The organism is Luteimonas salinilitoris (assembly GCF_041300785.1).
Taxonomy (GTDB): domain Bacteria; phylum Pseudomonadota; class Gammaproteobacteria; order Xanthomonadales; family Xanthomonadaceae; genus Luteimonas; species Luteimonas salinilitoris.
In genome coordinates this window covers 1-56,555 of the sequence record NZ_JBFWIB010000013.1, presented here as the reverse complement: position 1 = coordinate 56,555, position 56,555 = coordinate 1, and the positions used below count along the sequence as shown (strand labels likewise).

The following is a 56,555-nucleotide window of genomic DNA, read 5'->3' as shown; positions in this document are numbered from 1 at the left end:
AGTCCCGGAGGCGGTGAAGCAGGCCTTCATCGCCATCGAGGACAACCGCTTCTACGAGCACCACGGCGTCGACTACCGGGGCGTGGCCCGGGCGATCTGGCTGCTGGCCACCACCGACGACCGCCGCGTGCCGGGCGGCTCCACCATCACCCAGCAGGTGGCGCGCCAGTTCTTCCTCAGTTCCGAGTACAGCTACACCCGCAAGCTGGCCGAGATGCTGCTGGCGATGAAGATGGAGCGGGAGCTGAGCAAGGACGAGATCTTCGAGCTGTACCTGAACCGGAGCTTCTTCGGCAACCGCGCCTACGGCATCGCCGCCGCGGCGGAGTTCTACTACGGCAAGCCGCTCGACCAGCTGAGCCTGGACGAGGTCGCCACCCTGGCCTCGATCCCCAAGTTCCCGTCCAGCGGCAATCCGGTCACCAATCCCGAACGTGCGCGCATCCGCCGCGATTACGTGCTGCAACGCATGCGCGAGCTCGACTTCATCGACACCGCCCGGGAGCGCGCCGGCCAGGCGGCGGACATGCACGCCAAGCCGCACGAACGCCCGGTCGAGGTCTATGCGCCGTTCGTGGCGGAGATGGTGCGGCAGGAGATGATCGCCCGCTATGGCGGCGACGTGCTGACCAAGGGCTATCACGTCGTGACCACCATCGACCCGACCTTCCAGGCCGCCGCCGACCAGGCGGTGCGCGACGGGCTCGTCGTCTACGACCGTCGCCATGGCTGGAACGAGGCCGAGCAGACGTTCGAGCTGGCCGCCGACGAGGACGCCGCCACCGCCGCGACCCGCCTGCGCGGGATCCCGGCGCAATCCGGCATGCTGGCGGCGATCGTGCTGCGCAGCGGCGACGGCACCGTCGATGCCGTGCTGGGCGACGGCAGCACGGTGACCCTGGACGCCGCCGCCAGCCGCTGGACCAACCGCGCGCCCTCGGCGCTGGCCGAACGCGGCGACCTGATCCGTGTCCGCCGCGTCGTCGAGGCCCCCACCGGGCCCGAGGGCGACGACGCCGATGCGGCCGAACCGGCCGTCAGCTATCGGCTCGAGCAACTGCCGCGTGCGCAATCGGCCCTGGTGTCGCTGGAACACGACACCGGCGCGCTGCGCGCCCTGGTCGGCGGTTTCAGCTTCGCCGGGCAGAAGTTCAACCGCGCCGTCCAGGCTCGGCGCCAGCCGGGCTCCAGCTTCAAGCCGTTCATCTATGCCGCGGCCTTCGAGCGCGGCTTCAACCCGGCCTCGATCGTGCTCGACGCGCCGGTGGTGTTCCGCATGCGCCGCGGCCAGGACTGGCGCCCGCAGAACGACGACGGCAGGTTCGCCGGCCCGATGCGGCTGCGCGAGGCGCTGGTGCGATCGCGCAACCTGGTCTCGGTGCGCCTGCTCGACGCGATCGGCGTGGACTACGCGCGCCGCTATATCAGCCACTTCGGCTTCGACGAGGCCGAGCTGCCGCCGAACCTGTCGATCTCCCTCGGCACGCCGTCGTTGACCCCACTGGACATCGCCCGCGGCTACGCCGTCTTCGCCAATGGCGGCTTCCGTGTCACGCCGTGGTTCATCGACGAGGTGCGCGACCGCGATGGCGAGGTGATCTTCAAAGAGACCCCGGGCGTCGCCTGCCGCGGTTGCGGCGCGGGCAGTACCCCGGGGCGGCAGGCATCGCGCTCGCATGTCGTCGACGGCTTCGACCTGGGCCCGACCGCGCCGCCCGCGCCCGAGCCGGAACCCGAGCAGGACCGGCCCGAGGACGACCCCGACGAGATCGTCGTCGACCTGGAGTTGGAGCAGGCCCCGCGCGCGATCGACGAACGCGTCGCCTGGCAGCTGGTGTCGATGATGCGCGACGTGGTCCGCCGCGGCACCGGCACCGCCGCGCGCGTGCTCGAGCGTGAGGACGTGGGCGGCAAGACCGGCTCGACCAACGACCATCGCGATGCCTGGTTCTCCGGCTTCGGGGGCAACCTGGCGACCACGGTCTGGGTCGGCCGCGACGATAACCGCTCGCTCGGCTACCGCGAGTACGGCGGCCGCGCCGCGCTGCCGATCTGGATCGACTACATGCGGGTCGCGCTCGACGGCCAGCCGCCGATGCCGCACGATCCGCCCGAGGGCTTGGTCGAGGTCTCGGTGAGCGCCAGCGGCAGGCTGCTGCCCAGCGGCTCCGGCGGCATCACCGAATACGTCAAGGTCGAGGACCTGGAGCGCATGGCCGGCGAGATGGACGACGGCTACGACGACTCGATTCCGAGCGAGGAAGCGTTCGACATCTTCTAGCGTGCCGTGCAAGCACCGGCGTGGCAGTGCGGCGGCGCGAGCCGCGTCCGCACCCGTCGTGGAGGCGAAATCCGGCGCGAGAGGAACGGGCGAGGGCATCTCGACGCGGATTGCCGCGGATGAACGAGGCGAACCGCTTCCCGACCGCTCGCCGCCCAGGGCCCGTTAACAGGCGCTGGTGTACAGTCGCCGCAGGCCTCGACCGGGAGTTGCCATGCACCGCGCCCGCCAGCATGCCGAGACCCGCACCCGCGAACGCCGCCGCCGGCTCGCCCACGAAGCGGCGAGGATGATGGCCGAGGGCGGCATCCGCGATTTCCATCAGGCCAAGCTCAAGGCCGCCGACCGGCTCGGGATCCACGACGACGCCTCGCTGCCCCGCAATCGCGAGATCGAGGACGCGCTGCGCGAGTACCAGCGGCTGTTCCTCGGCGAGGCGCAGGCCGACGCGCTGCGCGTCCGGCGCGAGGCCGCGCTGCGCGCACTCGATTTCTTCGCGCCGTTCGATGCACGACTGGTCGGCCCGGTGCTCGACGGCACCGCCGACGCCAACTCGCCGGTCGCGTTGCAGCTCTACAGCGACGATCCGGACGCCGTGCCGAGATTTCTCGAGGAACACGACATTCCGACCGATGCGCGCAGCCGCCGCCTCCGCCTCGACCGCACGCGCGAGGGCGAGTTCCCGGTCTGGGTCTTCAGCGCGGAAGATCTGTCCTTCGACCTGACCGTGCTGCCCAGGCTCGCACTGCGGCAAGCGCCGCTATCGAGCATCGACGAGAAACCGATGCAACGCGCCTCCGCCGCGCAGCTGCGGCGGCTGCTGGCGGACGAGGAAATCGCCGGCTACGAGCAGGACGCTGCATCCGCCAAGGTTTAGATACGGATCAACATTAGATACGACCGGGTCAGCGCCGGTCGAGTGCCAGGTAGTCGCGGGTATCGGCGCCGGTGTAGATCTGCCGCGGACGGCCGATCTTGGCTTCCGGGTCGGTCTGCTGTTCCAGCCAGTGCGCCACCCAGCCGGCGGTACGCGCGATCGCGAACATCACCGTGAACATCTCGGTCGGGATCTTCAGCGCCTTGTAGATGAGGCCGCTGTAGAAGTCGACGTTCGGGTACAGCTTGCGCTGCACGAAATAGTCGTCCTTGAGTGCGGCTTCCTCCAGCTTCAACGCCACCTCGAGCAGCGGATCGTTGACGCCGAGCTCGCCCAGCACCTTGTGGGTCATCTCGCGGATTATCTTGGCGCGTGGATCGAAATTCTTGTAGACACGATGGCCGAAGCCCATCAGGCGGAAGCCGGACTCCTTGTCCTTCGCCTTGGCGATCGCGCTCTCCACCTTGTCCGGCGTGCCGATCTCCTCGAGCATCTTCAGCACCGCCTCGTTGGCGCCGCCGTGCGCCGGCCCCCACAGCGCGGCGATCCCGGCGGAGACGCAGGCGTAGGGATTGGCGCCGGTGGAACCGACCAGGCGCACGGTCGAGGTCGAGGCGTTCTGCTCGTGGTCGGCATGCAGGATGAACAGCAGATCCAGCGCCTTGGCCACCACCGGGTTCATCTGCAGCGGCTCGCTCGGCACCTCGAACATCAGGTGCAGGAAACGCGAGACGTAGTCGAGATTGTTGCGCGGATAGCGGATCGGCCAACCGATCGAATAGCGGTAGGCCGCCGCCGCGATCGTCGGCACCTTGGCGATCAGGCGGACCGCGGCCATGCGTCGCTGTTCCGGATCGTTGAGATCCAGGGTGTCGTGATAGAACGCCGACAGCGAGGCGACCGAGCCGCACAGCATCGCCATCGGATGCGCATCGTGGCGAAAGCCGTTGAGGAAACTCTTCAATGCCTCATGCATCATCGTGTGATGCGTGACTTCGTGGTTGAAGGCCTCGAACTGCTTCGCGTCCGGCAGCTCGCCGTTGATCAGCAGGTAGGCGACCTCGAGGAAGCTGGACTTCTCGGCCAACTGGTCGATCGGATAGCCGCGGTACAGCAGCACGCCGGCATCGCCGTCGATATAGGTGATCGCGGATTTGCACGACGCCGTGGCGGTGAAGCCCGAATCGTAGGTAAAGCAACCGGTCTCTTTCGGCAGCCTGGCGATATCGATGCACGGATTGCCGAGCGTTCCGGTGAGCACCGGCAACGTGACCGACGTGTCGCCGGCGCCCAGCGTGACCTGGTCAAGATCCGACACAGCACACTCCTTTCAGGATCGACGCCACGGGGCTAGGCCATGGCGACGCGGGTGAATCGTGGGAGAACCCGCGGCGCGGCCGCGGGAAATCGAATTATCGCACAAGGCGGCCACCGCCCCGGTCGCAGCGGCCCACCACGGCGCCCACAACGACGACGGCCGCCCGGAGGCGGCCGTCGATAGCCGTGCGGCGGCGGCGAAAGCCGCGGCCTCGGTTCTGGTTCGGGCGTGCGTCGCGATCTACGCCGCTCCATGCGACTGCCGGCTACTTGTTGGCGTAGCGCCTGCGGAACTTGTCGACGCGGCCGCTGGTATCCATGATCTTGTTGTGGCCGGTGTAGAACGGGTGCGAGGCCGACGAGACTTCGATCTTGACCAGCGGATACTCGTTGCCGTCCTCCCACTTCACCGTCTCCTTGGCGGAGCTGGCGAGGGTGGAACGGGTGAGAAACCTGAAATCGGAAGTCACGTCCTGGAACACGACTTCGCGGTAGTCGGGGTGGATCTCGGCCTTCATGGCGGCACCGGAAATTGCGGGAAGCCGAGCATTATAGCCACCGCCCTCGCCCTCTGCAATGGGTTGGCGCGGCGCACTCATCCGGCAGCGAGCGCTGCCCGGATCAGGCGCTGGAACCGCTCCTGGTCGTAGCGCATCAGGATCCTGGCATTGTCGGGGGCGCCCTCCTGCCGCAACCAGTCGACCACGGTGGCGCCGCGGGTATGGCGACCGTCCAGTTCCACCGCGACCGGACGCTCCACGGTCTCCAGGGCGCCGTCCGGCTCGAGTGCCCACGCCATCGCCAGCGCGTCGGCGGAATGCCACAGGTCGCCGCGGCGGTCGGCCGACCACAGCCGGGTCTGCCGGGAGATCGCCTCGTAGAAGGCCGCCCGGGGCGAGTCCGCCCGCAGCCAGCGTTCGGCCTCGACGTGCTGGAATCCATGCGCAATCACCGCCTCCCAGTCTGCCAGGTCGAAGCGCGGAAAGCCGTCGAACACGATCCGCGCGGCCTCGGGGTCGAAGGCGATGTTGAACTCCGCTGCCGGGGTGATGTTGCCGTGCGCGGTAACTGCCCCGCCCATCACCACCAGGCGGGCGATGCGCTGCGGCAGGGTCGGATCGAGCTTCAGGGCCAGCGCCAGGTTGGTCAGCGGACCCAACGCCACCAGCAGCAGGCGGCCGGCGTGGACCTGCGACAGGCGCAGGATCGCCAGTGCGGCGTGTTCGGATTCGGCCTGGCGCCCGGCGGGCGCGTAGTCGATGTCGCCGAAGCCGTCGCGTCCGTGCACGTAGGCCGCGTCCCGTGCCGGGTGCAGCAACGGCGCCGCCGTGCCCGCGTACACGGGCACGGCGGCATCGCAAACCTCCGTCAGCTTGAGCGCGTTGGCGACGGTGTGCCGGAGACCGACATTGCCGGCGGCGACGGTCAGGCCGACCACCCGATGCGCCGGATCATTGAAGGCGGTCAGCAGCGCGAGGGCGTCATCGACACCCGGGTCGGTATCGATGAGCAGGGGAATACGATCGTCCATCCGGCATTATCCCCCTGACCCACCCTGCATTGTCCATGCCGGCAGGATTGGGAACGGCACCGGGCGCAAAAAGCTGCCGGGCCGAGGCTGGCTCCCGCCGATGTCCCGGCGCGCATGAGTTGCGCTTCGGTCATGCTGCCAAGCCATGGTCGCGGGCATACGCATAGAGCTGGCTGTGATTGTCGACGCCGAGCTTGCGCATCGCGTCGCTTTTCTGGCGGCTGATGGTCTTGACGCTGCGCGACAGCCGTGCGGCGATCGCGGTGACCGACAGTCCGTGCACGAACAGCCGCACCACTTCCGCCTCGTGCGGCGAAAGGCCTGCCGACCCATCCGCCAGCGTGCCGGCATGCAGTCGCTTGCGTAGTTCCTGGCTGACGTATCGGCGTCCGTTGACGACGCTCTGTATCGCCTGCAACAGCTCTTCGATCGACGCCAGCTTGCCCACCAGCCCATGGATGCCGACATCGAGCATCGCCTGCAACAGCGCGGGATTCTCGATCATCGTCAGCACCACGACACGCAGCGACGGCCACTGCCGCCGCAGCGCCTGCAACAGCGGAATGCCGTCGCAGCTCCGCTCGTCATCGCTCGGCATCGAGAAGTCGGTGATCACGACATCGCAGCCCGGGTTCTGCGCCAGCAGCGCCAGCAAAGCGCGCCCGTCCCCGGCCTCGGCGACGATCTCCACATCCATCGTGGATCTTTCGAGCTGCGCCCGCACGCCGGCGAGCACGACGGGATGGTCGTCGGCGAGGCATATTTTCAACGCTTTGTGCATGCTCCCCCCGGCTACGCACAGTCGTTTCCCCGCGACTGCGCCGGTAGACTAATACGCGAGATGCACACGCTACCGCAAGGCGCATCCGGTGACGGCGATCACGGCGACACCCATTCCGACGCATACGGCCATGGCTCCTGTCGCAATGTCCCATCGACTTGCTGCCGCACGCCCGATCGGAACCGGACGCGCGTCCCTGTATGACGCTCTCAATCCTGCATCGGACGCCACTCGTCACCCGCGCGACACCGCGCATCCGGACGCCGGCAAAAACTGTGACGCTTATCGCGACGTCGCACGGAGAAACTGCATACATCGACTATGTCGCCGTGGATCCAAGTCCCTCTTCAACGCAAGCGAGGCGCAATGGTTCGTCTCATCGATCCGTCTTCGGTCGTCCATCGCCGTCGACGCAACGCCGCGGTCGGACAACGCGATCCGGCTACGACGCTACGCGCCGCCTTCGGCCGCCGCTATCCATCGCTGTCGCAACGAGCCGCCGTGGGATGGTGGGCACGGCACGCTCGCGCGCTCGTCAAGCAACGCGTCGCCGGTTCCACGGCACGTGAGGATGACCGCTGGCCCATGCGAACCGCCGGGTACCGGCTTCGTCTGCGCGTGTGGCGATACGGCCGCATCGCTGCGACTGGTGGTGGCGTACCTCAGCACCATTGGTCCATCACGGCGAGCACATACCCGGACCCGCAACTGATGCGCGATGTCTTCGGCACCAGGCAGGCGACCGCCGCGGCGGTCGCCTTGCTGGTGGACGTGACCCGCACCGATCTCGCCGAACTCCGGCGCTGCTCGCGCCTGGGCGACCGTGCGACCGCCGCGGACCGGCTGCATCGCATGCTCGGCGGTCTCGGTGCTCTGGGGCGTTCGCCGCTGATCGACGACGGCCGCGCGCTGCTGGCGGCACTGCGCACCGGCCACGCCAGGGCGGATCACGCGATGCTCCTGAAATTCGCCGCAAGGCTCGATGCACTGCTCGAGCGCCTGGATACCCGCTCCAACGAGGAAGCCGCAACGACGACCGATGGCGTTCAAGATCGGGAAGCATGCGAAGCAGCCCGGCAACGGACACCCTGCTCCTCTACCGCGGATCACGCCCCCGCATAACGCGCGGCGCCGCCGATCCAGCGCTCGATCAGGCGATCGGCGACCGCCGGCGCCTTGTGCAGCAGGCGATCGCCGATGCCGTGCACTACCGGCAGCAGGTCGGCGTCGCGCGCAAGGTCGGCGACGCGGAACGCGGCCAGGCCGGTCTGCCGGGTACCGAGCAGTTCGCCCGGGCCGCGCAGCTCGAGATCCTTCTCCGCGATCACGAAGCCGTCGTTGGTCTCGCGCAGGGTCGCCAGGCGCTGCCTGGCCGTCTGCGACAACGGCGGCTGGTACAGCAGCACGCAGCTGGACTCGGCGCTGCCGCGCCCGACCCGTCCCCGCAGCTGGTGCAGCTGCGACAGGCCAAGGCGCTCGGCATTCTCGACGATCATCAGCGACGCGTTGGGTACGTCGACCCCGACTTCGATCACCGTCGTCGCCACCAGCAGATCGATCTCGCCGTTCTTGAAACGGCGCATCGCGTGCTGCTTGTCGGCGGCCTTCATCCGCCCGTGCACCAGGCCGACACGCAGCTCCGGCAAGGCCGCGCAGAGCGCCTCGAACGTGCCCTGCGCCGCCTGCGCCACCATCTCGGAGCGCGCCCCGCTGCCGGCGGCCGATCCGGCCTCGCCCGGCTTGTCGTTGTCCTCTTCGATCAAGGTGCAGACCCAGTACGCCTGACGCCCTTCGGCGCAGGCGCCACGGATGCGCTCGATCAGTTCCGGCCGCCGCTGGGCGCTCAGCGCCACCGTACGCACGGGGGCACGTCCCGGCGGCAGCTCGTCGATCGCGGAGACATCGAGATCGGCGTAGGCGGTCATCGCCAGCGTGCGCGGGATCGGCGTGGCGGTCATCACCAATTGATGCGGCACGCGTCCGCCTTCGGTGCCCTTGTCGCGCAGCGCGAGGCGCTGGTGCACGCCGAACCGGTGCTGCTCGTCGACGATCACCAGCCCCAGGTTGCGGAACGCCACCCCCTCCTGCATCAACGCATGCGTGCCGACGACGACCTGCAGCGTGCCGTCCGCGATGGCGGCCCGCGCCTGCGTGCGCGCCTTGCCCGCCACCTTGCCCGCCAGCCAGCCGACCCGCACGCCGAGCGGCTCCAGCCAGGCACGGAAGCTCGCCAGGTGCTGCTCGGCCAGCAGCTCGGTCGGCGCCATCAATGCCACCTGTGCGCCGGACTCGACCGCCAGCAGCGCCGCCAGCGCGGCGACGACGGTCTTGCCGCTGCCGACATCGCCCTGCACCAGCCGCAGCATCGGCACTGGTCGGCGCAGGTCGCGGACGAGCTGGTCGAAGACCCGCTGCTGCGCGCCGGTCAGCGCGAACGGCAGCGCCGCGCGCAGGCGATCGGCCAGGGCGCCGGCCTTGGCGAACGCCGGCGCGGCATGGCGCTGCAGCGTGATGCGCTGGCGCCGCAGGCTCAGGTGATGGGCGAGCAGTTCCTCCAGCACCAGCCGCCGCTGCGCCGGATGCGTCCCGGCCAGCAGCGCGGCGACGTCGGCGTCGGGCGGCGGATGGTGCGCGGTCAACAGGGCGGCGCGCAGCGAAGGCAGGTGCCGCTCGCGCAGCACCGCTTTCGGCAACAGTTCCAGCGTGTCGTCGTCCGGGAGCCGTTCGAGCGCCTGCCGGATCAGGCGGCGCATCGTCGCGGCGCCGACGCCTTCGATCTGCGGATAGACCGGATCGAGGCGCTCGCCGAGTCCGGGCTGCTCCTCGTCGCCGAGCAGGCGGTAGGTCGGATGCACCATCTCCAGTCCGTGCTGGCCCGGACGCGGCGTGCCGTAGCAACGGACCCGGGCACCGACACGGAACTGCGCGACCTGCGTCGCGCGGAAATGGAAGAACCGCAGCACCAGCGTCGCCCGCGAATCGTCGCCGAGCGCGACCCGCAGCGACGGCCGGTAGCGGAAGCCGCGCTCGACCGCCTCCACCACGCCTTCCACCTGGACCGGCATTCCGGGCTGCAGGCCGCGGATCGGCGCGAGCCGGGTGCGGTCCTCGTACCGTCGCGGCAGCTGCAACCACAGGTCCTGCAGCGTCAGCAGCCCGCGCGCGGCCAGTTTTTCCGCGGTCCGCGCACCGACGCCGGCCAGCGTCGAGAGCGGCGTGCGCGCAGGATCGGCGGGATCGGTGGATTTAGGGGAGGCCGGCATCGTTCAAGCATGCCGTGAACGCGGGCGAAGGCAACCCCCTCGGCTAGGAAAACGACTTCGGCACGACGGCCGCATCCATGTGCTGCGGCGTCAGCGCAACACCATCACCGCGTCGACCTCGAACACCGCGCCACGCGGCAACGCCGACACCTCGATGGTGGAACGCGCCGGGTACGGGTCCGCGAACACTTCCGCCATGATCGCGTTGACCATCGAAAATTCGTCCAGGTCGGTGAGGTAAAGCCCGACCCGCACCACGTCGTCGAGCGAACCACCGGCGGCGACGCAGACCGCCTCGAGATTCGCGAATGCGCGCCGCGCCTGTGCCTCGATGCCGCCGGCGACCAGTTCACCGCTTTCGGGATCGAGCGCGATCTGCCCGGACAGGAACACGATATCGCCGACCCGCGCGGCCTGCGAGTACGGCCCGATGGCGGCGGGCGCGCGGTCGGTGCTGACGGGAGTGCGGGGCATGGCAGGGCTCCTGAGAACGCGGATGGTTGCGAGAGAGATGGATTGTAGCGGCGGCCCGGGCGCTGGGTGTCCCGAATCCCGAATCCCGAATCCCGTATCCCCAATCCCGTATCCCCAATCCCCAATCCCCAATCCCGACCCTTAAAGCCGCTGCACCCCATGCACCACGCCCAGACGTCGGCATCGGCGGATCACGTCGGCCAGGTGCTTGCGGTTGCGGACCTCGATCGAGAACCGGATCGCGGCGATGTTGCTGTCGCGCTCGAGATAGTCAACGCCATCGATGTTCGACTCCGCCTGCGCGATCGCGGCCGCCACCTGGGCGAGCACGCCCGGGCGGTTCTCCACCTCGATCCGCAGCGCCACGTTGTAGTCGCCCGCCACCTCGCGGTCCCAGCCGATCGACACCCAGCGCTCGGGCGACTTGCGGTAGTCGGCGACGTTCGGGCATTCCATGCGATGCACCACGATGCCCTTGCCGGCCGTGTGATAGCCCATGATCTCGTCGCCGGGGATCGGCATGCAGCAGTTGGCGAACGTGATCACGCCGCGCTCATTGCCGGTGATCAGGATCCGGTCGCCGGTCCGCGACGGATCGCCGGCGTCGCGGCCGCCCTCCGCGCCCGACCCGGCGCCGTGCCGCGCCAACGATTGCGCCACCTGCGCCGGCATCCGGTTGCCGAGCGCGATGTCGGCGAGCAGCTCCTCCAGGCGCCGGTAGCGGAACTCGCCGAGAAAGGCGTCGAGCCGTTCGGGCGGCAGCCGCTCCAGCGAGCTGCCGATGTCCTCCAGCGACCGGTCGAGCATGCGATGGCCGAGCTGCACCGCATCCTCGTGCTCGAGGTGCTTGAGCTGCTGGCGGATCGCGGTGCGCGCCTTGCTGGTGACCACGAATTCCAGCCATTGCGGCTTCGGCGCCGCCGACTTCGCGGTGATCGCCTCGGCCTGCTGGCCGCTGGCCAGCTTGGTGCGCAGCGGCACCAGCTTGCGATCCACGCGCGCGGCCACCGCGTGGTTGCCGACGTCGGTATGCACCGCATAGGCGAAATCGAGCGCGGTGGCGTTGCGCGGCAGCGCCAGGATGTCGCCCTTGGGCGTGAACAGATAGACCTCGTCCGGAAACAGGTCGACCTTGACGTTCTCCAGGAACTCGAGCGAGGAGCCGGTCGAGCGCTGCGACTCCAGCAGGTTCGACAGCCACGAGTGCGCCCGCGTCTGCGCGCTGGTCGGGCTGCCGCCGTGCTTGTAGGCCCAGTGCGCGGCGATGCCGCGCTCGGCGATCAGGTCCATCTCCTCGGTGCGGATCTGCACCTCGATCGGCGAGCCGTACGGTCCGAACAGCACGGTGTGCAGCGACTGGTAGCCATTGGCCTTGGGGATGGCGATGAAATCGCGGAAGCGCCCGTCCAGCGGCTTGTAGACCGAGTGCGCCACGCCCAGCGCGTGATAGCACTCGGCCACCGAACGCACGATGACGCGGAAGCCGAACACGTCCATCACCTGGTCGAAGGTCTTGCCCTCGTGCTGCATCTTGTTGTAGATGCTCCAGGGCGATTTCACCCGCCCGACCAAACGGTACTGCAATCCCTCGTTGGTCAGCCGCTGCGCCAGTTGCGCCTCGATCTTGGCCAGCGCCTCGCGCCGCACCAGCGGCTGCGCGCGGATCCGCTTCTGCAGCACCGCGTGCCGCATCGGGCGCAGCGCGCGGAAGCCGAGGTCCTGCAACTCGGCCTTGATCAGGTTCATGCCCAGCCGCTGCGCGATCGGCGCGTAGACTTCCAGCGTCTCGCGGGCGATGCGCTCGCGCGCTTCCGGCGTCTGCGCGCCAAGCGTGCGCATGTTGTGCAGGCGATCGCCGAGCTTGATCAGGATCACGCGCAGGTCGCGCGCCATCGCCAGCATCATCTTGCGGAAGCTCTCGGCGGCCGCCTCCTGGCGGCTGCCGAAATGCAGCTTGTCCAGCTTGGTGACGCCCTCGACCAGTTCGGCCACCGCCTCGCCGAACTCGCCCGCCAGCGCCTCGCGCGTCAGCGGAGTGTCCTCGATCGTGTCGTGCAGGATCGCCGCGACCAGGGTTTCCAGGTCGACCTTCTGCTCGGCCAGCACCCGCGCAACGGCCACCGGGTGGGTGATGTACGGCTCGCCCGACTTGCGGGTCTGGCCGGCGTGGGCAGCCGCGCCGACGGCCCAGGCGCGGCGCAGCACCTTGCGTTGTTCGGCCGGCAGGTAGTCCGCCGCCTGCTCCAGCGCGAGCATGTACTCGGGCACCGCGTCGTCGGCGGGCACGGGACCGTGCGGCTTGGCGGTTTCGGCGGGGCTCATGGGGGGAGCCTAAAGCGAAAAGCCGGGAATGGGGAATAGGGAATGGGGAATCGTGAATGCGGCGGATGCGACGCCGCCTCGGTCCGTCGCGGTACGCCGTTACACAAAGCCGGGATCGGGGAGTCGCGAGTGCAATGAATGCGACCGCAAAAAAGCAACGGCCCCGCAAAGCGGGGCCATTACAGAGACATGCTGTAGCGAAGGACCAGGTGGAAAAACCCGAAGCAGGACTGCTTTTCCTACTCCCGACTCCCCATTCCCGAATCCCGGCTCTTAAAGATCGTCGCCCTTGGACAGGTCGTCGTCGACGACCACCTCGGCGGCGGCCCATTCCAGCGCCTCGCGCTCCTTGCGCTCGCGCTCGGCCTTGTCGACGGCTTCGATGTAGTCGTTGTCTATGCTGCGCGCGGCGATCTCGCGCAACGCCACCACGGTCGGCTTGTCGTCGTGCTCGCCGTTGTCCAGCTGCGGCTCCACGCCGTTGGCCAGCTGGCGCGCGCGCTTGGCGGCCATCATGACCAGTTCGAAACGGTTGTCGACCACGTCCAGGCAGTCTTCCACGGTGATGCGGGCCATACGGAACTCCCGGCGACCGGCAGGTCGCGCGAATCGTTGATGAAGAGGACAGGAAACTATAGCCGCACGCCAGCTTCTGCGCAAGGTCTGTCTTTATGAATCAACAAGTTGCCGCAATATCCGCGTGCCTTCCGACTCCGGATGCGGGGATCGCCGATGCGGCAGATGCCGATGGGGCATCTGCTCAGCGCGTCGATTCACCCAGCAGCGCCTCGATCAATGCCGCGTGCCGCTCGGCCTGCTGCCGATGCCGCAGGCGGCTGGCGGTGAAGATCGCGCACATCTCGTCGACCGCGGTCGCGAAATCCTCGTTGACGATCACGTAGTCGAACTCGCCGTGGTGCGACATTTCCTCGCGCGCCGCCGCCAGGCGCTGGCGCATGACCTCCTCGCTGTCCTGGCCGCGCTTGCGCATGCGCTCCTCCAGCGCCGCGCGCGACGGCGGCAGGATGAAGATGCTCACCGCATCGGGCACCCGTTCCCGCACCTGGCGCGCGCCCTGCCAATCGATCTCCAGCAGCACGTCGCGCCCGGCCGCCAGTTGCGGTTCGACCGATTGCTTCGCCGTGCCCTTCCAGTCGCCGTGCACCTGCGCGTACTCGAAGAAGTCCCCCGCCGCGATCATGCGCCGGAACTCGTCGGCGGCGATGAAATGGTAGTGCTCGGCATGGCGCTCGCCCGGGCGGGGCGCGCGCGAGGTGAACGAGATCGACAGGCAGATGCCGCGGTCGCGCGCAAGGCACGCGTTCACGATGCTGGATTTTCCGGCGCCCGACGGGGCGGCGACGATGTACAGGGTTCCGCGCATCAGGGCTGGGAATGGGGAAGGGGGAACTGGGAATGGGGGCGAGGCGCCGACAATCGCCACCCCGGCCGACCGTGCTGCCAGTCGAAACCTGTCTTGCTTTTGCTATTCACCATTCCCGATTCCCGATTCCCGATTCCCGGCTACTCGAGATTCTGCACCTGCTCGCGGACCTGGTCGATCAGCACCTTCAGGTCGACCGCGGCCTGCGACGTACGCCGGTCCACCGACTTCGAGCCGAGCGTATTGGCCTCGCGGTTGAACTCCTGCAGCAGGAAGTCCAGCCGCCGGCCGACCGGTTCGCGCTGCGCGAGCACACGACGGATCTCGTCGATATGGCTGTCGAGCCGGTCGAGCTCCTCGTCGACATCGAGCTTCTGCAGCCACAGCACCAGTTCCTGCTCCAGGCGCCCGGGATCGAGCGGCTGCGCCAGATCGGCGATGCGCGCCTCGAGCCGCGCGCGCTGGCCCTCGCGGATCGCCGGCATCATGCCGCGCACCTCACCGGCGAGGCGGGCGATGCCGTCCACGCGTTCGAGGATCGCCGCGACCAGCTTGCCTCCCTCGCGCTCGCGTGCGGCGATGAATCCCGTCAGCACGTCGTCCAGCAAGGCGAGCACCGCCGCCTGCATCGCCGCCGGATCGACGGACTTGGACTGCAGCACACCCGGAAACTGCAACAGCTCGGTGAACTCGGTCCGCAGGTTGGGCAGGCGCGCGTCGAAGGTGTCCGCCAGCGCGGCAAGCTGGTCGAGCATCGCTTCGTTCACCTGCAGCGCGTCCACGCCCTCGGCCGGGCGCAGCCGCAGCACCAGGTCGAGCTTGCCGCGCGATACCTTGGCGGCGACACCCTCGCGCAGCTGCGGCTCGAAGGCGCGCAGTTCCTCGGGCAACCGCACGCCCAGTTCCAGGAAACGATGATTGACCGCGCGCAATTCGCAGCCGAGCGTGCCCCACGGCGTCGAGTGCTCGCCCGAGGCGTAGGCGGTCATGCTTCTGATCATGCGGATCCGGACGACTGGACAGGCGGGCAGTATGCCATCCCGGTCGTCACGGCAGCCGGGCAAGGCGGGATGGGACGGGGTCCGTCTCCCGCCTCCCCTCGCCCGGACTGCTAGACTTTCCCGCCCGCACAACGGTACCCACGCATGACCGCATTTTCCCGTCCAAGCGGCCGCGCGCCCGACCAGTTGCGCGAGATCGGCATCGAGCGCGGCCATACCGTGCACGCCGAGGGCTCGGTGCTGGTCAGTTTCGGCAGCACCCGGGTGCTGTGCACCGCCAGCGTCGAAAACCGGGTGCCTGCATTCCTGCGCGGCAAGGGCGAAGGCTGGGTGACCGCCGAGTACGGCATGCTGCCGCGCGCCACCCACACCCGCAGCGATCGCGAGGCCGCACGCGGCAAGCAGGGCGGACGCACGCTCGAGATCCAGCGCCTGATCGGCCGCTCGCTACGTGCGTGCGTCGACCGCAAGCTGCTCGGCGAGCGCACCATCACACTCGATTGCGACGTGCTGCAGGCCGACGGCGGCACCCGCACCGCGGCAATCACCGGCGCCTACGTGGCCCTGATGGACGCGGTGCGCTGGCTGTCGGCGCGCCGCGAGATCACCCGCGACCCGGTGTTCGGCGCGGTCGCGGCGGTGTCTGTCGGCATCTGGCGCGGCGTGCCCGTGCTCGACCTCGACTACGCCGAGGACAGCGACTGCGACACCGACATGAACGTGGTCATGAACGACGGCGGCGGCTTCATCGAGCTGCAGGGCACCGCCGAAGGACATGCCTTCCGCCGCGACGAACTCGATGCGCTCACCGCGCTCGCCGAGACCGGCATCGCCACGCTGATCGCGAAGCAGCGTGAGGCGCTGGCACAATAGCGTGCCGGACGTCCGGTTCCTCGGGCGCGGTGCGGCTGTTTCTGCGAGGCAATGATGAAGCAGTGTCCTGGCAATGCCGCCCTGGCCGCGATGACGAGGCGGCGCGTCCGCTTCATCGACTCTCCGCGCAGCGAACCCTGCGGCAACGCCGCGGCGTTCGAGGGTGCCGACGGCACTCGCCGGGATCTTCTGGAGCTGCGCCGATGAAGCTGGTGCTGGCCAGCGGCAATGCCGGCAAGCTGGCGGAGCTGCAGGCACTGCTGTCCGGAGGCGGCCATGACGTCCGCACGCAGGCGGAATACGGCGTGGCCGACGTCGCGGAGACCGGCCTCACCTTCGTCGAAAATGCCCTGCTCAAGGCGCGCAACGCCGCACGCGCGACCGGGCTGCCGGCACTCGGCGACGATTCCGGCCTGTGCGTCGATGCGCTCGGCGGCGCCCCCGGCCTGTACTCGGCGCGCTATGCCGGCGGACATGGCGATGCCGCGGCCAACATCGCCAAGCTGCTCGACACGCTGAAGGACGTACCGCAGCCGCGACGCAATGCGCATTTCTACGCGGTGATCGTGCTGCTGCGCCACGCCGAAGACCCGCAGCCGTTGATTGCCGAGGGACTGTGGCGTGGCCGAATCCTCGATGCGCCGCGCGGCACCGGCGGGTTCGGATACGATCCGGTGTTCCTCGACCGGGAACTCGGCCTGAGCGCGGCCGAACTCGACCCGGCGCTGAAGAACCGCATCAGTCACCGCGGCCTGGCACTCGCTGCCATGAAGCAGCGCTTGGCGACGCTCGACAAGCACTCGTAGTCTCGACACATACGGTGCCGCGACCAGAACCAACGCCGCACGGGCGCCGAGCGTGCCGCACCCGATCGCTTGGCGCCCGCCCGGTCTTCGTCGCTCACGTCCGCCCTCATAAACTCTTCTTTTTCCCAAGTTATGCACGATATATATATGACGTGCATCAATAAACTAGTGCTTTCAGAATTTTCTCAATCGAGAAATGCGCCCGAATGATTCAATATGCTCTCGCGTCTTACGCCTGCCCGATATTTTGTGATACGAATGAGCCGCCGTTAATGAAGGCAGTAAAAGCCTGGCAGGCACGGCCAACCAATTTGGAAGGAGAGCAGTTATGCAGATGGCAAAGTACTTGAAATCCATGGTGATTCTCGGCGCACTTTCCGGATACGGCTACTCCACTCCAGCAGCAGCCGAAACCGTCAACTGCACCAACATCACCTCTGTCCCGACGGTCATCACCACCCAAGGGGTCTACTGCCTGAAGCAGCACGTCAGTGCGGCCCTGGCATCCGGCGCGGCGATCACGGTCAATACCAACAACGTGACCATCGACTGCAACGAATTCAAGGTCGGCAACTTGGCGGCGGGACCCGGCACCAATGCGGTCGGCATCCTGGCCACCGCACGCCAGAACGTCAACGTCCGCAATTGCGGGATCCGTGGCTACAGAACGGGTATCCAGATGCTCGACGGCAGCTATCGTGTCGAGGACAACGTCCTCGACTTCAATACCCAGACCGCGATTCACGTCAGCGGCGCCGGGTCGGCCATCCGCGGAAACGAGATCGTGGACACCGGAAACACCGGCCTGCCCGGGGTAACCACGTTCCACGGCATCTTCGGCGAAGGCGATGTCGACGTGATCGATAACCTGATCGACGGCGTCGTGGCGAGCGGCGGCAGCAATGGCACCGCCTACGGCATCCGCACCGATGACATGAATGGCGGCACGGTCAAGGGCAACCGGGTTCGCAATCTGGCCAGGGATGGTACCGGCGCCCGCCGCGGCATCTGGAATGAAAGTGGCGTGCGCAATACCTTCGAGGCCAATACCGTGGTGATGGACGCCGGCGGCCTGCTCGGGGCCGATGCCGGCATCCGCTGCGGAGGCTCCTCGTTGATCCTCAATGGCGCGTTGCGCGACAACACGATCCTCGGCACCGGCGTCCTCGGCGAGGTTTTCGGCCTCATCAATTGCACGTCCATCCAAGGGAACTTCGTCAATCCCCTTTAAGCCACGAGTCGGGAATACGGCAGCTCTGTTGCCGCTTCCACTCACCCGGGCCGGGAGCCACAGCTCCCGGCCTTTTTTGATGCGAAGCAGTGGGCATAACCCGGCACGGCGGGATAGCCGGCAGTGTTGTCCCGAATGCTGCGACCGTACTTTCGAGTTACAGCAATCATGCCATCGACCAAGCTGGATTCCGCTGCAAGCCCTTGCGCACCGATCGCCATAGGAGCGATTGGCGGCAGCGGGACCCGCGTCATCTCCGAAGCCTTCAGGTCGCTGGGCGTGTTCATGGGCAGCGACCTGAACTCGGCCAGCGATACGCTTTGGTTCACGTTGCTGTTCAAGCGGCCGGAGATCCTCGACGCAGGCGATGAAGAGTTCGACCTGCTCACCCGCGCGCTGGTGGCCGGGCTGACCGGCGGTCGGGCACTACCCCCGAATGTCGAGGCGCAAGTCAGAAGCCTGGCGACCGACGACCGTCCCCAGGCAACGGCGGACTGGCTGCAGGATCGGGCGGATTCCCTGATGATGGCTGCAGCGTCACCTCCGCATGGCGGCGCCTGGGGCTGGAAGGAACCCAACACCCATCTGGTCGTGGAGCGCTTGTGGAAGCGCATACCGGACCTGCGCTACGTGCATGTCGTCAGGCACGGACTCGACATGGCGCTCAGCAGCAACCAGAATCAGCCAAGCCTGTGGGGTCCCAAGGTACTGGGCGGGGATGGCACGATGACGCCGGCACGCGCACTCGCCTACTGGTGCTGGGTGCAGCGCCGGACGCAAAGGCTGCTGGCCGACAATCCTGACCGCATGTACTGGCTCGACTACGACGCCCTTTGCCGGGAACCGGAACGCGTGCTCGGCGATCTCCTGCATTTTCTCGGCTTCGACCCGCTTCGCGCTCGCGACCTTGCCGCCCGCATCCATCCGCCAAAAGCGCCCCGGCACGCAACGGTGCCATTGACCCTGTTTTCAGCAGAAGATGTGGATTACGTCAGGTCGCTTGGCTATTCCGTATCGGGCGACCCCTGAATTCCGGCCGCCGCTTGTAGGGTGCAGGGCACGGCCACCTTGAGAAAGCGGCATGCGCGCCAGCGTTCAAGCCCGCAGGCGAGCGCGGCGCGAGCCGCGCGTGTATCCGGCTTCCACGCGCTGCGATCGCCGCTCACGCAACGCGCGCGGCCGTCACTGCACCTGGAAGGTCACGGTCTGCTCGTGCTCGCCGTTGATCGCCAACTCGATCGTGTTCTTGCCGCTCGACCAGCCGTCGGGCTTGCTCAGGCTGATGATGGTCCGTTGCGAGCCCGGCTGGTCGACGCGAACCCCGTAATCGGCCAGCACATCGCCCTCGTTGCTGATCCATTTGGCGTAGATCGTGTACGCGTCGGCTGTTCCTGCACTCTCGACTTCCGCGTAAACCGTATCGGTCGGGGCGAAATGACTCACCGCGGAACCGACCACCTTCTTTTCCATGTCGCCGTAGTCGCTCAGCCTGACCTGCACGATTTCGGCGTCCACCTCGGTGGCGTCCCTGGCATTCAGTTCGGCCGGAAGCGGCGCCGGTGGATCCCGCTCCGCATCGGTGGATGCGGCCGGGCGCGCAGCGGAAGGCGGAGCCGCCTGGGAGGACTTGTCCTCTTCAAGAGCGGCTTCCGGAGCCTCGGGCGAACGCCCGCAGGCGGCCAAACATACGATCAGCAGGGAAAGAGCGGCGGTTCGGATTGTCACGGTGGGCTCCTGGGCTACGACCTGGGGTGCTGGATTCGCGGTCCGGGTGGACCGTCCCGGAATCATCGCATGCGGAAGAGTAATGCACGTCGGAGCGTTCGGCATGGCCGGCATGCATCCAGGCCCCTGGCGATCGGGAGCGCCTACAATTCTCTCCATGGCGAGATCCCAGCTGCCGCTGTCGTCGCATGGACACCTGACGGAGACGGCCGGCGACGGGCTTCTGTGCGTCGCTGCTTGCCGGCGGCTCGCGCCGGTACGTTCCGCTCCGGCACGTGGAATGCCTCTATCAGCAGGGAAACGGCTGCACCATCGGCGGCAGCCGTGCGGTCCAGAACCGGGCCACGGCCGGCGCCGGCTGCCCCGTAGGCTTTCGCCATGTTTGTCGTGATCTGGGAATACGAGATCCGCGCCGACGCGACGGACGCGTTCGAGTCCATGTACGGCGCCGACGGAGCCTGGGTGGCCCTGTTCCGGCAGGCGCCCGGCTATCTCGGCACAGAGCTGCTGCGCGACCGGCGGCCAAGGCGTTATCTCAGCCTCGACCGCTGGGCGACCGAGGCCGACTACGACGCCTTTCTGGCGGCCACCGGTGCGCGCTACGCTGAACTCGACGCCCTGGGCGATGCTCTGACATTGGCCGAGCGCCGCATCGGCCGCTATCGGGCCCCATGCTGATCCCGCCGCCGCTGTCGCTGTACGTGCATCTGCCCTGGTGCGTACGCAAGTGCCCGTACTGCGATTTCAACTCGCACGAGGCGCGAGGCGCATTGCCGTTCGAGGGCTACGTCGACGCGCTGCTGGCAGACCTCGACCACGACCTGCCGCTGGCCTGGGGGCGCACGGTCCATTCCGTGTTCTTCGGCGGCGGCACGCCGAGCCTGTTTCCGGCCGCGGCCATCGACCGGTTCCTGCAGGGCGCCAGCGCGCGCCTGCGCTTCGCGCCGGGGCTGGAGATCACCCTCGAGACCAATCCCGGCACCGCCGAGCATGGCCGTTTCGAGGACTACCGCGCCGCCGGGGTCAACCGCATCAGCTTCGGCATCCAGAGCTTCGACGACGGCTGCCTGCGGCGGCTCGGCCGCATCCATGACAGCGCCGACGCCGAGGCAGCGGTCGGACTGGCGCAGGACGCCGGCTTCGACAACCTCAACCTCGACCTGATGTACGCGCTGCCGGGGCAGTCGCTGGCGATGGCCGAGCACGACGTGGCACGTGCCGTCGCGCTCTCACCGGCACACATCTCGCACTACCAGCTCACGCTGGAGCCGAACACGGTGTTCGCCGCCCGGCCGCCGCAAGGCCTGCCCGACGACGATCTCGCCTGGGACATGCAGGAACGCTGTCAGGCGCTGCTGGCGGCCGCCGGCTACCGCCAGTACGAGGTCTCCGCCTACGCGCGCCCGGGGCGCGAATGCGCGCACAACCTCAACTACTGGCGCTTCGGCGACTACCTGGGCATCGGCGCCGGCGCCCACGGCAAGCTTACCCTCGGTGGCGAGCAGAGCATCCTGCGACGCTGGAAGCTCAAGCACCCGGCCGCCTGGCTGACCGCCGCGGGCAGCGCCGCCGCGATCGGCGGCGACGAACGCATCGCCGAGCCGCGGCGCCCGTTCGAGTACATGCTCAACGCCCTGCGGCTGCTGGAAGGCTTCCGCCTGGACGATTTCGAAGCGCGCACCGGGCTGCCGCGCGCGGCCATCGCCGAGCCGCTGGCGGCGGCCCGCGCACGTGGTTGGCTGGAGGCGGACGGCGGGCGCATACTGCCTACGGCGCTGGGGGGGCGCTTCGGCAATGACGTCATCCAACTGTTCCTGGAAGCACGCGGGCCCGACCGCGGCATTCGCCCGGCCCACGACGCTTGAGCCGGATCGCGGCGATCGGCGCCGCGCCGCGGCAGGCCGCTACCGCGGATACACGGCAAGAAGCCGGATCGCTCCCGCACTCCCGGCGCGGGCCCGGTGGCCGTGAACGCCTCCCCGGACCATGGCGCTCCCCTGCGCCTGGCGTCCGCCAGCCTGCCCGATCGGGTGCGCATGACGCTCGAACGTGCACTGGCGCTGCTCTCCGGCGAGCTGGACCATGGCCTGGGCAGGACGGTGCTGGAGTTCGAACGTGAACTGTTCCGGCTCGCCGACGGCGCCCGCAACCCTGGCCTCGAGTCCGGCTACATGCAGGCGCTGCGCAGTTTCCACCTCCACCGCGCCGATCTGGCGCCGCGCTTCATGGCCGGCCTCGAGTCCGCGCTCGCCGGGCTGCGCCATCCGCCGGCCGCGCACGCCTTCCGGCCCGAGACCGACCAGGTCAGCTTCCGCCACCTGAGCCTGGTCGAGGAGGCGGTGATGGACGAGGACACGGTGTTGCGCGGGATCGCCAGCCGTCAGGAAAATCGCGCGCCGTTGGCCCTGCACTTGCTGGGCCAGCGCTTCGGCGTGCTGGCCGCGGCACCGGCGTTCGATGCCGAGCGCCTGCCGCTGGGCCCGTATTCGCTGTGCCGCGCAATGCGCGACGTCGCGATCGGCCTCGAGATCCACTACGACGCCCGCCTGTTGCTGTACCGGACATTCGACCGCCAGGTACTGTCCGGCTATCCGCAGATGCTCGACCGGCTCAACGCGTCGATGGCCGGCCTGGGCATCCTGCCCGCCCTCACCTTCGTGCCGGTCCGGGCGCGCCCGAGTACGGCCGCCACGAACGAGCCCGGGCCTGCGGGCATTACGGCAGCCGGTGTCGCATCCGCAGCGGCCCCGACGGCCGCCGCCGTGCCGCCGGTCGCACAACGGCCGCATACCGCCTGGATGGGCGAAGCCCGGCAGGTCGCCGGCGGCGAGAACGACGAGGTTGCCTTCGCCCTGCTGCGGCAGCTGCTCTCCAGGCGCCGCGAGTTGATTGGCAAGCTGCGCTCCGAAACGCCGCCGCCCCGGCGCCAGCAGATGAGCACGCCCGACCTGCTGGGCGCGCTGAAGGATCTGCAACGACAGCCGCCGGCGCCCGCCGCCACGCGCACCGGCGTGCACGAGATCAAGCAGGCGGTGCTGGCGCAGACGCGGCAGCTGCGCGGCAGGGGCGTGGGCCTGTCGCCGGAGGACAACGACACCTTCGAACTGCTGGGGATGCTCTACGGGCAGATCGAGAGCGAGATCCGCGACGACGCGCCGACCTCTCCGCTGGTGCACGCACTGCAACTGCCGCTGCTGCGCGCCGCGCTACTGGACCGCGGCTTTTTCCTGCACGGGCACCATCCCGCGCGGCAGCTGCTCGACACCGTCGCCGAAAGCGCCGCAAGCTGGCTGGATCGCAACGAACTCGACCCGCAACTGGTGCCGCTGATGCGGCAGGCGGTCGCCGAGGTGGCCGAAAAGTTCGAGGACGATCCGACGGTCTTCGCCGACGCCAACGCACGGCTGCAGGAACGCCTGCAGCTGCATGCGCGCAAGGCCGAGATGCTGGAGCGGCGCCACGTCGAGGCCGCCCGCGGCAAGGAGAAGCTCGAGATCGCAAAGCTGCGCGCCGCCGAGGCGCTCGAGAACGCGATCGGCGAGCAGCGCCTGCCCAGGTTCGTCCGCGCCCTGCTCAACCAGGCCTGGGTCGACGTGCTGACCCTGACCCTGCTGCGCCAGGGTGGGGACTCCGACGACTGGCAACGGCAGCTCGATGCGACCCGCGGCATCGTCGCCGCCTGCGGATCTGGCGGCGTACCGGAGGATCCGGAACTCATCGCGCACGTCGAGGCCTCGCTCGGCCTGGTCGGCTACCACGGCGAGGAAGCGGCGGTGATCGCGCAGCGGCTCGCCGGCGGCCGCAGCGACAGCGGCGACGATCCGGCCTCGCGCACCGAACTGGCACTGAAGCTCAAGGCGCGCGCGCACCTGGGCGAGGACAAGGCCAAGGCGGCGGCGCCCCGGCTGCCGCCACGCACGCCGACCGAACAGGCACACTATGAACAGCTGCGGGTGATGCCGTTCGGCGCCTGGATCGAGTTCGTCACCAACCAGCAGGGCGACGTGGTGCGGCGGCGACTGTCCTGGTACAGCACCGTCACCGACCATGCACTGTTCGTCAATCAGCGTGGGCAACGCGTCGACGAGCGCTCCCTGGACAGCCTGTCGCGCATGTTCGCCGGCCGCCAGGCGCGCCTGGTCACGGCCCAGCGGGCGCACCTGGTCGACCGTGCCTGGCAGGCCGCCGTCGGCGCATTGCGCAAGTTCGCCGGCCATGGCGACGATGCCGTCGCCGGGGAGGCGCCGGCATGACCCGGGAACTCCGCCGCGCTCGCCGACGTCAGGCGCCCGAAGCGATCATGGTCACCGATGCCATGACCGGCGAGGTGGTCGGCCGCGTCGGCAACCTGTCGGAGACCGGCATGCTGATGATGAGCAGCACCGAACTGGTCGAAGACGCGCTGTACCAGTTCCGCTTCACCCTGACCGGCGCGATGGGCGGCGAACAGACCCTGGAACTGGGTGCGCACCTGCTGTGGAGCGACCGCGCCAGCGCCCCCGGACAGGCCTGGACCGGCTTCCGCTTCATCGGCCTGAGCCAGGAGCAGGGACGCCAATTGCGCCGCTGGGTGGATGCGCCGGACAGCCGTTACGTCTGATCCGCCGGTTTGGGTGGCCGCTGCGATTGCGTCACAATGGCGCTTTCCGGCAGAGCTGACACGGGATCCGATGACTTCCGATCCGGCACCACTTTACGGCGAGCACCTGGCCGCGCTGCAGCAGCGCGCGGAGACCGCGCTGGCCCGCGGCGGTTTCGACCACCTGGTGATTCCCAGCGGCACGATCCATTACCAGGTCTTCGACGACCGCGACTACCCCTATGCGGTCAACCCGCAGTTCAAGGCCTGGGTGCCGCTCACCCGCAATCCCGGCAGCTGGCTGGTCTTCACCCCGGGCCAGCGGCCAAAGCTGATCTACCTGCAGCCGTTCGACTACTGGCACGTGGTGCCGGAGGCGCCTTCCGGCTACTGGCCGGAGCACTTCGAACTGGTGGTGATCCGCAAGCAGGAAGACGCGCGGCAACACCTGCCCGGCGATCCGGCCCGCTGCGCGATCCTCGGCGAGGCGCAGAGCGCGCTCGGCGAGCACGTGCCCAACAACCCGGCACCGGTGCTGGATTACCTGGACTATCACCGCGCGTTCAAGACCCCGTACGAGATCGCGATGATGCGCCAGGCGACCGTGCGCGGCGTGCGCGGCCATCGCGCCGCCGAGCGCGCGTTCCGCGCCGGCGCCAGCGAGTTCGGCATCCACCTGGCCTACTGCCAGGCCGCCGGCCAGGACACCGTCGAGCTGCCGTACAACAACATCGTCGCGCTCAACGCGCACGGCGCGGTGCTGCACTACACCGAACTCGGGCGGATTCCGCCGAAGCCGCTGCACAGTTTCCTGATCGACGCCGGCGCCAGCTTCGGCGGCTACGCCTGCGACATCACCCGTACCTACGCCAGCGACACCGACGGCGAGTTCCAGGCGCTGATCGAGGCGGTCGACGGCGTGCAGCAGCGGCTCTCTGCCGACTTCCGCGCCGGCCGGGACTATCGCCAGCTGCACCTGGACGCGCATCTCGCACTCGCCGGGGTGCTCCAGGAATTCGGGGTGCTGAAGGTTTCACCGGAAGCGGCGCTGGAGACCGGCGTCAGCGCGAAGTTCTTCCCGCACGGGCTCGGCCACGGCATCGGCCTGCAGGTGCACGACGTCGCCGGCTTCGCCGAATCCGACCGGGGCGGCACCATCGCCAGGCCCGAAGGCCACCCCTACCTGCGCCTGACGCGGACGCTGCAGCCGGGCATGGTGGTGACCAACGAGCCCGGCCTGTACTTCATCGACCTGCTGCTCGAGGAATTGCGCGGAAGCGCGCATGCCGACGCGGTGGACTGGGAACGCATCGAGGCCTTCCGGCCGTTCGGCGGGATCCGCATCGAGGACGACCTGGTCGTCACCGAGGGCGAACCGGTCAACCTGACCCGCGAGATCTTCGCCGAAGGCCGGTAACGATCGCCGGTTCGGCGCGTGGCGGCTAGCTGCGCGCCGCATCCGACATGAAGGCCTCGATCTCGTCGGCGCTGCGCGCCAGGCCATCGGTCAGCAGCGCATGGCCATCGCGGGTAATCACCAGATCATCCTCGATGCGAATGCCGATGCCGCGCCATTTCGCCGCCACGCCGTCATCGTCCGGCGGCACGTAGAGGCCGGGCTCGACGGTGAACGCCATGCCAGGCTCCAGCAGGCGCGACTCGCCGTCGACGCGATATTCGCCGACGTCGTGCACGTCCAGCCCGATCCAGTGGCCGGTCTTGTGGCGGTAGTAGCGCTTGTAGCTGCCGCCGGCCAGATGCTTTTTCAGCTTGCCCTTCAGCAGCCCCAGTCGCAGCAGGCCCTCGGTGAGCGTCGCCACCGCGGCGTCGTGCACGGCCTCGTAGGGCACGCCGGGCCGCGCCTGGCCGATGGCGGCGGCCTGGGCGGCGGCAACCAGGTCGTGCAACGCCCGCTGCGGCTCGGTGAAGCGGCCGCCGACCGGGAAGGTGCGGGTGATATCCGCGGCATAGCCCCTGTACTCGGCGCCGGCGTCGATCAGCACCAGGTCGCCGTCGGCTGACTGCGCGGCATTGGCGCGGTAGTGCAGCACGCAGGCATTGGCCCCGGCACCGACGATGCTCTCGTAGGCGGGGAACGCATCATGACGGCGGAACTCGTATTCCAGTGCCGCCTGCAGCTCGTACTCGTGCACACCCGACCGCGCCGCGCGCATCGCCGCCTGGTGCGCGCGCACGCTGATCGCGGCAGCGCGGCGCATCAGCCTGATTTCGTCGCGCGACTTGAACAGGCGCATTTCGTCGAGCAGGTGGCCGAGTTCCAGAAACTCGTGCGGCGGCTGCGCGCCCAGCCGCACCTGCGCGCGCACGCGATTGAGCCAGCCGATCAGCTTGAGGTCGAAGTCGGTGTCGCGGCCGAAGTGGTAGTAGACGCGGGTGCGTCCTTCGAGCAGGCCCGGCAGGATCTCGTCGAGATCGTCGATCGGATAGGCGTCGTCCATGCCCATCGCGTCGACCGCGCCCTCCGGGCCGACCCGCGGCCCGTCCCAGCGCTCCCGGTCGGGATCGCGCTCGCGGCAGAACAACAGCGACTCGCCATGCCGGCGCCCGGGGATCAGCACCAGCACCGCCTCCGGCTCGGCGAAACCGCTCAGGTACCACAGGTCCGAATCCTGCCGGTACGGGTAGTGGGTATCGCGGCTGCGAACCCGTTCCGGCGCCGAGGGCACCACCACGATCGCATCGTTGCCGGCCATGCGCATCAACTGCCGGCGACGGCGGGCATAGGCGCTCGTTGAAATACCGGTGGCGAGGGTCATTGGATCGTCGTCGAAACGTGAGGTCTGCGGGGCATGGTCGAACCGGTTCCGGCGGACCGATGCACGGTCCGCACGACCGGAACGTTAGTTCAGCCGCTGGCGATGGCGCGGACCGAGGGCGCAGTCGCCGTGCAGCAGCAGTGCGGCGACGCGTACGAACTCCTCGATTTCCGCCAGCGCCGCCTCGTCCTCCTGGTCGCCGCCGTCCTGCGGGCTGGCCGCCGCCAACTTCGCCAGGTCCGCCAGCGCCTCCTTCGTCTCTTCCGACAGCGGAGGCGCCTGGCCCGCCGCCAGGCCGAAACCGCCGAGGAAACCGCGGCACCAGTCGAACAGGGCGCCGCTGCGCTCGTACAGCGTCGCCTCGGCATCCGGCAGCAGCAGTTCGAACCCGAAGCTGCGGTCCTCGAGCTGCGCCACGCTCGCCCGGCGCAGCTGCTCCAGGGTTTCGTCCGGAGGCGCCGGCAGGCTGTCGTCGACCAGCACCCGCTGCAGCCACTCCGGCCCATCGGCACCGCCGCCGGCCAGCCACCCGCACAGCCCGCCGTGCAACTCCGCGGCGCTGACGCCCAATCCGGCCGTACGGCAGGCGTTCTGGACATCGCGCTGGGAAGGCAGCGAATCGGACAAGGCGGTCGGCTCGGATCGGGTGGGGGCACAGTGTAACAACGCATACGCAGCCGCCGTCCCGCCCACACTGCACCGGGATGTGCGATACGACGCACAGATACGGCTTCCGTCGCAGCATCGGTGCGACAAGATCCCGTGTTCCCGCTCGCGCAGCGGCCGGACCCGAACCGCTGCCCGGACTTGACCCGCGACCAGGCGCGACATGGCCGGCCCCCACCGCCGCCGCGTCTTGACCACCCCCCGCCGGCTGCCTATCGTGCCGTCATGGACAACCTCGATCCGATCGCCCAGCTCCGCGCCGTTGTCGCGCGCGTCGACGATCTGGTCGCACGCAACCGGCGGCTGTACGAGGAGAACCGCAGCCTGCGCCAGCAGCACGAGCAGCTGGCCAACGATCGTTCGCAGTTGTTGGCCAAGAACGAGCAGGCACGTTCGCGGGTGGAGGCGATGATCGCCCGCCTGAAGTCGCTGGAGCAGCACACGTGAGCGCCGCCAGCGAGCCGGTCAGCGTCCGCGTCCTCGACCGCGAGTACACCGTCGGCGTCGGCGCCGACGAGCGCGAGGCATTGATGCAGGCCGCCAAGCTGCTCGACACGCAGATGCGGGAGGTGCGCGGCGCCAACCGCATGGCCGCGGTCGACCGCGTCGCGGTTCTCGCGGCACTCAACCTCGCGCACGAACTGCAGCAACTGCGCAACGAGAGCGGGCAGCGCGAACGCGAACTCGCCGGCCTGCTCGACGAGTTGCAGCGCAAACTCGATGGCGCACTGTCGGCGACTGAACCGGGCAGCTGATTCGCGGCGAATCGTTACGCCGCCCGAGCCGCATCGCAATTCAGATCCACCGGCGACCACTCCCGTTTCAGGCCGCACTTGAACGCTACCGCAACCGTGGTCCGTTCGGTTCCCTTTTTTGCCGATGAACGGACTTTGCAACACCGGCATCGGAGCTATACTGTTCGTGCGTCCTCTGCCGTGTTTGACGGCGTGCGCAAACATTCGCCTTGTCCCTTAACGACGACCTCGGGGGCGCGACGATTTCCGGGGGTGCAGGTCCGCCTCGCAGCGGGAAGCCCGATGGAAGCCAAGCGTCCCCACTTGAACCCCGGGTTCAAGGTCGTTTCGCGCGCATCGCCATGGCGGAGGACGTATTTCTTTTTTGCGGCGGGAGCCGTGCAGCAGGTTGGGCCGACCGATCGTCTGACCGCCTCCCCTCGTCCGGTACGGATTCATCCGCACCCGGGGGTTTTCCGATGCGGCCGCGGGCCGCACAATCCGGACATGCCCGTTCCGCTGCCGACCCGATGACCGACGACCGCGCAGCGCTCCGCCGCGAACTGCGCGAGCGCCGTCGTGCGATGCCCGCCGCGGCGCGCATCGCCGCCGCCGAAGCCGTCGCAGGTCGGCTCCAAGCGTTTGCCTGGATGCCGGAGCGCGGCTACGTCGCCGGCTACTGGGCGATGGACGGCGAGATCGCGCTGCACGCCTGGCAGCTGCGACTGCCGAAAGGCGTGATCTATTGCCTGCCGGTCCTCGGCGATGACGAGCTCCTGCGCTTCGCACCCTGGCGCCCCGGCGACCCGCTGGTCACGAACCGGTACGGGATTCCCGAGCCCGACATCAGCCCGTCCTCATTGCTCGAGGCCGATGCCCTGGCGCTCGCGGTCCTGCCCCTGGTCGGCTTCGACTCCGCCGGCAACCGGCTCGGCATGGGCGCGGGCTGGTACGATCGCAGCTTCGCTTTCCGTCGCGAGCGCTCCGCGCCGCCCTGGCTGGTCGGCGCCGCCTTCGCCGCGCAACGCGTCGATGCGCTGTCGGCCGCAGCCTGGGACGTGCCTCTGGACGCGGTCTGCAGCGAAACCGAAACCCTCCTGACCGCTCCCGGCGCATGACGACCCGCAAACGCTACTGGCTGATGAAGTCCGAACCGAACGACTTCTCCATCGACGACCTCGAGCGCGTCGGCACCGAACCCTGGACCGGCGTACGCAACTATCAGGCGCGGAATTTCATGCGCGACAGCATGCAGGTCGGCGACGGCGTGCTGTTCTACCACTCAAATACCGAGGTGCCCGGCATCTACGGCATCGCCGAGGTCGCCGGCGCCCCTCACCCGGATCCCACCCAGTTCAAGAAGAAGTCCAAGTACTTCGACGCGAAAGCCTCGCACGAGGAGCCACGCTGGTTCCTGATCGACGTCGGCTTCGTTCGCAAGCTCGAGCGGCCGATCCCGCTGGAAGAGATCCGCAGCCACGCCGACCGGCTGGGCGAGGATTTCGCGCTGATCCGCAAGGGTTCGCGGCTGTCGGTCCTGCCGGTCACCGCCGCGCAGTGGAAGTATCTGCTCGCGCTCGAATAACGGGAACCGCGCATGTCCGCAAGCAAGCGCCTGGCCGGCGAAAAGGCCATCGATTACGTCGAGGACGGCATGATCGTGGGCGTCGGCACCGGCTCGACGGTCGCCTATTTCATCGACGCGCTGGCCAGGATGCGCGACCGCATCGGCGGCGCGGTCTCCAGTTCCGAGCAGAGCACCCAACACCTGCGCGGTCACGGCATCGACGTCCTGGACCTCAACGCCGTCGGCCCGCTGCCGCTGTATGTCGACGGCGCCGACGAGTGCGACCCGCACAGGCGCCTGATCAAGGGCGGCGGCGCCGCGCTCACCCGCGAGAAGATCATCGCCGAGGCCAGCGAACGCTTCGTCTGCATCGTCGATCCGGCCAAGCAGGTGCCGGTGCTGGGCCGCTTTCCGTTGCCGATCGAGGTGATCCCGATGGCGCGCAGCCTTGCGGCACGCGCGATCCTCGCGGCGACCGGCGGGCAGCCGGTCTGGCGCGAAGGCGTCGTCACCGACAACGGCAACTGGATCTTGGATGTGCACGGCCTGTCGATCACCGATCCGGTGGCGATGGAGCGGGAACTCAACCAGATCCCCGGCGTGGTCGGCGTCGGCCTGTTCGCCCGCCGCCCGGCCGACGTCGTCATCGTCGGCGGCGAGCCGCCACTGGTCCTTTAGGCCCTTCGACACATCAGTTGGTGGAGCGCCGGGGGTCGAACCGGATCGCGGTCGGATGACGGTTGTCAGGGCGCATGATCGTTCTGCGAGGCAAAAGAAAAACCCCGCAGCTTCTGCTGCGGGGTTTTTGGGTAAAGACCCTGGCGATGACCTACTCTCGCATGCTAGATGCACACTACCATCGGCGCGTGCGCGTTTCACTTCCGAGTTCGGAATGGGATCGGGTGGTTCCACGCAGCTATTGTCACCAGGGAGAGGGTGGAGGGTCGCGGTTCACTCCCGATTTCATCGGGAATGATCGCGCTCACGCTCTCATAGGGTAGGACGTAGCGAGGTTTGCTTCGAACGTCGACGCGTCGTCGAGTCCAAGGCCACTTGAGGTTATATGGTCAAGCCACACGGATCATTAGTACTGGTTAGCTCAACACATTGCTGTGCTTACACACCCAGCCTATCAACCACCTAGTCTTGATGGTTCCTTCAGGGGAGTCAAGCTCCCGGGAGATCTCATCTTGAGGCACGCTTCCCGCTTAGATGCTTTCAGCGGTTATCGTTTCCGAACGTAGCTACCCGGCAGTGCCACTGGCGTGACAACCGGAACACCAGGGGTTCGTCCACTCCGGTCCTCTCGTACTAGGAGCAGCCCCTCTCAAATCTCCAACGCCCATGGCAGATAGGGACCGAACTGTCTCACGACGTTCTGAACCCAGCTCGCGTACCACTTTAAATGGCGAACAGCCATACCCTTGGGACCGACTACAGCCCCAGGATGTGATGAGCCGACATCGAGGTGCCAAACACCGCCGTCGATATGAACTCTTGGGCGGTATCAGCCTGTTATCCCCGGAGTACCTTTTATCCGTTGAGCGATGGCCCTTCCATACAGAACCACCGGATCACTAAGACCTACTTTCGTACCTGCTTGATCCGTCGATCTTGCAGTCAAGCACGCTTATGCCTTTGCACACAGTGCGCGATGTCCGACCGCGCTGAGCGTACCTTCGTGCTCCTCCGTTACTCTTTGGGAGGAGACCGCCCCAGTCAAACTACCCACCATACACGGTCCCCGACCCGGATTACGGGCCCAGGTTAGAACGTCAAGCACGACAGGGTGGTATTTCAAGGTTGGCTCCACGCCAGCTAGCGCCAGCGCTTCAAAGCCTCCCACCTATCCTACACAGACGAACTCAACGTTCAGTGTAAAGCTATAGTAAAGGTTCACGGGGTCTTTCCGTCTTGCCACGGGAACGCTGCATCTTCACAGCGATTTCAATTTCACTGAGTCTCGGGTGGAGACAGCGCCGCCATCGTTACGCCATTCGTGCAGGTCGGAACTTACCCGACAAGGAATTTCGCTACCTTAGGACCGTTATAGTTACGGCCGCCGTTTACCGGGGCTTCGATCAAGAGCTTCGCCTTGCGGCTGACCCCATCAATTAACCTTCCGGCACCGGGCAGGCGTCAGACCCTATACGTCCACTTTCGTGTTTGCAGAGTCCTGTGTTTTTGATAAACAGTCGCAGCGGCCTGGTCACTGCGGCCCTCGACAGCTCAGCTGCGCATGCAGCCACCATCAAGGGCGCACCTTCTCCCGAAGTTACGGTGCTATGTTGCCTAGTTCCTTCACCCGAGTTCTCTCAAGCGCCTGAGAATTCTCATCCTGCCCACCTGTGTCGGTTTACGGTACGGTCTGCATAAGCTGAAGCTTAGGGGCTTTTCCTGGAAGCGTGGGATCAGTGACTTCGTCCAATAGGACTCGTCTCGGTGCTCGGTCTTAAAGGGACCCGGATTTGCCTAAGTCCCAAACCTACCTCCTTTCCCCGGGACAACCAACGCCCGGTACACCTACCCTTCTCCGTCCCCCCATCGCACTTATGCGAGGTGCTGGAATATTAACCAGCTTCCCATCGACTACGCATTTCTGCCTCGCCTTAGGGGCCGACTCACCCTGCGCCGATTAACGTTGCGCAAGGAAACCTTAGGCTTTCGGCGTGCGGGCTTTTCACCCGCATTATCGTTACTCATGTCAGCATTCGCACTTCCGATACCTCCAGCAGACTTCTCAATCCACCTTCAACGGCTTACGGAACGCTCCTCTACCGCGCACAAACAAGTTTGTGCACCCCAAGCTTCGGTTTATCGCTTAGCCCCGTTAAATCTTCCGCGCAGACCGACTCGACCAGTGAGCTATTACGCTTTCTTTAAAGGGTGGCTGCTTCTAAGCCAACCTCCTGGCTGTCTGTGCCTTTCCACATCGTTTCCCACTTAGCGATAAATTGGGGACCTTAGCTGTGGGTCTGGGTTGTTTCCCTTTTCACGACGGACGTTAGCACCCGCCGTGTGTCTCCCATGCAGTCTGTCCTGGTATTCGGAGTTTGCCATGGTTTGGTAAGTCACGATGACCCCCTAGCCATAACAGTGCTCTACCCCCAGGAAGATTCACATGAGGCGCTACCTAAATAGCTTTCGAGGAGAACCAGCTATCTCCGGGTTCGATTAGCTTTTCACTCCTAATCACACCTCATCCCCTACCTTTGCAACGGGAGTGGGTTCGGGCCTCCAGTTGATGTTACTCAACCTTCACCCTGGGCATGACTAGATCACCCGGTTTCGGGTCTACTGCCCGCGACTATGCGCCCTTATCAGACTCGGTTTCCCTTCGCCTCCCCTATACGGTTAAGCTTGCCACGAACAGTAAGTCGCTGACCCATTATACAAAAGGTACGCAGTCACTCCGAAGAGCTCCTACTGCTTGTACGCACACGGTTTCAGGGTCTATTTCACTCCCCTCGCCGGGGTTCTTTTCGCCTTTCCCTCACGGTACTGGTTCACTATCGGTCGGTCAGGAGTATTTAGCCTTGGAGGATGGTCCCCCCATGTTCAGACAGGGTTTCACGTGCCCCGCCCTACTCACTTTTCATCGAAATGGCCCTTTCGCATACAGGGCTGTCACCTTCTATGGCCAGTCTTTCCAGACTGTTTTGCTAGAACCAAATCGACTTTTGGGCTGCTCCCCGTTCGCTCGTCGCTACTTAGGGAATCTCGGTTGATTTCTTTTCCTACGGTTACTTAGATATTTCAGTTCACCGCGTTCGCCTCGTACAGCTATGTATTCACTGCACGATACCTCTTGCGAGGTGGGTTTCCCCATTCGGACATTGCCGGATCAAAGCTTGTTGCCAGCTCCCCGACACTTTTCGCAGGCTGCCACGTCCTTCATCGCCTCTGACCGCCAAGGCATCCACCGTGTGCGCTTATTCGCTTGACCATATAACCCCAAGTCGCCTCAGGGTCATAGATTCGTCGCGAACACAACGAACTACAACTTCAAATAAAGATGTCTCTCGACATCTCGCCTTAGCCTCTACGACACGTCTGGACATTCGTCTCAAACGCTTCGCTACATCCCAATTTTCAAAGATCACGCACCGGCCTCAACGCCGTCGCGATTCAATTCTTGTGTGTGTGCAGGTTCATCCAGTATCTCGATGGTGGGTCTGGGAGGACTCGAACCACCGACCTCACCCTTATCAGGGGTGCGCTCTAACCACCTGAGCTACAGACCCGAAGATGCTTTTCCCTCAAGTCCGGTCAGCGATGACCGGGATCTCGCGAGGGATCCGCATGACTGGTGGAGCGTGGTGGAGCCAGTCGGGATCGAACCGACGACCCCCTGCTTGCAAAGCAGGTGCTCTCCCAGCTGAGCTATGGCCCCAAGAGGGACGCCCCCTCGACGAACATGCCGAGGCATGCTTGCCGGGAACTACTGGATGCAGGTCACTTGTGCGGACGCCTGGACAGGCAATGCCGTCCGGTTCTCTAAAGGAGGTGATCCAGCCGCACCTTCCGATACGGCTACCTTGTTACGACTTCACCCCAGTCATCTGCCACACCGTGGCAAGCGCCCTCCTTGCGGTTAGGCTACCTGCTTCTGGTGCAACAAACTCCCATGGTGTGACGGGCGGTGTGTACAAGGCCCGGGAACGTATTCACCGCAGCAATGCTGATCTGCGATTACTAGCGATTCCGACTTCACGGAGTCGAGTTGCAGACTCCGATCCGGACTGAGAGAAGGTTTCTGGGATTGGCTTGCCCTCGCGGGTTTGCAGCCCTCTGTCCTTCCCATTGTAGTACGTGTGTAGCCCTGGCCGTAAGGGCCATGATGACTTGACGTCATCCCCACCTTCCTCCGGTTTGTCACCGGCGGTCTCCTTAGAGTTCCCACCATTACGTGCTGGCAACTAAGGACAAGGGTTGCGCTCGTTGCGGGACTTAACCCAACATCTCACGACACGAGCTGACGACAGCCATGCAGCACCTGTGTCACGGTTCCCGAAGGCACCAATCCATCTCTGGAAAGTTCCGTGCATGTCAAGGCCAGGTAAGGTTCTTCGCGTTGCATCGAATTAAACCACATACTCCACCGCTTGTGCGGGCCCCCGTCAATTCCTTTGAGTTTCAGTCTTGCGACCGTACTCCCCAGGCGGCGAACTTAACGCGTTAGCTTCGATACTGAGTGCCTAGTTGCACCCAACATCCAGTTCGCATCGTTTAGGGCGTGGACTACCAGGGTATCTAATCCTGTTTGCTCCCCACGCTTTCGTGCCTCAGTGTCAGTACTGGTCCAGGTGGCCGCCTTCGCCACGGATGTTCCTCCCGATCTCTACGCATTTCACTGCTACACCGGGAATTCCGCCACCCTCTACCGTACTCTAGCCCGCCAGTATCCAATGCAATTCCCAGGTTGAGCCCAGGGCTTTCACATCAGACTTAACGAACCACCTACGCACGCTTTACGCCCAGTAATTCCGAGTAACGCTTGCACCCTTCGTATTACCGCGGCTGCTGGCACGAAGTTAGCCGGTGCTTATTCTTTGGGTACCGTCAGAACAACCGGGTATTAGCCGATTGCTTTTCTTTCCCAACAAAAGGGCTTTACAACCCGAAGGCCTTCTTCACCCACGCGGCATGGCTGGATCAGGCTTGCGCCCATTGTCCAATATTCCCCACTGCTGCCTCCCGTAGGAGTCTGGACCGTGTCTCAGTTCCAGTGTGGCTGATCATCCTCTCAGACCAGCTACGGATCGTCGCCTTGGTGGGCCTTTACCCCGCCAACTAGCTAATCCGACATCGGCTCATCCAATCGCGCAAGGTCCGAAGATCCCCTGCTTTCACCCGAAGGTCGTATGCGGTATTAGCTTGGGTTTCCCCAAGTTATCCCCCACGACTGGGCAGATTCCGATGTATTACTCACCCGTTCGCCACTCGCCGCCAGAGGAGCAAGCTCCTCCGCGCTGCCGTTCGACTTGCATGTGTTAGGCCTGCCGCCAGCGTTCACTCTGAGCCAGGATCAAACTCTTCACTTAAGTTTTGCGACTTCGTCCCGAAGGACTCGATCAATTGCTTGAGTGCAGTCGTCGCTCCTGAGCCCCAATTACTCGCTTGCATTTGCATGCATTTGAATTGACTTGTTGCTCTGTTACGAACGTCTGCAAGTTGGATGGTCATCCACCTGCCAGACGCCCGCACAAGTCACCTGCGCACACTGTCAAAGAACTTTCGGAACCGGCCTCAGCGCCGCCTTCCGCAACCCTCGGCTTCCGCCGAGGTGAGCCGCACATTGTAGCGCGACTTTCGCTTTCGTCAACACCTGAATCGGGGTTGGTTCAGCGCTTCCCTCTTCGTTCCGGCCCGTAGGCGTTCCCTCCGAGGGAGCCGCACATTCTAGCGCGGTTTCGGAGAACGTCAACACCTCGCGAGGGTCTTTTTTCTCCGCCCCGCCTGGCCGATCGGCACTGCCGACGCTCCGTGGCGGGGCGCGCATTGTGCACGCGTCGCCGCTCCTTGGGAAGGGGGTTGAAGGGAATTTTTACACTTCCGCTTGACGGACCCGCGGAGCTGGCCGATGGTGCGGCACAGCCTCCTTCTCGCCTCCCGGTGCGCCCATGCGCTTGCTCCGCTGTCTCCCGCTCGTCTGCCTGTTGTTGCTGGCCACCGCCTGCGCGAGCGCCGGCGAAACCTGGGTGGAGCTGGCCGGGGAACGCTATACGGTGGAGATCGCCGACACCGACGAGGAACGCGCCCGCGGACTGATGTTCCGCGATGCGCTCGCCGCCGGCGCCGGGATGCTGTTCATCCATGACCGCGAGGCGCCACAGGCCTACTGGATGAAGAACACGCGGATCCCGCTCGACATCCTCTACTTCGACAACGGCCTGCGCCTGGTCTCGCAGCAGCGCGACGTGCCGCCCTGCGTGAGCGGCGTCGGCTGCCCGCCCTATCCCAGCCGGGCGCCGGCGCGCTACGTGCTGGAGCTGAACGCGGGCGAGGCGGCCCGTCTGGAGCTTCGCGAAGGCGTCGAGTTGCGCCTGGGCCCCGGCATTCCTGCTGCTCGCTGACCGCCGACACTGCCCGGGTTGCGGATCGCCCACCCTCAGCGCAGGCTGGAGATATGGAACGGAACCCTTCACCGCTGCCGGACTGGGACCGACTGGCCGCGCTCGATGACGCATCGATTCCGCTGCTCGGCACCGCGCTGCTGATCGCCCGCGACGAGTATCCGGAACTGGATCCAGGGCTCTACGACGTGCTGCTGCAGCAGCATGTCGCGCATCTGCAACCGAAGATCGAGGCGATCGCGCTGTGGCCGCTGAAGATGCTCGCGATCAACGAGTACCTGTTCGACGAACTGGGCTACACCGGCAATCACGACGAATACTACGATCCGCGCAACAGCTACCTGAACCAGGTCTTCGAGCGCCGCCTCGGAATCCCGATCTCGCTCGCGCTGGTGCAGATGGAAGTCGCCCGGCGCCTGGGCATGCCGCTGGACGGCGTGTCGTTCCCCGGGCATTTCCTGGTGCGGCTGCCGGTGGACGACGGGCTGCTGGTGATGGATCCGTTCAACCGCGGGCGGCCGTTGGACGTCGATGAACTGCGCGAGCGCGCACGGCCGCACGTGGGCGGCAATGCCCTCGACGACCAGGTGCTGCAGCAGATCCTGCACCCGGCCTCGCATCGCGCGATCCTCGGCCGCATGCTGCGCAACCTGCATGGCGTCTACGCCGAATGCGGCGACTGGCCGCGCGCGGTGCGCTGTGCCGACCGCGTGCTCAAGCTGCTGCCGGACGATCCCGAGGCCCTGCGCGACCGCGGCCTGGGTTACCTGCAGCTGGAGCATCGGCACGGCGCGCGGCGGGATCTCGGGCGCTACCTGCTGCTCGCGCCGGACGCGCCGGACGCGCGGACCGTGCGCGAATCGCTGATCGAGGCCAGCGGCGACCCCGCGCGGCTGAACTGAACCGGGGCGCCGCCGCCGAACGCGGCGCAGCGGAGCGACTCCGCCCTACAGCGGCATCATCTCGAAATCGTCCTTGGTGACGCCGCAGTCGGGACAGGTCCAGTCCTCGGGCACGTCCTCCCAGCGCGTCCCCGGCGCGATGCCCTCCTCGGGCAGTCCGGCGGCCTCGTCGTAGATGAAGCCGCAGACGACACACATCCAGGTGCGGTAGGTGGTCTGCGTGGCGGTCTCGTTCATCGGATAATGAAGCTGTGGCGCGGAATTGACCCCTCATTGTCCCACCGGGCGCCGCATTTCGGAACCGACCGCATGAACGAACGCCCCGTCCCGGCACCACGCGGGCTGTACCTGATCACCCCGGACGAGCCGGACACGGCGCGCCTGCTGCAGCGCGTGCGCCCGGTGCTGGGCAGCGCGACCTGGCTGCAGTACCGCAACAAGACCGCCGACGCGGCGCTGCGGCGCGTGCAGGCCGCGGCGCTGCGCGAGCTGTGCGCCGACGCGGGTGTTCCGCTGATCGTCAACGACGATGCCGGCCTGGCCGCCGCCGTCGGCGCTGCCGGCGTGCACCTGGGCGAGGACGACAGCGATCCGGCGGCCGCTCGCGCGCTGCTCGGCGCCGAGGCCATCGTCGGCGTGTCCTGCTATGACGACGCGGCACGGGCCGGGCGCGCCGCGGCCGCCGGGGCCAGCTATGTCGCCTTCGGCGCATTCTTTCCGACCCGCAGCAAGTCCGTGACGCGGCGCGCGACCCCGGCGCTACTGCGCGACGCCGCGGCGCTGGGCCTGCCGCGGGTGGCGATCGGCGGCATCACCCCGGACAATGCCGGCGCCCTGGTCGCGGCCGGCGCCGACCTGCTGGCGGTGATCGGCGCGGTATTCGACGCGTCCGACCCGGCGGCGGCGGCGCGGGCCCTGCAGCGCTGTTTCGCGCCGCGCTGAACGTTCCAGCCGGTCCCGCTTTCCGGCCGCGGCCGCCCCTCCCCTTTCTGCCACTCCGGACAACGCATGAATCACGATCGCTCGCACGCCCTTTTCTCCCGCGCCCGCACGCTGCTGCCCGGTGGCGTCAATTCGCCGGTGCGCGCGTTCAGGTCGATCGGCGGCGAGCCGTTCTTCGTCGAGCGCGCGGACGGCGCCTGCCTGTTCGACGTCGACGGCAACCGCTACATCGACTACGTCGGCTCGTGGGGGCCGATGATCGCCGGGCATAACCATCCGCAGGTGCGCGCGGCGGTCGAGCGCGCGATCGGCGACGGCTTGTCGTTCGGCGCGCCCTGCGCGGCCGAGGTGACGATGGCCGAAACCATCGTCCGGCTGGTGCCGTCCTGCGAGATGGTGCGCATGGTCAATTCCGGCACCGAGGCGACGCTGTCGGCGATCCGCCTGGCGCGCGGCGCCACCGGCCGCACGCGCATCGTCAAGTTCGAAGGCTGCTACCACGGCCACGGCGATTCGTTCCTGGTCAAGGCCGGCAGCGGCGCGCTGACCTTCGGCGTGCCGGATTCGCCCGGCGTGCCGAAGGCGCTGGCGGATCTCACCCTCACCCTGCCGTACAACGACTTCGAGGCCGCGACGGCCCTGTTCGACGAGGCCGGCGACGACATCGCCGGGCTGATCATCGAGCCGGTGGTCGGCAACGCCAACTGCCTGCCGCCGCGCGATGGTTACCTGCAACATCTGCGCGAACTGTGCAGCCAGCACGGCGCGCTGCTGATCTTCGACGAGGTGATGACCGGGTTCCGGGTGGCGCTGGGCGGCGCCCAGGCACGTTATGGAGTCGCACCGGACCTGACCACCTTCGGCAAGATCATCGGCGGCGGCATGCCGGTCGGCGCCTACGGCGGCCGCCGTGAACTGATGGAGCAGATCTCGCCGGCCGGCCCGATCTACCAGGCCGGCACGCTCAGCGGCAACCCGGTGGCGATGGCGGCGGGGCTGGCGATGCTGGAACTGGTGCAGGCCCCCGGTTTCCATGCGCGGCTGGAAGCGGCAACGTACGTGCTCTGCGACGGACTGGAATCTGCCGCGCACGCCGCCGGCGTGCCGTTCACGACCAATCGCGTCGGCGCGATGTTCGGGCTGTTCTTCACCGAGGCGTCCAGCGTCGACACCTATGCACAGGCGGTGGCCTGCGACGGCGCCGCGTTCAAGCGCTTCTTCCACGCCATGCTCGAACGCGGCGTGTTCCTGGCGCCGTCCGCGTTCGAGGCCGGCTTCATTTCCTCGGCGCACGACGAGACGGCGATCGCGGCAACCATCGCGGCCGCGCGCGAGGCCTTCGCCGTCGTCGCCGGATGAGCGCCACCCCGCTGCCGGCGCTGGTGCTGTTCGACTTCGACGACGTCCTGGCCCGCTATGCGCACGAGGAGCGGATCGCGCACCTGGCGCGCAGCTGCGGCGTCGGCGAACGCCTGGTCGCCGAGGTGCTGTTCGACTCCGGCCTCGAGAGCGACTACGACGGCGGCGGCATCGACACCGCGACTTATCTCGGCCGGCTCGGCGACGGCCTCGGCGCGCCGGTCGACGAGGCCATGTGGATCGCGGCGCGGGTCGCCGGCAGCCGGGTCGACCCGGCGGTGCTCGCCTGGGTGCGGGCGGTCGCGACCCAGGCGCGGATCGGCGTGCTGACCAACAACGGCGTGCTGCTGGCGGAGGTGGCGCGCGTGCTGCTGCCGCCGCTGTTCCCGGGACTAGGGCCTGTTAGCGCTTATGGCGCATGCCGCGCCGGGCCTGCGGGCGTGCGGGGCAAGGAAGAACGAGGGCGCGTATGTCGATACGCAACCGAGTGATGACGCCGCCCTGCGCGTCCGCAGGCCCGGCCCTTCGGGTTGCTTCCCAGTGGCCGCCAGCCGGCGCCGCGCCGCTTGACCTTGCAGGCAGCAAGGCGCTGCGCGGCGCAACACCATCTGACGGCCATTGGGAAGCAACGCGGCATGCGCCATAAGCGCTAACAGGCCCTGGGCCGCGTGCTGTGCTCGGGCGCATTGTGCGTGCGCAAGCCCGATGCCGGGATCTTCCGGCGGGCGCTGGCGCATTTTGGCGCCGCCGCGCGCGACACGCTGTTCCTCGACGACAAGCCGGCGAACGTGGCCGGCGCGCGCGCCGAAGGCCTGCTCGCCGAATGCGTGCCCGACCGCGAAGCGCTCGCGGACGCGCTGCGCAGTCACGGTTTCGCCCTGTAGCGTCCGCACGGCGGACGCACGCAATCGTCTTCCGGATCGGCTACGTTTCCAGGGTACCGGCCGCAACCCGCGGCCGCCCGACCGGACCTGTCCCATGCGCCTGGAAACCCTAGCCATCCACGCCGGCGGCGAAGCCGATGCCGCCACCGGCGCGCTGACGCCGCCGATCCATCTCGCCACCACCTTCCGCCACGGGCCCGCGGCCGAGCGCGTCGCCGGCTACGAGTACCAGCGCGAGGGCGACCCGACCAACGATCGCCTGCGCGCCGCGATCGCCGCACTGGAGGGCGCCGAAACGGCGCTGACCTTCGCCTCCGGCATGGCCGCCATCGCCGCCCTGCTGGAGTCGCTGCCCGCCGGCGCGCGGATCCTGGTGCCGGACGACTGCTACACCGGCCTGCGGATCCTGGCGGCGGAGTTCCTGCCAGGGCGCGGGATCGAGGTGGTCACCGTCGACATGACCGACCTGACGGCGGTACGCAACGCCTGCAACGGCGGCATCGCACTGATCTGGGCCGAGACGCCGTCGAATCCGCTGCTGGCGGTGAGCGACATCGCCGCGCTGGCTGCGATCGCCCGCGAGCACGATGCGCTGCTCGTCTGCGACAACACCTTCGCCTCGCCGGTGCTGCAGCAGCCGCTGGCGCTCGGTGCCGACGTCGTCATGCACTCGACCACCAAATACTTCGGCGGCCACAGCGACGTGCTCGGCGGCGCACTGGCATTCGCACGCGCCGGCACCGACACCCTGTTCGAGCGCGTAGCCCATCGCCTGCACATCACCGGCGCCACGCTGGCGCCGTTCAGCGCCTGGCTGACGCTGCGCGGCTGCCGCTCGCTGCCGGCGCGGATGACGATGCACTGCGCCAACGCCCGGCGGGTGGCGGAATTCCTGTCCGCGCAGCCGCAGGTGGAGCGGGTGCATTACCCGGGCCTGGACACCCATCCCGGTCACGCGGTCGCGGCGCGGCAGATGCGGGATTTCGGCGGCATGCTCAGCATCGAGCTGCGCGGCGGGCGCGATACCGCGCTGGGCCTGGCCGGCGCGGTGCGGCTGTTCACCAATGCCACCTCGCTCGGCGGCTGCGAGTCGCTGATCGAACACCGGGCATCGGTCGAGGGCGAGCGCCCGGTCTCGCCGCCTGGGCTGCTGCGGCTGTCGGTCGGACTGGAGCACATCGAGGACCTGATCGACGATCTGCGCCAGGGGCTCACCGGGACCTGACCCGGCCGACGCGAAACATGAGCGCCTTCGGGGGGCGGGAGCCATGCCGGGCGCTTGCTCCGTCTCTCCTCTTGGCGATCCGACCCCCGCAGAGTTCAAAGAGCGCCTTCGAGTGCTGCGCGGGAGCGGTCTCGGTCGAAGGGCTTCCGAGCCCGACAATGCGAATCACCGATGCGGCGTCCGGGCCGAGGCATGCGGACAGCAGGCCATGGGTGAGTACGGGCCGCTTGCGCGGAAGTGCCGCGCGGCCCATGCGAACGCCCGGCGCGCTGCGCCGGGTCGATGCGCGCAGACGCAGAGGGCGACCAACGCCAACTGCTATCAACCAATTATGATTCTCATTTAGAATCTCATTTCTGGCGTTCGCTGCCCGCGCCCCTCCTCCGGACCTCTAGAAAGATGCCGAATCCCCCGATGCTTTCCCGACACCTGCCGGGCTCGTTCCTGTGCATGGCGATCCTGTCCGCCCTGCATGCCGCCCCGGCGCACGCCGAGGTCGCCATAGCGCCCGACCCCGCCACGCTGGACCGCATCCAGGTGATCGGCAGCGCTGCCCGCGCGCGCGAGGTCAGCGGCGCCGCGCAGTACATCGGCAGCGAGGCGCTGGCGGACTTCGAGTACACCGACATCCAGCGCGTGCTGCGGCAGGCACCGGGTGTCTACGTGGTCGAGGAGGACGGCTACGGCCTGCGCCCCAACATCGGCATCCGCGGCTCCGGCATCGACCGCAACAGCCGCATCACGGTGATGGAGGACGGCGTGCTGATCGCGCCCGCCGCCTATGCCGCGCCCGCCGCCTACTACTTCCCGCCCGCGGCACGCATGAGTGCGGTGGAGATCCTCAAGGGCGCGGCCGCGGTGCGCAGCGGCCCGCGCACCACCGGCGGCGCGATCAACCTGATCTCCACGCCGATCCCGGACGCCAATCTGGGCGGTTACGCCAGCCTGCTGCTCGGCCAGGACGACACCGTCCTCGGCCATGCATGGCTGGGCGGGCAGCAGGACAACGGCTTCGGCTTCCTGATCGAAACCGTGCAGCAGCGCAGCGACGGCTTCAAGCAGCTCGACGGCGGCGGCGGCACCGGCTACGACCTGCAGGACGCCCTGGTCAAGCTCGCCTACACCCACGACACCGGCGAGGGCCCGATGCAGCGCGTCGAGCTGCGCCTCGGCCGCAACGACCAGGACGCCGACGAGACCTACCTGGGGCTGAGCGACGCCGATTTCCGCGCCACGCCGGACCGCCGCTATGCCGCCAGCCAGCTCGATCATCTCGACGTCGAGCACACCGACGTCCAACTGCGCCACACCATCGCCTTCGACGACCGCATCGACCTCAGCACGGTGCTCTACCGCCACGACACCACCCGCGCCTGGTACAAGCTGCAGGACGTCACCGGCGCCGGCCTCGGCACGGTGCTCGACGATCCGGCCGCCTTCGCCGAACAGTACGGCTGGCTGACCGGCGGCGACTCTCCGGACGATGCGCTGCGCATCCGCAACAACAACCGCAGCTATGACGCCCGCGGCGCGCAGACCGCGCTGGGCTTGCGCATCGACGGCGACCGCGTTTCGCACCAGCTGCAGCTCAGCGCGCGCTATCACGAGGACGAGGAGGACCGCTTCCAGCAGGACGACCGCTACCGGATGCAGGACGGCCGGCTGGTGCTGACCACGCCCGGCCTGCCCGGCAGCCAGGACAATCGCGTCGGCAGCGCCGAGGCCTGGTCCTACTACCTCGCCGACGAGATCACCATCGGCCGTCTGACCCTGGCCCCGGGGCTGCGTTACGAGGACATCCGCCTAGAGCGCGTGGACTACGCACGCACCCCGGACGGCCGCCAGCAGGCGCCTACGGGCGTGACCCGCACCGAGGTCGATCAATGGATCCCCGGCTTCGGCGCCAGCTGGGCCCTGGCCGACGGCTGGACGCTGTTCGGCAGCGTCAGCCGCGGCTTCAATCCGCCCGGCCCCGGATCCGACGCCGCCCCCGAGCGCAGCCGCAACCACGAACTGGGCGTACGCGTGGACCGCGGCGCCCTGTCGGGCGAGGCGGTGGCCTTCTACAACGACTATTCCAACCTGGTCGGCACCTGCACCGAGTCCACCGGCGGCGGCTGCAGCATCGGCCAGCAGTTCGACGGCGGCGAGGCGCGCGTCGGCGGGCTGGAGGCGCGCCTGTCGTGGACCGCCAACCGCGACGGCGCGGTGCGCTATCCACTGCGCGCCAGCTACACCTGGACCGATGCCGAGTTTCGCAACAGCTTCGGCAGCGATTTCGAGGAATGGGGCGACGTGACCCGGGGCGACGCACTGCCCTACCTGCCCGAACAGCTGCTGTGGCTGAGCGCGGGCGCCGAGGGCGAGCGCTGGTCCACCGACCTCAGCGCGAGCTACGTCGGCGAGATGCGCGAGGTCGCCGGCCAGGGCGCGATTCCCGCCGGCGAGCGCGTCGGCAGCGCGGTGATCGTCGATCTCGCCGCCAGCTGGCGCATCGCCGGCCGCCTGGAGCTGCTGGGCAAGGTGGAGAACCTGCTCGACGAGACCTATCTCGCCGCACGCCGGCCCAACGGCGCCCGCCCGGGCCGGCCGCGCACCGCGTTCGTCGGGATGCGCTACCGGTTCTAGTCGCGCCCGCCGGGACCGGGACGGGCCACGCATGGCCTGTCCCGAAGCTCAGCGCACGAAGGCGCGCAGCGCGGCACCGAGTCGCGCCAGGCCATCGGCGACTTCCGCATCGTCGATGTTCAGCGGCGGCACGAAACGCAGCACGTCCGGCCCGGCCTGCAGCAGCAGCAGGCCGTGCGCCGCGGCGTGGTCGAGGATCGCGCCGGCACGGCCGGCATACGCCGGCGCGAGCGCGGCGCCGAGCATCAGCCCGCGGCCGCGGACCTCCGAGAACAGCTGCAACTCCTCGTCGAGCGCGGCCAGCCCGGCGCGCAGTGCGGCCGACTGACTTGCGACGTTGGCTTCGATCTCCGCGGAGGCCAGCTTGCGCAGCGCCACCCGTGCCACCGCGGCCGCCAGCGGGTTGCCGCCGAAGGTGGTGCCGTGGTCGCCGAACTGCATCGCCTCGGCGACCTTCGGGCCGGCCAGCAGCGCACCGATCGGAAAGCCACCGCCCAGCGCCTTGGCCAGGGTGACGATGTCGGGCACCACGGCATCCTGCCAGTGCGCGAACAGGGGGCCGGTGCGGCCCATGCCGCACTGGATCTCGTCCAGCACCAGCAGCGCATCGTGACGGTCGCACAGCGCGCGCACCGTCTGCAGGAACCCGGGCGCGGCCGGCATCACCCCGCCCTCGCCCTGCACCGGCTCGACCAGCACCGCGGCGACGTCGCCGGACGCCATCGCCGTTTCCAGCTGCGCCACGTCGTTGAAATCGACGTAGCGAAACCCGCCCGGCAGCGGCTCGTAGCCGGCGTGATACTTCGGTTGCGCGGTGGCGGTGACCGCCGCCAGCGTACGGCCGTGGAAACTGCCACGGAAGCTCACGATCACCCGCCGCTCCGGCCCGCGCCCCTGTGCCGTCGCCCATTTTCGCACCAGCTTGATCGCCGCCTCGTTGGCCTCGGCGCCGGAATTGCACAGGAATACGCGCACGGCGAAACGCGAGGCGCGCAACAGTTCCTCCGCCAGACGCAGCGGCGGCTCGCTATAGAACACGTTGCTGGTGTGCCAGAGCCGGCAAGCTTGGTCGGTCAGCGCCGCGACCAGGTCGGGATCGTTGTGGCCGAGCCCGCACACGGCGATGCCGGCGGCGAAATCGACGTACTCGCGGCCTTCGCTGTCCCACAGGCGCGCACCCTGGCCGCGCTCGAGCACCAGCCGGCGCGGCCGATAGACGGGCAGGTAGTGATCTGCGAGCGACAGGATCTCGTCGGTGGCGTCGGTCATGGTGGTGGCGCGGCCGTGGCGGAAGCGCATTCTCGCCGATCGCGGCAAGTCGGGCACAATCGGCCGATGCGCCCGTTCACCGCTCCACAGCTCAACCCTGCCAGCGAGACCGGCTGGCGCCGGACGTGGTTCGACATCATCTACCGGCACGACACGCCGGTGTCGCGGAATTTCGACCTGCTGCTGGTGGTCGCGATCCTGGCCAGCGTGCTGGCGGTAATGCTCGACAGCGTCGCATCCATCCACCTGCGCTACGCACGCCTGCTGTATGGCCTGGAATGGATGTTCACGCTGTTGTTCACCGTCGAGTACGCACTGCGGCTACTGGTGGTGCGACGCCCGCTGCGCTACGCGCTGAGCATCTGGGGCGTGATCGACCTGCTGTCGATCCTGCCGACCTATCTCTCGCTGCTGATCCCCGGCAGCCAGAGCCTGCTGGTGGTGCGGGTCCTGCGCATCCTGCGCCTGTTCCGGATCCTCAAGCTGACCCGCTACGTCGAGGAGAGCGGCGTGCTGGTGCAGGCGCTGTGGCGCAGCCGGCGCAAGATCTTCGTGTTCATCTTCGCGGTGGTCACGATCGTGGTGATCGCCGGTGCGCTGATGTACGCGATCGAGGGCCCCGACAACGGCTTCGACAACATTCCGCTCAGCATGTACTGGGCGATCATCACCGTCGCCACGGTGGGCTTCGGCGACATCGTGCCGCTCACCACGACCGGACGCTTCATCACTTCGGTGTTGGTACTGATCGGCTACAGCATCATCGCGGTGCCGACCGGCATCTACACCGCGGAACTGATCGGCAACCTGCGTGAGATGGATCAGGAAGCACGCAGCCACGACACCCGCGGCTGCCCGGGATGCGACCTGGAAGGGCATGCGCGCGATGCGCACCACTGTCGGCGCTGCGGCCATCGGCTGCCGGTGCCGATGGCGTGACGAAGGAAGTCGCGGACCGGGCCATCGGAAGGAGGACGCGGCACCGGCGGGCCCGCGCTCACCAACTGCCGGTGTTGGCCATCGATGCCCATGGCTCGCGCGGCGGCAGCGCCTCTCCCTTCTGCAGCAATTCGATGGAGATGTCGTCCGGAGTCCTGACGAAGGCCATGCGGCCGTCGCGCGGCGGGCGGTTGATGATCACGCCCTGCGACTGCAGGTGCTCGCACAAGGCATAGATGTCGTCAACCTCGAAGGCGAGGTGGCCGAAGTTGCGGGCATTGCCGTAGTCCTCGTCCGAACCCCAGTTGTGGGTCAGCTCGACCTCGGCCTCGGGGTTCTCCGGCGCGGCGAAATACACCAGGGTGAACTTGCCGGCGGCATTGTCCATGCGCCGGGTCTGTTTCAAGCCCAGGCCGTCGGTAAAGAATTTGCTGGTCGCGTCGAGGTCGTGGACGCGGATCATGGCGTGCAGGTATTTCATCGGTGGGGGCCTTTTTCGAGGAACAGATCGGTCAGCAGCGGTTGCGTCGGGTCGACCGCATAGCGGGAGAACTCGTCGACGCCGGCGGCGAACAGCACGTCGTCGTCGATCAGGAAATGACCGTAGAAATCGTCGGAGCGGCGGACCAGGATCGCGTGCGCGGCATCGGCGACGATCTCGGGTGTCCGGCATTGCGCGGCCTCCACGCCCGGGATCATCCTGATCGCGTCCGTGGCGATGACGGTGCGCGGCCACAGCGCGTTGATCGCCACGCCCTGAGGCCCGAACTCCTCGGCCAGCCCCAGGATCATGAAGCTCATGCCCATCTTGGCGAAGGTGTAGGCGGTGTGCGATCCCCACCATTTCGGATCGAGATTGAGCGGCGGCGACAGCGACAGGATGTGCGGGTTGGACGCCTTTAGCAGGTGCGGCAGGCAGGCCTGCGAACACAGGAAGGTGCCGCGGGCATTGACCTCCTGCATCAGGTCGTAACGCTTCATCGGCGTGTCCAGCACGCCCTTGAGCCAGATCGCGCTGGCGTTGTTGACCAGGATATCGAGGCCACCGAACGTGTCGACGGTGGCGGCGACCGCGGCCCGCACCTGCTCCTCCTCGCGGATGTCGCACTGCAGCGGCAGGGCCCTGCCGCCGGCGGCCTCGACCTCGGCGGCGACGCTGTGGATGGTGCCCTCCAGCTTGGGATTGGGCACCGCGGACTTGGCGATGATGACGACGTTGGCGCCATCACGCGCGGCGCGCAGCGCGATCGCACGGCCGATGCCGCGCGAGGCGCCGGTGATGAAGAGGGTCTTGCCGGAGAGAGTGGACATGGCGGTACCCGTGATTCGTGATTCGTGATTCGTGATTCGTCAGATGCTAGCGCAGGCCGGTTTCCGCTCTTGCGAATCCCCAATCACGAATCCCCAATCCCGGCTCTCAAGGCTTCGGCCCCTGCCCCTCGTTGTCCTCCCACTTGAGGATACGGCGGGTGACGAAGCGGTACACCGGCTTGCCGGTGCGGAACCAGGCGTCGCGCAGCCAGGAATGGCGCTTGAGCACGCGCCGCTCCACCGGCGTGAGCGATTCGCGGCAGTACATGCGCTTGTGCTTGAGCAGATGGCGCAGGTCCTCCCGCGCCAGCAGGCGCATCCAGCGCGAGCGCGGGTCGCCGACGGTGGCGAGCTGGAAATCGATGATTCCGGGGCTGCCGTCCTCCTGCACCAGCCAGTTGGCCTCCTTGGCGAGGTCGTTGTGCGCCAGTCCGCGGCGGTGCAGGCCCTGCAGCAGCCGGCGCGCGCGCCGGAAGTACTGCAGATCGCCGCGCGGCGGCCGCTGGTACATCGCCGCGCCCGCCATGTAGCTGCGGTCGAGGCGGCGCCCGTCCCAGCCCAGCAGCCGCGGCGTCGCCGGCATGCCGTCGATCCGCAGCAGCGCCCGCGCCTCGCGCCGCGCCAGCCACCACGCCGGCAATCGCAGCCACAGCGGCACGTGCGCCAGGTCGCGGCGCACGAACACGCCGTGCGCATCGCGCATCAGCGCGATGCGGCCGAAGCTGTCGGCCTTGAGGGCCTGGATCTCGATGGCGTCGTCGCGGGGCATCCGCTCATTGTAGAGGCCGCTGTACGGGCTGCGGCAGGAAACAGCGGCCGCAGCATAACGGCGCGCCGCAGCTGAGCGGCCTGCAACGATGGTCCAACGACGGCGCGCCGCATCGCCGCCGGCTGCCATAATTGCGCGATGACCGACGCCTGGTTCGACAGTCTCCTCGCCTGGATCAGCGCGCACCCGGTCGCCGCGGGCGGCCTGATCTTCCTGATCGCGTTCCTCGATTCGCTGGTGGTGCTCGGCATCGTCGTGCCGGCGTTGCCGCTGCTGTTCGCGGTGGGCACGCTGATCGGGCTGGGGCATATCGACGGTCCCTATGCCATCGCCTGCGCCGCGACGGGCGCCTTCGCCGGCGATGCCGTCAGCTTCTGGGTCGGCCGCCGCTGGGGCCCGCAGATGCACGAGCACTGGCCGTTCCGGCGCTACCCGCGGCTGCTCGAGCGCGGCGAGACGCTGTTCCGCCGCCACGGCACCAAGAGCATCCTGATCGCGCGCTATGTCGGCGCGGTACGGCCGTTCGTGCCGGCGATCGCCGGCATGCTGCGCATGCCGCTCAAGCGCTATCTGCCGGTCAGCCTGTTCGCGGCGGCGACCTGGTCGGCGGCGTTCCTGGCGCCGGGCTGGCTGTTCGGCGCCTCCTACGACGCGGTGGCCGCGGTCGCCGACCGCCTGGCGCTGGTGCTCGGCGCGATGCTGGCGGTGCTGGCGCTGGCCTGGGCCAGCGTGCTCTACACTTGGCGCTGGTTCGACGGCCACGCCAGCGCCCTGCTGGTCCGGGCGCTGAAGTGGACCCGCGCCCATCCGCGGCTCGGCCGCTACGCCGCCGCATTGATCGATCCCAACCGGCCGGAGTCGCCGTCGCTGGCGATCCTGGCGGCCTGCCTGCTGGCGATTGGCTGGGCCTGGTTCGCGCTGCTGACCACGGTGCTGATGCGCGGCGAGCCGCTGATGCTCGACCGCAACGTCTACGAATTCATGATGACGCTGCGCAATCCGCTGGCCGACCGCCTGCTCGCCGGGCTGGCATCGATCGGCGATGCGACGGTGCTGGTCCCCGCCGCCGGCCTCGCCATGCTGTGGCTGCTGTGGCGGCGGCGCTGGATCGCGGCGGCGCACTGGCTGGCGGCGCTGGCCTTCGGGCTGGTGCTGACCACCGTGCTGGAGAGCGTGATCGACATGCCGCAACCGCCGATCGCGCACAGCGGTTTCGGCTTCCCCTCGATGTCGGTAACGATGTCGACGATCACCCTGGGCTTCTTCGCGGTGCTGATCGCCCGCGAGTTGCCGGGCCGTTCGCGGGTATGGCCGTACCTGGTTTCCGGGGCGGTGGTGGCGCTGCTCGGGTTCGCCCGCATCTATCTCGGCGCGCACTGGCTGAGCGACGTGGTCGGCGGCATGCTGCTGGGCATCGTCTGGCTGCTGGCGCTGGGCATCGCCTACCGCCGCCACGTGGCGCGCTCGTTCTGGATGCGGCCGCTCGCCTTGATCTTCTACGGCAGCTTCGCGGCGGCCGCGCTTTGGCACGCGCCGCGCGCCGCGGATCCGCTGCTCTCGAGTTTCGTACCGCCGCTGCCACGCCTGGCGATGGCACCGGAGCAATGGTGGCGCGACGGCTGGCGCCAGCTGCCGTCGCGGCGCAACGAACGCGACAGCGAGCAGCGCTGGCCGCTGGACGTGCAGGTGGCCGGGCCGCTGCCGCCACTGCAGGCGCACCTGGAGGCGCGCGGCTGGCACGCGCAGGCGCAGGCGGACTGGACCGCCGCGCTCGGCCTGCTCGACGACGACGCCGCACCGGCCGGGCAGGTGGTGCTGCCGGCAACGCTGGACACCGAAGCCGAGACGCTGCTGCTGCGCCGGCGGGTCTCCGCGGGTCGGATCCAGGTGTTGCGGCTGTGGCGCGCGCCTGCCGTGCTCTCCACTGGGCTGCCGTTGTGGGTCGGCTCGGTACAGACGCTGCACTACACGCGGCCGTTCGGCGTGTTCGGCCTGTGGCAGCCGCAGGCCGACGCGCGCGAAGCGTGGCTGCAGCTGCGCGCCGATGTCGACGGGCTCGACGCGCGCGTCGGCCTGCACTCGCATTCCGGCCTGCCGGTGCTGCGGGTCCGCGTCGATGCGGCCGCCGACGCGCCGGTCATTCCTCCGACACGAACTCCAGCAGCTGCTGCAGCCGAAGATGCGGATCGGTCTCCTGCAGCACGCCCTGGCGCTGGGCGTCGCTGAGCGGCAACAGCTCCGCCAGGCGCCAGCCGACCCAGGCGGCATCGTCGAAGCGCGGTTTCGGAATCGCGGCAACATCGGTGCCGACCTGCTCCAGAATCCGCTGCAGCAACTCGCCCAGCAATGCGTGCTGCGGCTGCAGCGGCTCCTCGGGATCGTCGTCGAGCCAGTCGATGCCGGCCACCACCAGGCCGTTGTCGCGAACCCGCGTACGACGCACGTGAAAGCGCCGTGCGCCACGCACCCGCAGCGCCAGCAGGCCATCGGGATCGCGGTCGAAGTCCTCGATCAGCGCCTCGGTGCCGTAGGCCGCGGGCATCGCCGGCGCCCCCGCTTCGGCGCCCTCCAGGATCAGGCAGACGCCGAACGTGGCGCCGCTGCGGCCGCAATCGCGCAGCAGATCGAGATAGCGCGGCTCGAACACGCGCAGGCCGAGCGCCGCACCCGGCACCAGCACGGTGTGCAGCGGGAACAATGCCAGCGTCGGTCCTGGATCGTCCATGCGTTAGTTGTGCCACGGATCGGCCTGGATGAACACCGGGGGTGGGAATCGGGAATCGGAAAAGCGTATCGCTCTTGCCGTTACCCGGCACAAGCTGGGGGCCACCTTGATCTCGCGCGAAAAGCGAATGGACGACCAGCCTTCGGCTGTTGTAAAGCGCTTCCGGCATTCGCCGGAATGACGGCATAGGCGCTTCGTACAGCCGGGTTCGAGCTAGGCGTGCGGCTCTTCCCGATTCCCGATTCCCGATTCTCCATTCCCCGCTCCAAGCGCCGCCAGCAATCGCCGTGGTGCGTCGTCGAAGCCGCCGTTGGACATGAACACGACGTGGTCGCCGTCGCGCAGCAGATCGCACAGCGTGGCGATCAGGCTCGCGACATCCGTCACTGCACGTGCGTCGCCAGGTACCGCGTCGACCACCTTGCCGGCGTCCCAGGCGAGTTCCGGCCGGTGCAGGAACACGACCGCGTCGGCGTCGGCCAGCGACGGCGCCAGCGCGTCGGCATGCGCGCCCAGCCGCATCGAATTGCTGCGCGGCTCCATCGCCACCACGATCCGCGCCGCGCCGACCTTCGCGCGCAGCCCGGACAGGGTGGTGGCGATGGCGGTCGGGTGGTGGGCGAAATCGTCGTAGACGGTCACGCCGCCGATCTCGCCGAGCCGCTCCATGCGCCGCTTGACGCTGCGGAACGCCGCCAGGGCGGGAATCACGCCGGCCACGTCCACCTCCAGCGCCGCGCAGGCGGCCAGCGCCGCGAGCGCATTCATCACGTTGTGGCGCCCGAGCAGCGGCCAGCGCACGGTGCCGAGTTCGCGCCCCGCCCGCAGCACCGCGAAAGCGCTGCCGTCGGCCTCCAGTAGGCGCGCGCTCCAGTCGAAATCGCCGTCCAGGCCGAAGCGTTCGACCGGCGTCCAGCAGCCCATCGCCAGCACCTCGGCCAGGCGCGCGTCCTCGCCGTTGACGATCAACCGGCCGCGGCCGGGGACGGTGCGCACGAAATGATGGAACTGGCGCTGGATCGCTGCCACGTCGGGGAAGATGTCGGCGTGGTCGAATTCGAGATTGTTGAGGATCGCCACCGCCGGCCGGTAGTGCACGAACTTGCTGCGCTTGTCGAAGAACGCGGTGTCGTACTCGTCGGCTTCGACGACGAATGCACTGCCGGCGCCGATGCGCGCGGACACGCCGAAGTCCTCGGCGACGCCGCCGATCAGGAAACCCGGCTCGCGGCCGGCCGCCTGCAGCAGGTAGGTGAGGATCGTGGAGGTGGTGGTCTTGCCGTGGGTGCCGGCGACGGCGACGGTGTCGCGGCCGGGCAGCACCTGCTCGGCCAGCCACTGCGCGCCGGAGGTGTAGCGCAGTCCGGCGTCGAGTACGTGCTCCACCGCGGCGTTGCCGCGCGAAAGCGCATTGCCGACGACGATCGCGTCGCAATCAGGGGCGATGTGCCCGGGCCGGTAGCCCTGCCGCAGTGCGATGCCGAGCGACTCGAGCTGGGTGGACATCGGCGGATACACCGCCTGGTCGCTGCCCTCGACCGTATGCCCGAGCTCGCGCGCCAGCGCCGCCACGCCGCCCATGAAGGTGCCGGCGATTCCGAGGATGTGGAGTTTCAAGACAATCGGTTCCTGCTGGTGTCCGGGTCGGGTCGAGGGCCGCTGGCGCCCATCATCCCAGAGCCAGGTACGGCAGCGACAGCAGCAGGGCCATCGTCACGATCACCAACGCCACGGTCGCGTCGGACGCCTGCAGCGCCTGCTTCCACAGCCTGAACCAGTAGCGCAGCAGCCAGGCGAGCGCGACCAGTTCCAGCATCACCACGGCGACGAACGCCAGCAGCAGGCCGCCCGCGCGCTCCGCGGTCGGCGGCGGCTGCATGGCCAGCCACAGCAGCGGCAGCGACGCTACCGCGCGCACCGCCGCCGCCATCGCCAGTGCCTGCAGTGCCGGCAGCAGCAGGGCGTGCCGCCGGAAGCGGCGCAGCAACAGCCAGCACAGCGCGATCTCGGCCGCCGCCGCGGCCAGTGGCGCGGAAACGTCGCCAGGCATGCCGCCACGCGGGTCCCCGGTCGCCAGGATCATTGCGAGCGCCAGGGCCCACAGCGCCAGCGTCGGCGGCCACGCGGGTGGCAGCGCCTGCAGCGATCCGCGCAGGCACAGCCATCGCAGCCACGGATTCGGCAAGACTCAACCGGCGGGGATCGCCGCCGGCACGATCGCCGCGAGGATGCGCTTGAACACCTCGTCCAGCGAGCCGACGCCGTCGACCACCGTCAGCTGGCCGTGCTCGCGATAGAAGTCGATCACCGGCGCGGTCTGCTCGTCGTAGACCTGCAGCCGCTTGCGCACGGACTCGGGCCGGTCGTCGGCGCGGCCTTCGGCCTCGGCGCGGCCGGCCAGGCGCTCGATCAGCACCTCGTTGTCGACCTCGAGCTGCACCGCGGCGTCGAACGGCTGGCCGAGGCGCTGCAGCAGCGCGTCCAACGCGGCGGCCTGGGCCAGGTTGCGCGGGTAGCCGTCGAGGATGAAGCCGCCGCGGGTATCGTCGCGCGAGAAGCGCTCCTCCAGCATGCCGAGCAGGATTTCGTCGGAGACCAGGTCGCCCCGGGCCATCACTTCCTTCGCCTGCAAACCGAGCGGCGTGCCGGCGGCGACTTCGGCGCGCAGCAGGTCGCCGGTAGAGATGTGCGGCACCTTCAGCGCGTCCTTCAGCCGCGCCGCCTGCGTGCCCTTGCCCGAACCGGGCGCACCAAGAAGAACCAGTCGCATCGATCGCTCCAGACCAACGGAAATTCGGGTCGTCGCCGGTGGCGTTACACTGCCCGGGGCGCGCCCTCGCTGGCGCCAGCTTACCGTATCCACGCCGCTTCCCCGGCATCCGTCCGTCAACGTGAGTCCCCCATGCCCTCCGGAACCCTGCTCTATGCCCAGTCCGGCGGCGTCACCGCCGTCATCAACGCCACCGCATCCGGCGTCATCGCCGAGGCCCGCGCCCGCAAGATCAAGGTGCTGGCCGCGCGCAACGGCATCCTCGGCGCCCTGCGCGAGGAACTGATCGACACCTCCAAGGAGACCCCGTCGACCATCCGCGGCCTGGCGCACACCCCCGGCGGCGCCTTCGGCTCCTGCCGCTACAAGCTGAAGTCGCTGGCCGAGGACCGGGCCAAGTACGAGCGCCTGCTCGAGGTGCTGCGCGCGCACGACGTGCGCTGGTTCCTCTACAACGGCGGCAACGACTCCGCCGACACCGCGCTCAAGGTCTCGCAGCTGGCGGCCGAGTTCGACTACCCGCTGACCTGCATCGGCGTGCCGAAGACAATCGACAACGATCTCGCCGTGACCGACTGCTGCCCCGGCTTCGGTTCGGCGGCCAAGTACACCGCGGTGTCGGTGCGCGAGGCCGCGCTGGACGTGGCGGCGATGGCCGACACCTCGACCAAGGTCTTCGTCTACGAGGCCATGGGGCGCCACGCCGGCTGGCTGGCCGCGGCCGCAGGGCTGGCCGGCCAGGGACCGGACGATGCGCCGCACATCATCCTGTTCCCGGAGCGCGACTACGACGAGGCGGCGTTCCTGGCGCGGGTGAAGCAGGTGGTCGAGAGGATCGGCTACTGCGTGGTCGTGGCCAGCGAGGGCATCCGCACCGGCGACGGCCGCTTCGTCGCCGACGCCGGCGGCGGCAAGGACTCGTTCGGCCATACCCAGCTCGGCGGCGTGGCCTCGATCCTGGCCGGCCGGGTCAAGGATGCGCTCGGCTTCAAGGTGCACTGGACCCTGCCCGACTACCTGCAGCGCTCGGCGCGCCACATCGCCTCGCAGACCGACCTGCTGCAGGCGCAGGCGGTCGGCAAGGCGGCCGTGCAGTTCGCCCTGGCCGGACGCAACGCGACCATGCCGGTGATCCGGCGCACCTCGGACCAGCCCTACCGCTGGAAGATCGAGAGCGCGCCGCTGACCAAGGTGGCCAACCACGAGAAGAAGATGCCTGTCGGGTTCCTGCGCAAGGACGGCTTCGGCATCACCGCCTCGGCGCGCCGCTACCTGGAGCCGCTGATCCGCGGCGAGGCCTACCCGCCCTATGGTCGCGACGGCGTACCCGCCTACGTCACGCTGAAGAAGGTGCTGGTGAAGAAGAAGCTTCCCGGCTGGGACGGCTGACGACTTGCGGCGCGGGTGGCGCACGACGCTGAGCGCAGCGCCCGAAGCCTGCGACAAGCAAACGAACGCCAGGTCCGGCGCCACACCATGTTCCGATTGCGGAGACTGGGCCACCCGCGCCTGGGATGCCTGTGGGAGCGGAGGGAGGGGGGAAGGGGGCGACCGAGGGGTTTGACCC

General features: G+C 68.0%; 50 protein-coding genes, 2 tRNA genes, 3 rRNA genes and 1 other RNA gene (1 of these 56 running past the window's edge). 29 read left to right on the top strand and 27 right to left on the bottom strand.

The window, feature by feature from the left end:
* Positions 1–2,281, top strand: the 3' portion of a protein-coding gene (locus AB5T46_RS16530; RefSeq protein WP_370565148.1) for a penicillin-binding protein 1A. Its footprint begins 230 nt before the window's first position; 2,281 of the gene's 2,511 nt are visible here — the last part of the coding sequence; its start codon lies beyond the left edge, outside the window; it ends in the stop codon at positions 2,279–2,281.
* A 214-nt stretch (positions 2,282–2,495) separates the two neighbouring features.
* Positions 2,496–3,158: a hypothetical protein gene (locus AB5T46_RS16525; protein WP_370565147.1), complete on the top strand. Its 663-nt coding sequence runs from the start codon at positions 2,496–2,498 to the stop codon at positions 3,156–3,158.
* Between the two features lie 28 nt (positions 3,159–3,186).
* Here AB5T46_RS16525 and AB5T46_RS16520 read toward each other — a convergent pair whose 3' ends face one another.
* The 4 genes from AB5T46_RS16520 to AB5T46_RS16505 form a co-directional block, all read right to left on the bottom strand.
* Positions 3,187–4,476: a citrate synthase gene (locus tag AB5T46_RS16520; protein WP_370565146.1), complete on the bottom strand. Its 1,290-nt coding sequence runs from the start codon at positions 4,474–4,476 to the stop codon at positions 3,187–3,189.
* Positions 4,477–4,741: 265 nt separating this feature from the next.
* A complete protein-coding gene (locus AB5T46_RS16515) occupies positions 4,742–4,993 on the bottom strand; it encodes a type B 50S ribosomal protein L31 (protein WP_370565145.1) in 252 nt (83 codons plus the stop codon).
* A gap of 77 nt (positions 4,994–5,070) precedes the next feature.
* A complete protein-coding gene (locus AB5T46_RS16510; RefSeq protein ID WP_370565144.1) occupies positions 5,071–6,006 on the bottom strand; it encodes a nucleoside hydrolase in 936 nt (311 codons plus the stop codon).
* 130 nt (positions 6,007–6,136) lie between these two features.
* Positions 6,137–6,787 (bottom strand): response regulator, encoded by a 651-nt coding sequence (locus AB5T46_RS16505; protein WP_370565143.1) that lies wholly within the window; start codon positions 6,785–6,787, stop codon positions 6,137–6,139.
* 366 nt (positions 6,788–7,153) lie between these two features.
* Between AB5T46_RS16505 and AB5T46_RS16500 the strand changes: the two genes are divergently transcribed.
* Positions 7,154–7,909 (top strand): hypothetical protein, encoded by a 756-nt coding sequence (locus AB5T46_RS16500; protein WP_370565142.1) that lies wholly within the window; start codon positions 7,154–7,156, stop codon positions 7,907–7,909.
* On the opposite strand, the gene recG is transcribed toward AB5T46_RS16500, so the two are convergent.
* The 6 genes from recG to AB5T46_RS16470 form a co-directional block, all read right to left on the bottom strand.
* Complete coding sequence (recG, locus tag AB5T46_RS16495; protein ID WP_370565141.1) at positions 7,894–10,050, bottom strand: ATP-dependent DNA helicase RecG; 2,157 nt, start codon at positions 10,048–10,050, stop codon at positions 7,894–7,896. The genes AB5T46_RS16500 and recG overlap by 16 nt on opposite strands.
* A 90-nt stretch (positions 10,051–10,140) precedes the next feature.
* Positions 10,141–10,524, bottom strand: a complete 384-nt coding sequence (locus tag AB5T46_RS16490; protein WP_370565140.1) for a Rid family detoxifying hydrolase — start codon at positions 10,522–10,524, stop codon at positions 10,141–10,143.
* 141 nt (positions 10,525–10,665) lie between these two features.
* Positions 10,666–12,846: a RelA/SpoT family protein gene (locus AB5T46_RS16485; RefSeq protein ID WP_370565138.1), complete on the bottom strand. Its 2,181-nt coding sequence runs from the start codon at positions 12,844–12,846 to the stop codon at positions 10,666–10,668.
* Between the two features lie 273 nt (positions 12,847–13,119).
* Positions 13,120–13,422 carry a DNA-directed RNA polymerase subunit omega gene (rpoZ, locus tag AB5T46_RS16480; protein WP_370565136.1) on the bottom strand — a complete coding sequence of 101 codons (303 nt, stop codon included), beginning with the start codon at positions 13,420–13,422 and terminating at the stop codon, positions 13,120–13,122.
* 184 nt (positions 13,423–13,606) lie between these two features.
* The gene (gene gmk / locus AB5T46_RS16475; RefSeq protein WP_370565135.1) at positions 13,607–14,230 is read right to left on the bottom strand and encodes a guanylate kinase; all 624 of its coding nucleotides are present in this window, start codon (positions 14,228–14,230) and stop codon (positions 13,607–13,609) included.
* 140 nt (positions 14,231–14,370) lie between these two features.
* Entirely contained in the window at positions 14,371–15,231 is an 861-nt protein-coding gene (locus AB5T46_RS16470; protein ID WP_370565134.1) for a YicC/YloC family endoribonuclease, read from the bottom strand.
* Between the two features lie 144 nt (positions 15,232–15,375).
* On the opposite strand from AB5T46_RS16470, the gene rph reads away from it, so the two are divergent.
* The 4 genes from rph to AB5T46_RS16450 all read left to right on the top strand — a co-directional run bounded on the left by rph (position 15,376) and on the right by AB5T46_RS16450 (position 19,170).
* A complete protein-coding gene (gene rph, locus AB5T46_RS16465) occupies positions 15,376–16,104 on the top strand; it encodes a ribonuclease PH (protein WP_370565133.1) in 729 nt (242 codons plus the stop codon).
* 203 nt (positions 16,105–16,307) lie between these two features.
* Positions 16,308–16,910 (top strand): RdgB/HAM1 family non-canonical purine NTP pyrophosphatase, encoded by a 603-nt coding sequence (rdgB, locus tag AB5T46_RS16460; protein ID WP_370565132.1) that lies wholly within the window; start codon positions 16,308–16,310, stop codon positions 16,908–16,910.
* Between the two features lie 328 nt (positions 16,911–17,238).
* Complete coding sequence (locus AB5T46_RS16455) at positions 17,239–18,141, top strand: hypothetical protein (RefSeq protein ID WP_370565131.1); 903 nt, start codon at positions 17,239–17,241, stop codon at positions 18,139–18,141.
* 168 nt (positions 18,142–18,309) lie between these two features.
* On the top strand, positions 18,310–19,170 hold the full coding sequence (locus AB5T46_RS16450; protein ID WP_370565130.1) for a sulfotransferase: 861 nt from the start codon (positions 18,310–18,312) through the stop codon (positions 19,168–19,170).
* A gap of 153 nt (positions 19,171–19,323) precedes the next feature.
* On the opposite strand, the gene AB5T46_RS16445 is transcribed toward AB5T46_RS16450, so the two are convergent.
* Positions 19,324–19,971 carry a hypothetical protein gene (locus tag AB5T46_RS16445; RefSeq protein ID WP_370565129.1) on the bottom strand — a complete coding sequence of 216 codons (648 nt, stop codon included), beginning with the start codon at positions 19,969–19,971 and terminating at the stop codon, positions 19,324–19,326.
* Between the two features lie 273 nt (positions 19,972–20,244).
* Between AB5T46_RS16445 and AB5T46_RS16440 the strand changes: the two genes are divergently transcribed.
* The 5 genes from AB5T46_RS16440 (at position 20,245) to pepQ (ending at position 25,862) form a co-directional block, all read left to right on the top strand.
* Positions 20,245–20,544, top strand: coding sequence for an antibiotic biosynthesis monooxygenase family protein (locus AB5T46_RS16440; RefSeq protein WP_370565128.1), 300 nt, complete (start codon positions 20,245–20,247; stop codon positions 20,542–20,544).
* Positions 20,538–21,731 carry a radical SAM family heme chaperone HemW gene (gene hemW, locus AB5T46_RS16435; RefSeq protein ID WP_370565127.1) on the top strand — a complete coding sequence of 398 codons (1,194 nt, stop codon included), beginning with the start codon at positions 20,538–20,540 and terminating at the stop codon, positions 21,729–21,731. Before AB5T46_RS16440 ends, hemW begins: the two co-directional genes overlap by 7 nt.
* 102 nt (positions 21,732–21,833) lie before the next feature.
* Positions 21,834–24,119: a DUF1631 family protein gene (locus tag AB5T46_RS16430; protein WP_370565126.1), complete on the top strand. Its 2,286-nt coding sequence runs from the start codon at positions 21,834–21,836 to the stop codon at positions 24,117–24,119.
* Entirely contained in the window at positions 24,116–24,466 is a 351-nt protein-coding gene (locus tag AB5T46_RS16425; RefSeq protein ID WP_370565125.1) for a PilZ domain-containing protein, read from the top strand. Before AB5T46_RS16430 ends, AB5T46_RS16425 begins: the two co-directional genes overlap by 4 nt.
* A gap of 70 nt (positions 24,467–24,536) precedes the next feature.
* Positions 24,537–25,862, top strand: coding sequence for a Xaa-Pro dipeptidase (pepQ, locus tag AB5T46_RS16420; RefSeq protein ID WP_370565124.1), 1,326 nt, complete (start codon positions 24,537–24,539; stop codon positions 25,860–25,862).
* A gap of 25 nt (positions 25,863–25,887) precedes the next feature.
* Here the strand turns inward: pepQ and AB5T46_RS16415 are convergent, their stop codons facing one another.
* Both AB5T46_RS16415 and AB5T46_RS16410 read right to left on the bottom strand, forming a co-directional pair.
* Positions 25,888–27,222: an aminopeptidase P N-terminal domain-containing protein gene (locus AB5T46_RS16415; RefSeq protein ID WP_370565123.1), complete on the bottom strand. Its 1,335-nt coding sequence runs from the start codon at positions 27,220–27,222 to the stop codon at positions 25,888–25,890.
* An 84-nt stretch (positions 27,223–27,306) separates the two neighbouring features.
* Positions 27,307–27,849, bottom strand: coding sequence for a UPF0149 family protein (locus tag AB5T46_RS16410; protein WP_370565121.1), 543 nt, complete (start codon positions 27,847–27,849; stop codon positions 27,307–27,309).
* A 264-nt stretch (positions 27,850–28,113) separates the two neighbouring features.
* On the opposite strand from AB5T46_RS16410, the gene AB5T46_RS16405 reads away from it, so the two are divergent.
* The 6 genes from AB5T46_RS16405 to rpiA all read left to right on the top strand — a co-directional run bounded on the left by AB5T46_RS16405 (position 28,114) and on the right by rpiA (position 30,867).
* On the top strand, positions 28,114–28,335 hold the full coding sequence (locus AB5T46_RS16405) for a TIGR02449 family protein (protein WP_370565120.1): 222 nt from the start codon (positions 28,114–28,116) through the stop codon (positions 28,333–28,335).
* Positions 28,332–28,643: a cell division protein ZapA gene (locus AB5T46_RS16400; protein ID WP_370565119.1), complete on the top strand. Its 312-nt coding sequence runs from the start codon at positions 28,332–28,334 to the stop codon at positions 28,641–28,643. The genes AB5T46_RS16405 and AB5T46_RS16400 overlap by 4 nt, the downstream gene beginning before the upstream one ends.
* A gap of 169 nt (positions 28,644–28,812) precedes the next feature.
* Positions 28,813–28,998: non-coding RNA, 6S RNA (ssrS, locus tag AB5T46_RS16395), on the top strand.
* Between the two features lie 154 nt (positions 28,999–29,152).
* Complete coding sequence (locus AB5T46_RS16390; RefSeq protein WP_370565118.1) at positions 29,153–29,740, top strand: 5-formyltetrahydrofolate cyclo-ligase; 588 nt, start codon at positions 29,153–29,155, stop codon at positions 29,738–29,740.
* A complete protein-coding gene (locus tag AB5T46_RS16385; RefSeq protein WP_370565117.1) occupies positions 29,737–30,207 on the top strand; it encodes an EVE domain-containing protein in 471 nt (156 codons plus the stop codon). Before AB5T46_RS16390 ends, AB5T46_RS16385 begins: the two co-directional genes overlap by 4 nt.
* 12 nt (positions 30,208–30,219) lie before the next feature.
* On the top strand, positions 30,220–30,867 hold the full coding sequence (rpiA, locus tag AB5T46_RS16380) for a ribose-5-phosphate isomerase RpiA (protein WP_370565116.1): 648 nt from the start codon (positions 30,220–30,222) through the stop codon (positions 30,865–30,867).
* Between the two features lie 138 nt (positions 30,868–31,005).
* Here rpiA and rrf read toward each other — a convergent pair.
* The 5 genes from rrf to AB5T46_RS16355 form a co-directional block, all read right to left on the bottom strand.
* Positions 31,006–31,119, bottom strand: a 5S ribosomal RNA gene (gene rrf, locus AB5T46_RS16375).
* 133 nt (positions 31,120–31,252) lie between these two features.
* A 23S ribosomal RNA gene (locus AB5T46_RS16370) occupies positions 31,253–34,135 on the bottom strand.
* A 221-nt stretch (positions 34,136–34,356) separates the two neighbouring features.
* Positions 34,357–34,433 (bottom strand) — tRNA-Ile (locus AB5T46_RS16365).
* A 73-nt stretch (positions 34,434–34,506) separates the two neighbouring features.
* Positions 34,507–34,582 (bottom strand) — tRNA-Ala (locus AB5T46_RS16360).
* Between the two features lie 106 nt (positions 34,583–34,688).
* Positions 34,689–36,233 (bottom strand): 16S ribosomal RNA (locus tag AB5T46_RS16355).
* Together the 16S, 23S and 5S rRNA genes with 2 tRNA genes alongside form the textbook arrangement of a ribosomal RNA operon.
* A 579-nt stretch (positions 36,234–36,812) precedes the next feature.
* Here AB5T46_RS16355 and AB5T46_RS16350 point away from each other — a divergent pair.
* Positions 36,813–37,265, top strand: coding sequence for a DUF192 domain-containing protein (locus AB5T46_RS16350; RefSeq protein ID WP_370565115.1), 453 nt, complete (start codon positions 36,813–36,815; stop codon positions 37,263–37,265).
* Between the two features lie 53 nt (positions 37,266–37,318).
* The gene (locus AB5T46_RS16345; RefSeq protein WP_370565114.1) at positions 37,319–38,167 is read left to right on the top strand and encodes a SirB1 family protein; all 849 of its coding nucleotides are present in this window, start codon (positions 37,319–37,321) and stop codon (positions 38,165–38,167) included.
* Between the two features lie 45 nt (positions 38,168–38,212).
* On the opposite strand, the gene AB5T46_RS16340 is transcribed toward AB5T46_RS16345, so the two are convergent.
* Complete coding sequence (locus tag AB5T46_RS16340; protein WP_255516475.1) at positions 38,213–38,404, bottom strand: rubredoxin; 192 nt, start codon at positions 38,402–38,404, stop codon at positions 38,213–38,215.
* Positions 38,405–38,476: 72 nt separating this feature from the next.
* Between AB5T46_RS16340 and thiE the strand changes: the two genes are divergently transcribed.
* The 6 genes from thiE to AB5T46_RS16310 all read left to right on the top strand — a co-directional run bounded on the left by thiE (position 38,477) and on the right by AB5T46_RS16310 (position 45,205).
* Entirely contained in the window at positions 38,477–39,109 is a 633-nt protein-coding gene (gene thiE, locus AB5T46_RS16335; protein ID WP_370565113.1) for a thiamine phosphate synthase, read from the top strand.
* Between the two features lie 66 nt (positions 39,110–39,175).
* Complete coding sequence (hemL, locus tag AB5T46_RS16330) at positions 39,176–40,468, top strand: glutamate-1-semialdehyde 2,1-aminomutase (RefSeq protein WP_370565112.1); 1,293 nt, start codon at positions 39,176–39,178, stop codon at positions 40,466–40,468.
* Positions 40,465–40,959, top strand: coding sequence for an HAD family hydrolase (locus tag AB5T46_RS16325; RefSeq protein WP_370565111.1), 495 nt, complete (start codon positions 40,465–40,467; stop codon positions 40,957–40,959). Before hemL ends, AB5T46_RS16325 begins: the two co-directional genes overlap by 4 nt.
* Positions 40,960–41,160: 201 nt before the next feature.
* A complete protein-coding gene (locus AB5T46_RS16320; protein WP_370565110.1) occupies positions 41,161–41,352 on the top strand; it encodes an HAD-IA family hydrolase in 192 nt (63 codons plus the stop codon).
* 94 nt (positions 41,353–41,446) lie between these two features.
* Positions 41,447–42,577, top strand: coding sequence for a trans-sulfuration enzyme family protein (locus AB5T46_RS16315; RefSeq protein ID WP_370565109.1), 1,131 nt, complete (start codon positions 41,447–41,449; stop codon positions 42,575–42,577).
* Positions 42,578–42,991: 414 nt separating this feature from the next.
* Positions 42,992–45,205: a TonB-dependent receptor family protein gene (locus AB5T46_RS16310; RefSeq protein WP_370565108.1), complete on the top strand. Its 2,214-nt coding sequence runs from the start codon at positions 42,992–42,994 to the stop codon at positions 45,203–45,205.
* Positions 45,206–45,253: 48 nt separating this feature from the next.
* Here AB5T46_RS16310 and AB5T46_RS16305 read toward each other — a convergent pair whose 3' ends face one another.
* Positions 45,254–46,474 (bottom strand): acetylornithine transaminase, encoded by a 1,221-nt coding sequence (locus AB5T46_RS16305; protein WP_370565202.1) that lies wholly within the window; start codon positions 46,472–46,474, stop codon positions 45,254–45,256.
* Between the two features lie 66 nt (positions 46,475–46,540).
* Between AB5T46_RS16305 and AB5T46_RS16300 the strand changes: the two genes are divergently transcribed.
* Positions 46,541–47,413 (top strand): ion transporter, encoded by an 873-nt coding sequence (locus AB5T46_RS16300; protein ID WP_370565107.1) that lies wholly within the window; start codon positions 46,541–46,543, stop codon positions 47,411–47,413.
* 58 nt (positions 47,414–47,471) lie between these two features.
* On the opposite strand, the gene AB5T46_RS16295 is transcribed toward AB5T46_RS16300, so the two are convergent.
* The 3 genes from AB5T46_RS16295 to AB5T46_RS16285 form a co-directional block, all read right to left on the bottom strand.
* A complete protein-coding gene (locus tag AB5T46_RS16295; RefSeq protein WP_370565106.1) occupies positions 47,472–47,894 on the bottom strand; it encodes a VOC family protein in 423 nt (140 codons plus the stop codon).
* Complete coding sequence (locus AB5T46_RS16290; protein WP_370565105.1) at positions 47,891–48,724, bottom strand: SDR family oxidoreductase; 834 nt, start codon at positions 48,722–48,724, stop codon at positions 47,891–47,893. Before AB5T46_RS16290 ends, AB5T46_RS16295 begins: the two co-directional genes overlap by 4 nt.
* Before the next feature lie 106 nt (positions 48,725–48,830).
* Complete coding sequence (locus tag AB5T46_RS16285; RefSeq protein ID WP_370565104.1) at positions 48,831–49,493, bottom strand: phosphotransferase; 663 nt, start codon at positions 49,491–49,493, stop codon at positions 48,831–48,833.
* A 138-nt stretch (positions 49,494–49,631) separates the two neighbouring features.
* Between AB5T46_RS16285 and AB5T46_RS16280 the strand changes: the two genes are divergently transcribed.
* The gene (locus AB5T46_RS16280) at positions 49,632–51,719 is read left to right on the top strand and encodes a bifunctional DedA family/phosphatase PAP2 family protein (RefSeq protein ID WP_370565103.1); all 2,088 of its coding nucleotides are present in this window, start codon (positions 49,632–49,634) and stop codon (positions 51,717–51,719) included.
* Here the strand turns inward: AB5T46_RS16280 and AB5T46_RS16275 are convergent.
* The 4 genes from AB5T46_RS16275 to AB5T46_RS16260 all read right to left on the bottom strand — a co-directional run bounded on the left by AB5T46_RS16275 (position 51,631) and on the right by AB5T46_RS16260 (position 54,988).
* Entirely contained in the window at positions 51,631–52,218 is a 588-nt protein-coding gene (locus AB5T46_RS16275) for an LON peptidase substrate-binding domain-containing protein (protein ID WP_370565102.1), read from the bottom strand. The genes AB5T46_RS16280 and AB5T46_RS16275 overlap by 89 nt on opposite strands.
* A 213-nt stretch (positions 52,219–52,431) precedes the next feature.
* A complete protein-coding gene (gene mpl / locus AB5T46_RS16270) occupies positions 52,432–53,799 on the bottom strand; it encodes a UDP-N-acetylmuramate:L-alanyl-gamma-D-glutamyl-meso-diaminopimelate ligase (protein ID WP_370565201.1) in 1,368 nt (455 codons plus the stop codon).
* Positions 53,800–53,887: 88 nt separating this feature from the next.
* Positions 53,888–54,403, bottom strand: a complete 516-nt coding sequence (locus AB5T46_RS16265) for a hypothetical protein (RefSeq protein WP_370565101.1) — start codon at positions 54,401–54,403, stop codon at positions 53,888–53,890.
* A gap of 3 nt (positions 54,404–54,406) precedes the next feature.
* On the bottom strand, positions 54,407–54,988 hold the full coding sequence (locus AB5T46_RS16260; RefSeq protein ID WP_370565100.1) for an adenylate kinase: 582 nt from the start codon (positions 54,986–54,988) through the stop codon (positions 54,407–54,409).
* Positions 54,989–55,120: 132 nt separating this feature from the next.
* Between AB5T46_RS16260 and AB5T46_RS16255 the strand changes: the two genes are divergently transcribed.
* Positions 55,121–56,377, top strand: a complete 1,257-nt coding sequence (locus AB5T46_RS16255) for a 6-phosphofructokinase (RefSeq protein ID WP_370565099.1) — start codon at positions 55,121–55,123, stop codon at positions 56,375–56,377.
* Positions 56,378–56,555: the final 178 nt, after the last annotated feature.

Excerpts from the sequence above, each read along its gene's own strand:
- AB5T46_RS16525 (WP_370565147.1), top strand. The coding sequence starts at position 2,496 with ATGCACCGCGCCCGCCAGCATGCCGAGACCCGCACCCGCGAACGCCGC.
- AB5T46_RS16515 (WP_370565145.1), bottom strand. The coding sequence starts at position 4,993 with ATGAAGGCCGAGATCCACCCCGACTACCGCGAAGTCGTGTTCCAGGAC.
- AB5T46_RS16510 (WP_370565144.1), bottom strand. The coding sequence starts at position 6,006 with ATGGACGATCGTATTCCCCTGCTCATCGATACCGACCCGGGTGTCGAT.
- AB5T46_RS16505 (WP_370565143.1), bottom strand. The coding sequence starts at position 6,787 with ATGCACAAAGCGTTGAAAATATGCCTCGCCGACGACCATCCCGTCGTG.
- AB5T46_RS16500 (WP_370565142.1), top strand. The coding sequence starts at position 7,154 with ATGGTTCGTCTCATCGATCCGTCTTCGGTCGTCCATCGCCGTCGACGC.
- recG (WP_370565141.1), bottom strand. The coding sequence starts at position 10,050 with ATGCCGGCCTCCCCTAAATCCACCGATCCCGCCGATCCTGCGCGCACG.
- AB5T46_RS16490 (WP_370565140.1), bottom strand. The coding sequence starts at position 10,524 with ATGCCCCGCACTCCCGTCAGCACCGACCGCGCGCCCGCCGCCATCGGG.
- AB5T46_RS16485 (WP_370565138.1), bottom strand. The coding sequence starts at position 12,846 with ATGAGCCCCGCCGAAACCGCCAAGCCGCACGGTCCCGTGCCCGCCGAC.
- rpoZ (WP_370565136.1), bottom strand. The coding sequence starts at position 13,422 with ATGGCCCGCATCACCGTGGAAGACTGCCTGGACGTGGTCGACAACCGT.
- gmk (WP_370565135.1), bottom strand. The coding sequence starts at position 14,230 with ATGCGCGGAACCCTGTACATCGTCGCCGCCCCGTCGGGCGCCGGAAAA.
- AB5T46_RS16470 (WP_370565134.1), bottom strand. The coding sequence starts at position 15,231 with ATGATCAGAAGCATGACCGCCTACGCCTCGGGCGAGCACTCGACGCCG.
- rph (WP_370565133.1), top strand. The coding sequence starts at position 15,376 with ATGACCGCATTTTCCCGTCCAAGCGGCCGCGCGCCCGACCAGTTGCGC.
- rdgB (WP_370565132.1), top strand. The coding sequence starts at position 16,308 with ATGAAGCTGGTGCTGGCCAGCGGCAATGCCGGCAAGCTGGCGGAGCTG.
- AB5T46_RS16455 (WP_370565131.1), top strand. The coding sequence starts at position 17,239 with ATGCAGATGGCAAAGTACTTGAAATCCATGGTGATTCTCGGCGCACTT.
- AB5T46_RS16450 (WP_370565130.1), top strand. The coding sequence starts at position 18,310 with ATGCCATCGACCAAGCTGGATTCCGCTGCAAGCCCTTGCGCACCGATC.
- AB5T46_RS16445 (WP_370565129.1), bottom strand. The coding sequence starts at position 19,971 with ATGCCGAACGCTCCGACGTGCATTACTCTTCCGCATGCGATGATTCCG.
- AB5T46_RS16440 (WP_370565128.1), top strand. The coding sequence starts at position 20,245 with ATGTTTGTCGTGATCTGGGAATACGAGATCCGCGCCGACGCGACGGAC.
- hemW (WP_370565127.1), top strand. The coding sequence starts at position 20,538 with ATGCTGATCCCGCCGCCGCTGTCGCTGTACGTGCATCTGCCCTGGTGC.
- AB5T46_RS16425 (WP_370565125.1), top strand. The coding sequence starts at position 24,116 with ATGACCCGGGAACTCCGCCGCGCTCGCCGACGTCAGGCGCCCGAAGCG.
- pepQ (WP_370565124.1), top strand. The coding sequence starts at position 24,537 with ATGACTTCCGATCCGGCACCACTTTACGGCGAGCACCTGGCCGCGCTG.
- AB5T46_RS16415 (WP_370565123.1), bottom strand. The coding sequence starts at position 27,222 with ATGACCCTCGCCACCGGTATTTCAACGAGCGCCTATGCCCGCCGTCGC.
- AB5T46_RS16405 (WP_370565120.1), top strand. The coding sequence starts at position 28,114 with ATGGACAACCTCGATCCGATCGCCCAGCTCCGCGCCGTTGTCGCGCGC.
- AB5T46_RS16390 (WP_370565118.1), top strand. The coding sequence starts at position 29,153 with ATGACCGACGACCGCGCAGCGCTCCGCCGCGAACTGCGCGAGCGCCGT.
- AB5T46_RS16385 (WP_370565117.1), top strand. The coding sequence starts at position 29,737 with ATGACGACCCGCAAACGCTACTGGCTGATGAAGTCCGAACCGAACGAC.
- rpiA (WP_370565116.1), top strand. The coding sequence starts at position 30,220 with ATGTCCGCAAGCAAGCGCCTGGCCGGCGAAAAGGCCATCGATTACGTC.
- AB5T46_RS16350 (WP_370565115.1), top strand. The coding sequence starts at position 36,813 with ATGCGCTTGCTCCGCTGTCTCCCGCTCGTCTGCCTGTTGTTGCTGGCC.
- AB5T46_RS16345 (WP_370565114.1), top strand. The coding sequence starts at position 37,319 with ATGGAACGGAACCCTTCACCGCTGCCGGACTGGGACCGACTGGCCGCG.
- AB5T46_RS16340 (WP_255516475.1), bottom strand. The coding sequence starts at position 38,404 with ATGAACGAGACCGCCACGCAGACCACCTACCGCACCTGGATGTGTGTC.
- thiE (WP_370565113.1), top strand. The coding sequence starts at position 38,477 with ATGAACGAACGCCCCGTCCCGGCACCACGCGGGCTGTACCTGATCACC.
- hemL (WP_370565112.1), top strand. The coding sequence starts at position 39,176 with ATGAATCACGATCGCTCGCACGCCCTTTTCTCCCGCGCCCGCACGCTG.
- AB5T46_RS16325 (WP_370565111.1), top strand. The coding sequence starts at position 40,465 with ATGAGCGCCACCCCGCTGCCGGCGCTGGTGCTGTTCGACTTCGACGAC.
- AB5T46_RS16315 (WP_370565109.1), top strand. The coding sequence starts at position 41,447 with ATGCGCCTGGAAACCCTAGCCATCCACGCCGGCGGCGAAGCCGATGCC.
- AB5T46_RS16310 (WP_370565108.1), top strand. The coding sequence starts at position 42,992 with ATGCTTTCCCGACACCTGCCGGGCTCGTTCCTGTGCATGGCGATCCTG.
- AB5T46_RS16305 (WP_370565202.1), bottom strand. The coding sequence starts at position 46,474 with ATGACCGACGCCACCGACGAGATCCTGTCGCTCGCAGATCACTACCTG.
- AB5T46_RS16300 (WP_370565107.1), top strand. The coding sequence starts at position 46,541 with ATGCGCCCGTTCACCGCTCCACAGCTCAACCCTGCCAGCGAGACCGGC.
- AB5T46_RS16295 (WP_370565106.1), bottom strand. The coding sequence starts at position 47,894 with ATGAAATACCTGCACGCCATGATCCGCGTCCACGACCTCGACGCGACC.
- AB5T46_RS16290 (WP_370565105.1), bottom strand. The coding sequence starts at position 48,724 with ATGTCCACTCTCTCCGGCAAGACCCTCTTCATCACCGGCGCCTCGCGC.
- AB5T46_RS16285 (WP_370565104.1), bottom strand. The coding sequence starts at position 49,493 with ATGCCCCGCGACGACGCCATCGAGATCCAGGCCCTCAAGGCCGACAGC.
- AB5T46_RS16280 (WP_370565103.1), top strand. The coding sequence starts at position 49,632 with ATGACCGACGCCTGGTTCGACAGTCTCCTCGCCTGGATCAGCGCGCAC.
- AB5T46_RS16275 (WP_370565102.1), bottom strand. The coding sequence starts at position 52,218 with ATGGACGATCCAGGACCGACGCTGGCATTGTTCCCGCTGCACACCGTG.
- mpl (WP_370565201.1), bottom strand. The coding sequence starts at position 53,799 with ATGGGCGGCGTGGCGGCGCTGGCGCGCGAGCTCGGGCATACGGTCGAG.
- AB5T46_RS16260 (WP_370565100.1), bottom strand. The coding sequence starts at position 54,988 with ATGCGACTGGTTCTTCTTGGTGCGCCCGGTTCGGGCAAGGGCACGCAG.
- AB5T46_RS16255 (WP_370565099.1), top strand. The coding sequence starts at position 55,121 with ATGCCCTCCGGAACCCTGCTCTATGCCCAGTCCGGCGGCGTCACCGCC.